Genomic DNA, 54988 nt, shown 5'->3' with positions numbered 1-54988 from the left:
GGCATGGATGATAATCCTGCTGGCGGAAAAATGATTAAAGCGGAAGTTCCACTGTCTGAGATGTTTGGTTACTCGACAACTCTGCGCTCTATGTCGCAAGGTCGTGCTACATACTCAATGGAATTTAAGCATTATTCAATTGCGCCTAAGCACATTGCTGATGCAATTGTTACCAAGAAATAATTTTAATTAAGGAATTTTGAAAAATGGCAAAAGAAAAGTTTGCACGGACTAAGCCTCACGTTAACGTGGGTACGATTGGTCACGTGGATCATGGTAAAACAACGCTGACAGCTGCAATTACTACTGTTTTATGTAGAAAATTTGGCGGTATCGTTAAAGACTACGCTTCAATTGATAGTGCGCCAGAAGAAAAAGCACGCGGTATTACTATTAATACTGCGCACGTTGAATACGAAACAGAAAAACGTCATTACGCACACGTTGACTGCCCAGGTCACGCGGATTATGTGAAAAACATGATTACCGGTGCGGCGCAGATGGATGGCGCAGTTTTGGTGGTTTCTGCTGCTGATGGTCCTATGCCACAAACCCGCGAGCACATCTTATTGTCTCGTCAGGTTGGTGTTCCATACATCATCGTATTCATGAACAAAGCTGATTTAGTTGATGATGCTGAGTTGCTTGAGTTGGTTGAAATGGAAATTCGTGATTTGTTGAACAAATACGATTTCCCTGGCGATGACACTCCGGTTATTACTGGTTCTGCTCGTCTGGCACTGGAAGGTGACCAATCAGAATACGGCGAGCCAGCAATTTTACGCTTGGCAGATGCTTTGGATACTTACATTCCTGAGCCAGAACGTGCAATCGACGGTGCATTCTTGATGCCAGTTGAAGATGTGTTCTCTATTTCTGGTCGCGGTACTGTTGTGACTGGTCGTGTTGAGCGCGGCATTGTTAAAGTGGGTGAAGAGATCGAGATCGTTGGTATTGTGCCAACAGTTAAGACGACTTGTACTGGTGTTGAGATGTTCCGTAAATTGCTTGACCAAGGTCAAGCGGGTGACAACATTGGTGCCTTGCTTCGTGGTACTAAGCGTGAAGATGTTCAGCGCGGTCAAGTATTGGCTAAGCCAGGTTCGATCACGCCGCACACTAAGTTTACTGCTGAGATCTATGTATTGTCTAAAGATGAAGGTGGTCGTCATACGCCATTCTTTAGCAATTACCGTCCACAGTTCTACTTCCGTACGACTGATGTAACTGGCGCGATTGAATTGCCAGAAGGTACAGAAATGGTAATGCCTGGTGATAATGTATCGATCACTGTGACCTTGATCTGCCCAGTAGCGATGGAACAAGGTTTGCGTTTCGCGATTCGCGAAGGTGGTCGTACAGTTGGCGCTGGTGTTGTTGCCACTGTTCTTGCTTAAGGAACTTGGAAATGCAAAATCAGAAAATTCGTATCCGCTTGAAGGCTTTTGATTATTCTTTGATCGATCGTTCGGCTCAAGAAATTGTTGAAACAGCAAAGCGTACAGGTGCAGTTGTTAAGGGTCCGATTCCTTTGCCAACAAAAATTGAACGTTATGATATTTTGAGTTCACCACACGTAAATAAAACTGCGCGTGATCAATTTGAGATTCGTACTCACTTGCGTATGTTGGATATTGTTGATCCAACTGACAAGACTGTTGATGCATTGATGAAGCTGGATTTGCCAGCTGGCGTTGATGTTGAAATTAAATTGAACTAATGACTCAGTTTTGCCGTTAAGGGCGAAAGCTCTTGCGACGGTTAATAAACTTTGTTAGTATCACGGGCTTGCCATTTAGTATGGCAAGCCCGTTTTATTTTTTAATAGTCATAGCCAGTCAATCGTAACTGGCCCTTGAAAAGGGAATAACTATGAGCTTAGGTCTTGTAGGTCGCAAAGTCGGCATGACCCGCGTATTTGCTGAGGATGGCGCTTCCATTCCAGTGACTGTGTTGGACATGGCTGCAAATCGCGTCACGCAAATCAAAACTCTGGAAGCTGACGGCTACTCTGCTGTTCAGGTTACTTTCGGTACAAAAAAAGCAAGTCGAGTGAATAAGGCTGAGGCTGGTCATTTCGCGAAAGCAGGCGTTGAAGCAGGTTTGGCACTCGTTGAGTTCCGTATTCCTGCAGAGAAAGCTGCTGAGTTGAAAGCTGGTGATGCTTTGTCGGTTGAGTTGTTTAGTGTTGGTCAAATGGTTGATGTTACTGGTACTAGCCAAGGTAAGGGTTGGGCTGGTGTTATCAAGCGTTATCATTTTGCTTCGAATCGTGCAACGCACGGTAATTCACTGTCGCATCGTTCTGCTGGCTCTATCGGTCAAGCGCAAGATCCGGGTCGTGTTTTGCCAGGTAAACGCATGGCTGGTCAGCTCGGTAATGTTCAGCGTACCGTGCAAAATCTTGAAATCGTGCGAGTTGATGCTGAGCGTCAATTGCTGCTGGTTAAGGGTGGTGTACCAGGCTCCAAGGGCAATGACGTTATCGTTCGTTCGAGCGTTAAGGCAGGTGCATAATGGAACTAAAAGTTGTTAATACGAAAGGCGAGGCTCAAGTAGCTATTGCTGCTTCAGATGACTTGTTTGGTCGTGAATTTAATGAAGCCTTGGTTCATCAGGTTGTAACTGCTTATTTTGCCAACGCTCGTAGCGGTAATCGCGCACAGCTGGGTCGTGGTAATGTAAAGCATTCGACTAAAAAGCCGTGGCGTCAAAAAGGTACTGGCCGTGCTCGTGCTGGTATGACATCTTCTCCGTTGTGGCGTGGTGGTGGTCGTGCATTCCCGAACAGCCCTGACGAGAATTTCTCGCATAAAGTTAACCGTAAGATGTACCGTGCTGGTATTGCAACAATTATGTCGCAATTGGTGCGTGAGGAACGTCTGATCGTTGTTGATTCTTTTGCCCTAGAAGCACCTAAGACTAAGGCTTTTGCCCAAAAATTGGCGGAAATGCAGCTCGATAACGTGCTCATTGTGACCAAAGAATTGGAAGAAAATCTGTATTTGGCTTCCCGTAATCTTCCGCACGTGTTGGTGTTGGAAGCGGCTCAGGTAGATCCAGTTAGTTTGGTGCGCTTCAAAAAAGTTGTGTTCACTCGTGATGCACTACAGGCTTTTGAGGAGTTGTTTGCATGATCAAAATTGCAGAAAATCGCATGCTTCAAGTGATTTTAGCTCCAATAGTTTCTGAAAAGAGTACTTTGGTTGCTGAAAAAGCTGAGCAAGTCGTATTTCGTGTTTCTACCGATGCGACTAAAGCTGAAATCAAGGCTGCTGTTGAGCTTCTCTTTAAAGTGAAGGTCGAGGCGGTCAACGTAGTTAATGTTAAAGGCAAGTCTAAGCGTTTTGGCCGTACGAATGGTCGTCGCAAAGATTGGAAAAAAGCTTATGTGAGCTTGGTATCCGGTCAAGAACTTGACCTTGCAGCTGCGCAATAAGGGGACTAAACATGGCATTGGTAAAAGTTAAGCCGACATCGCCCGGTCGCCGCGCAGTCGTTAAGGTTGTAAATCCTGACTTGCATAAGGGTGCACCATACGCTCCTTTGTTGGTTAAGAAATCAAAGACCGGTGGCCGTAATAATAATGGTCATATCACCACTCGTCATATCGGCGGTGGTCATAAGCAGCATTATCGCTTGGTTGATTTCCGTCGCAATAAAGATGGTATCGTCGCCAAGGTTGAGCGTCTAGAGTACGATCCAAACCGCACTGCCAACATTGCTTTGTTGTGCTATACGGATGGTGAGCGTGCTTACATCATTGCCCCTAAGGGCTTGAGTGCAGGCATGACGGTAATTTCTGGTTCTGATGCGCCGATCAAGGTTGGTAATACACTTCCTATTCGGAATATTCCAGTTGGCTCGACGATTCATTGTATCGAAATGCAGCCTGGCAAAGGTGCACAAATCGCACGTTCGGCGGGTACTAGCGTTCAGTTGTTGGCTCGTGATGGCATGTACGCACAGTTACGTCTTCGCTCTGGTGAAATTCGTAAAGTACACGTTGATTGCCGTGCAACAATCGGTGAAGTGGGTAACGGTGAGCATAGCCTACGTTCATACGGTAAAGCGGGTGCAAAACGCTGGTTGGGTATTCGTCCAACAGTGCGTGGTACTGCGATGAATCCGGTGGATCATCCGCACGGTGGTGGTGAAGGCCGTACTGGTGAAGGTCGTGTTCCAGTTAGTCCGTGGGGTCAGCCAGCTAAGGGCTATCGTACGCGTCGTAACAAGCGTACTAGCAATATGATCGTGCGCCGTCGTCCAGCGAACAAGAGGTAATGTAAATGGCACGTTCTCTTAAAAAGGGTCCATTTGTTGACCTGCACTTGTTGAAAAAAGTTGAGGCAGTTCGAGCAACAAATGACAAGCGCCCAGTTAAAACTTGGTCACGTCGTTCTACAGTACTGCCAGACTTTGTTGGTCTGACAATTGCTGTGCATAACGGTAAGCAGCATATTCCTGTTTACGTTAATGAAAACATGGTTGGCCACAAGTTGGGTGAGTTCGCACTGACCCGTACTTTCAAAGGTCACGCCGCGGACAAAAAATCCAAGCGATAAGGTGAAGACATGCAAGTATCTGCTGTACTAAGCAACACTCGCCTCTCCGCTCAAAAAGCGCGGCTTGTCGCTGACCTGGTCCGTGGCAAATCCGTTGAGCAGGCGTTAAATATTCTGGCCTTCAGCCCTAAAAAGGGTGCAGTTTTAATTAAGAAGGTTTTGGAGTCGGCTATTGCCAATGCCGAGCACAATGAGGGTGCCGATATCGACACTCTTAAAGTGAAAACGATTTATGTGGATAAAGGGCCTTCTTTGAAGCGTTTTACTGCTCGTGCTAAAGGCCGTGGCAATAAAATCGAGAAGCAAACTTGCCACATTACGCTGACTGTTGGCGATTAAGGAGCGACTCATGGGTCAGAAAATTCATCCGACGGGTTTTCGTTTACCTGTCACTAAAAATTGGTCCTCGCGCTGGTATGCTAATAGCAGCAACTTTGCCAAAATGCTTAACGAAGATATCGAAGTTCGTGCATTTTTGAAGAAAAAGTTGGTTGGTGCTGCTGTACTAAGCAACACTCGCCTCTCCGCTCAAAAAGCGCGGCTTGTCGCTGACCTGGTCCGTGGCAAATCCGTTGAGCAGGCGTTAAATATTCTGGCCTTCAGCCCTAAAAAGGGTGCAGTTTTAATTAAGAAGGTTTTGGAGTCGGCTATTGCCAATGCCGAGCACAATGAGGGTGCCGATATCGACACTCTTAAAGTGAAAACGATTTATGTGGATAAAGGGCCTTCTTTGAAGCGTTTTACTGCTCGTGCTAAAGGCCGTGGCAATAAAATCGAGAAGCAAACTTGCCACATTACGCTGACTGTTGGCGATTAAGGAGCGACTCATGGGTCAGAAAATTCATCCGACGGGTTTTCGTTTACCTGTCACTAAAAATTGGTCCTCGCGCTGGTATGCTAATAGCAGCAACTTTGCCAAAATGCTTAACGAAGATATCGAAGTTCGTGCATTTTTGAAGAAAAAGTTGGTTGGTGCTGCTGTTAGTCGTATCGTAATTGAGCGTCCGGCTAAAAATGCAAAAGTTACAATTTACTCGGCACGCCCTGGTGTTGTAATTGGCAAGAAAGGCGAAGATATTGAGCAGTTGAAGCTTGCTTTGCAGAAAATCTTGAACGTGCCTGTGCATGTAAATATTGAAGAAGTTCGCAAGCCAGAAATCGATGCGCAAATTATTGCTGATAGCATTACTTCGCAATTAGAAAAACGTGTGATGTTCCGTCGTGCTATGAAGCGCGCCATGCAAAATGCAATGCGCCTTGGTGCGCAGGGCATTAAAATTATGTCGTCTGGTCGCTTGAATGGTATCGAAATTGCGCGTACTGAATGGTATCGTGAAGGCCGTGTGCCATTGCATACATTGCGTGCAGATATTGACTATGCAACTTCTGAAGCTAAGACAACCTACGGTATTATTGGTGTTAAGGTTTGGGTCTACAAAGGTGATGTGAAGCCTGGCGATAAGTTCGCCGCTGAGCCAGTAGAAACACAGAAGAAACCACGTAAGGGGCCTCGAAATGCTGCAGCCAACTAGACTCAAGTACCGTAAGGTTCAAAAAGGTCGCAATACTGGTATCGCCACTCGTGGAAATACTGTTGCGTTCGGTGAGTACGGTTTGAAGGCAACTAGCCGTGGCCGCTTAACTGCGCGTCAAATTGAATCTGCTCGTCGTGCGATTACTCGTTATATTAAACGTGGTGGTCGTGTTTGGATTCGTGCGTTTCCAGATAAGCCTATTTCTACAAAGCCTGCTGAAGTTCGTATGGGTGGAGGGAAGGGTTCTCCGGATTACTACGTTGCTGAAATTCAGCCGGGTAAAGTATTGTACGAATTGAATGGTGTATCTGAAGAGGTTGCGCGCGAGGCTTTCCGTCTGGCGTCTGCTAAATTACCTTTCTCAGTTACCATGGTTACACGTCAAGTGGGGCAATGATGAAAGCATCTGAACTACAACAGAAATCCGTCGAAGAGCTTAAGGGCGAATTGACGGCGCTGCTGAAGGCGCAGTTTAGTCTTCGCATGCAACATGCGACAGGCCAATTGGCTAACACTAGTGAGATTAAACGTGTGCGTAAAGATGTTGCGCGCGTTCTTACCGTTCTGAATCAGAAGGCGGCTTAATATGAGCGAAGCTAAACTCAAGCGTACGCTGACTGGTCGAGTGGTTAGCGCAAAGATGGACAAAACAGTAACTGTATTGGTGGAGCGCTTAGTTAAGCACCCGCTGTATGGTAAAATGGTGCGTCAGTCTAAGAAGTATCATGCGCACGACGAATCAAACCAGTATGCTGCTGGTGATTTGGTAGTTATTGCAGAGTGCCGTCCATTGTCTAAGACAAAAAATTGGACAGTAACTGCATTGGTAGAAAAAGCCCGCGCAGCATAATTTAAACAAATTTTGCGTAAAGGCTTGTGGGGGTGTTCTGCGTTGTGTAGAATGCCCCTTTCATTGTGTGACCTGCGGTTGTGGGTTGCACTGTTTTCCCTTCGGGATCCAAAACTAGCCGCTATTGGCTCGGTAATGCCGGGCACCTGGTTTGCCAGGCTGATTAAGCGGGTTAAGTTGGAGGTTTGTCTTAAATGATTCAAATGCAATCAAAGCTAGATGTTGCTGATAACACTGGTGCGCGTTCTGTAATGTGCATTAAGGTGTTGGGCGGCTCAAAGCGTCGTTACGCGTCTGTTGGTGATATCATTAAGGTCAGCATTAAAGATGCTGCCCCACGTGGTCGAGTCAAAAAAGGCGATGTATACAATGCAGTCGTAGTTCGTACTGCTAAGGGTGTTCGTCGTGCTGATGGTGCGCTCATCAAGTTTGATGGTAACGCAGCAGTTCTTCTTAATGCAAAACTTGAGCCAATTGGCACTCGTATCTTTGGGCCGGTTACGCGCGAATTGCGTACCGAACGCTTTATGAAGATCGTGTCTCTTGCGCCAGAAGTTCTTTAAGGAGTATCCAGCATGAACAAGATTCGCAAAGGCGATGAAGTAATCGTTCTCACTGGCAAAGATAAGGGTAAGCGCGGTACTGTGCTTACTTCTATTCCAGCTGAAGGTCGTGTTGTGGTTGAAGGTGTTAATATTGTTAAAAAACATCAAAAACCAAATCCAATGCGCGGTGTTCAGGGTGGTATCGTTGAGTTGACTAAGTCAGTTGACGTATCTAATGTGGCTATTTTCAATACTGCGACTGGCAAGGCTGATCGTGTTGGCTTCAAGACTCTTGAAGACGGCAAGAAAGTCCGTGTATTTAAGTCGAGTGGCGAAGTGGTTGGCGGCTAAGGGGAATCAAGATGGCTCGTTTTCAAGAGATTTATGAGAACCAGATTGTTCCCGAGTTGGTCAAGCAATTCGGTTACAAGTCTGTAATGCAAGTGCCTCGTATTGAAAAAATCACCATAAACATGGGTGTTGGTGAGGCAGTTGCAGATAAAAAAGTAATGGATTTCGCAGTTGGCGATATGCAAAAGATTGCAGGTCAAAAGCCGGTTGTTACAAAATCAAAAAAATCAATTGCTGGTTTTAAGATTCGTGACGGCTATCCGGTTGGCTGCAAGGTGACTTTGCGTCGTGAACGTATGTTTGAATTCCTTGATCGCCTGGTTACTATCGCGCTGCCGCGTGTACGTGACTTCCGTGGTATCGGTGGCAAGTCCTTTGATGGTCGTGGCAACTTTAACATGGGTGTGAAAGAGCAAATTATCTTCCCGGAAATCGAGTACGATAAGATTGATGCGCTTCGTGGTATGAATATCACGATCACAACTACGGCTAAAACTGACGATGAAGCGCGTGCTCTGCTCGCTGCATTCAAATTCCCGTTTAAGACTTGAGGCGATCATGGCAAAACTTGCACTGATTAATCGTGAAGCAAAGCGCGTAGCTGTAGTTGCGAAGTTTGCAGCTAAACGTGCAGCGCTCTTGGTCGTTATTAACGATCAAAACGCGAGTGAGGAAGATCAATTCCAAGCCCGCTTGAAACTCCAGCAACTCCCACGTAATGCATCTCCAGTTCGTTTGCACAATCGTTGCACATTAACTGGTCGCTCACGTGGCGTGTTCCGCAAATTCGGTCTCGGTCGCAGCAAGCTGCGTGAACTCGCTTTCAAGGGCGAAGTACCGGGTCTGGTCAAAGCTAGCTGGTAATAGGAGAGATAACACATGGCAATGCATGATCCTATCGCCGATATGTTGACTCGTATCCGCAATGCACAACGTGCCGACAAAGCTGCTGTAGCTATGCCATCTTCAAAATTGAAGGTTGCTATCGCTAAGGTTCTAGTTGAAGAAGGTTATGTTGAATCGTTTACTGTTGCTGGTGATGTTAAGCCGGTGTTGACGATTGAATTGAAATACTACGCAGGTCGCCCAGTAATTGAGCGTCTTGATCGTGTTTCAAAACCAGGTCTGCGTGATTACCGCGGTGCTGGCGACATTCCAAATGTAATGAATGGTCTTGGTGTGGCGATCGTGTCTACATCCAAGGGTGTGATGACCGACCGCAAAGCGCGTGCCAATGGTGTTGGTGGCGAGCTTTTGTGCATCGTTGCTTGATGAGGTATCACAATGTCCCGCGTAGCTAAAAATCCGGTAACCATTCCGGCAGGCGTTGAAGTTAATATCGCCGCAGGTGAAATCGTAGTTAAGGGTCCAAAAGGATCTTTGACGCAACCTATTGTTACTGATGTAACTGTTAAAGTTGAAGATGGCTCAGTCATTTTCTCGGCCAACGGAAATAGCAAATTTGCTCGTTCTATGTCTGGTACTTTGCGTGCGCTAGTTAACAACATGGTTAATGGTGTTTCTAAGGGCTTTGAACGTAAATTGACACTTGTAGGTGTTGGTTATCGTGCTCAGGCCCAAGGTGAAGTATTGAACCTGTCATTAGGTTTCTCTCATCCAGTTGCTCATGCTATTCCTGAGGGAATTACGTGTGAGACCCCAACTCAGACTGAGATCCTTTTGAAAGGTGCCGATAAACAACTTGTTGGTCAGGTTGCCGCAGAGATTCGTGCCTACCGTTCGCCAGAGCCATATAAAGGCAAGGGCGTTCGTTATGCTGATGAAGTTGTGGTTATCAAAGAAACCAAGAAGAAGTAATCGAGGCTGAATCATGGATAAGAATCAAAGTAGACTTCGCCGTGCACGTAAAACCCGTGCCAAGATTGCGGAGCTCAAGGTTGTGCGCTTGTCGGTCCATCGTACCAATAGCCATATGTACGCCCAAATTATTGATGCAACGGGTGGTAATGTTTTGGCTTCAGCCAATACTCTGGAGACAGGGTTGCGTGCTGAAATCAAAAATGGTGGCAGTGTTGCTGGTGCAGCAGCTGTTGGTAAGTTGATTGCTGAACGTGCTAAGGCTGCTGGTATTGAATCAGTTGCTTTTGACCGTTCCGGCTTCCAGTACCATGGCCGCGTAAAAGCGTTGGCTGATGCTGCTCGTGAAGCTGGCCTGGCCTTCTAATTGAGTTTGGAGTTGAATAATGGCTAAGAACGAAAGAGAAGAAGTCAAGGACGGTCTACTCGAAAAAATGGTTAGCGTTAATCGCGTAACCAAAGTAGTGAAGGGTGGTCGTATCCTTGGTTTCGCAGCACTGACCGTTGTTGGTAATGGCGATGGTAGTGTTGGTATGGGTAAAGGCAAATCGAAAGAGGTGCCTGTCGCTGTACAGAAAGCAATGGAAGAAGCTCGCCGTAAAATGGTAAAAGTAAGTCTGCGTAATGGTACTGTGCAACACACAGTATTTGGTAAGCACGGTGCTACTACTGTGTTTATGCAGCCTGCACCTGAAGGTACTGGTATTATTGCTGGTGGCCCAATGCGTGCTGTTTTTGAGGTAATGGGCATTCATAACATTACTGCAAAATGCCATGGCTCTACCAATCCATATAATATCGTTCGCGCGACTTTGGATGGATTGGCTAAATTGCATACCCCTTCTGATATTGCTGCTAAACGCGGCAAAACAGTTGAAGAAGTTCTTGGGGGTGCGCAATGAGCGACGTTAAAACAATTAAAGTGACTCTAGTTAAAAGCTTGATTGGTCGTCTTGAGGCTCATAAAGCATGTGCTCGTGGTTTGGGTTTGCGTCGAATGAACAGCTCTGCTGTTGTTATCGATACACCTGAGAATCGCGGTATGGTTAATAAAATCAGCTACTTGCTAAAGGTGGAGGGTTAATATGCAACTCAATAACCTAACTCCTGGTGCCGGCGCAAAGCATGCTTCTAAGCGTGTTGGTCGTGGTATCGGTTCTGGTTTGGGCAAGACTTGCGGTCGTGGTCATAAGGGACAAAAATCTCGTACTGGCGGCTTCCATAAAGTAGGTTTTGAAGGCGGTCAAATGCCTTTACAACGCCGTTTGCCAAAACGTGGTTTTGTATCTCTTGCTAAAGGCAAGAATGCTGAAATTACTTTGTCTGAATTAAATGCTTTGCCAATTGGTGAGGTTGACTTGTTGAGTCTAATTCAGGCTGGTCTGATTTCTCAGCACTCTTTGACTTGCAAAGTTGTTTTGTCTGGCTCGATCGAGCGCGCAGTGACTGTTAAAGGTTTGGGCGTAACGAAAGGTGCTAAGGCTGCAATCGAAGCTGCTGGCGGTTCTATTAGCGAGTAATGTTGTAAATCAACAGGATAGGGCAGAACGTGGCAAATCCCGCTTTGGCTGGCTCGGCAAGTAAATTTGCCGATCTTAAAAAACGGATCTGGTTCGTTATAGGTGCGCTGATCGTTTATCGTATCGGCGCACATATTCCAGTACCGGGTATTAATCCGGTTGAGCTGGCGAACTTGTTCCAATCGTCACAAACTGGCTTGTTAAACATGTTTAACATGTTTTCAGGTGGTGCTTTATCGCGTTTTACTGTATTTGCGATAGGTATCATGCCTTACATTTCGGCATCGATCATAGTTCAGCTTGCCGGTGAGGTGTTGCCTTCCCTAAAGCAGTTGAAGAAAGAGGGTGAGTCGGGTAAGCGAAAGCTTACACAGTACACTCGCTACTTCACTGTTCTTTTGGCTTCGGCACAAAGTTTTGGTATTTCGATGATGTTGTTCCGCCAGCCTAATTTGGTGGTTATGGATCAAGGAATGTTTGTCGCTGTGACAATGATTTCTTTGGTTACCGGAACAATGTTTTTGATGTGGCTTGGCGAGCAAATTACTGAGCGTGGATTGGGTAATGGTATTTCCATCTTGATTTGTGCTGGTATTGCTGCTGGTGTTCCTTCTGCGATTGCAAAAACATTAACGTTATCAAGCCAAGGCTCTTTGCCAATTTTATTGGTATTGTTCTTGTTCGTTGGCGTTGTTTTATTGACGGCTGTAGTGGTTTTTGTTGAGCGTGGGCAGCGTAAGGTGCCTATTCAATATGCAAAAAGACAGGTCGGAAATCGTTTAATGCAAGCGCAAAGTTCATTTTTGCCACTAAAAATAAATATGGCTGGTGTTATTCCACCAATTTTTGCTTCTTCAATTATTTTATTTCCGGCTACGGTGTTGTCGTGGACTGGTAATGGTGAAAAATTGACTTGGCTCAAATCTTTGGGTGATATGCTTCATCCAGGTCAGCCCCTGTATGTTTTGTTTTATGCTGCTGCAATCATCTTTTTCTGTTTTTTCTATACGGCATTGGTTTTTAGTCCGCGTGAAACTGCTGATAATTTGAAGAAAAGCGGTGCTATGGTGCCTGGGTATCGTCCTGGTGAGCATACTGCAAAATATGTAGAAAAATTAATACTAAGATTGACATTGATCGGTGCTGTTTACATCACTATCATTTGCTTGATTCCTGAATTTCTGATTCTGAAATGGAATGTTCCATTCTACTTTGGTGGTACTTCGCTGCTCATCTTGGTGGTGGTTACTATGGACTTTATGGCGCAGTTGCAGTCTTATGTGCTGTCGCATCAATATGAAGGTCTGTTGAAGAAGGCGAACTTCAAGGGTTAATTGATTTGCATTTTTTGTGCAAGTGTCATTTTAATAGTTGGATATGTTCTCGGTGCAATCTGTATTGTGCTGAGAATTTGTCCTAATTCAGACATGCGGCTCCTGTTTTGCTTCCCAGACTGTATTGAATGCTATAGTATTCATTCCCTCTTGGGTGGGCGGTTGTGAATTTATTCTCAGCTGTTTAAACAGGGATTGTATTGTATTTCAACTTACTTGTTGAAATTTTACTTTGATCGTAAAGGATAGACCATGAGAGTTCAGGCATCGGTCAAGAAAATCTGCCGTAACTGCAAGATTATTCGTCGCAACCGTGTTGTACGTGTAATTTGTACAGACCCGCGGCATAAGCAACGTCAAGGCTGATTGAGTTAATTGGCTATTGGTGTTAAGATCCACCACTTTTTAACCTGGGGTAAGAAGTATGGCCCGTATTGCTGGGGTTAATATTCCCAATCATCAGCATACTGTGATCGGCCTTCAGGCTATTTTCGGTATTGGTCAAACTCGCGCTAAAGCGATTTGTGCAATTACTGAAATTGAGCCAAGTAAGAAGGTAAAAGATCTCAGTGATGTTGAACTTGAAAAATTGCGTGACGAAGTAGGCAAGTTCACAATTGAAGGTGATCTACGTCGTGAAGTAACCATGAATATCAAGCGTCTTATGGATCTTGGTTGTTATCGTGGATTACGTCATCGTAAAGGCTTACCTTGTCGCGGTCAGCGCACGAAAACCAATGCACGTACTCGTAAGGGTCCGCGCAAGGCTATTGCTGGCAAGAAGTAATTAAGGACAAAAATTATGGCTAAAGCAAACACAGCTCGTGTACGTAAGAAAGTCAAGAAGAGCGTGTCTGAAGGTATCGTGCACGTTCACGCTTCTTTCAATAACACGATCATTACCATCACCGATCGCCAAGGCAATGCTTTATCTTGGGCTACCTCGGGCGGTGCTGGTTTCAAGGGCTCTCGTAAAAGTACACCTTTTGCTGCACAGGTTGCCGCAGAAGCTGCTGGTAAAGTTGCCCAAGAATATGGTGTTAAGAACCTCGAAGTTCGTATCAAGGGTCCAGGTCCAGGTCGTGAATCTGCAGTGCGCGCATTGAACGCACTTGGTTTCAAGATCACCAGTATCTCGGATGTGACGCCTGTTCCGCACAACGGCTGCCGTCCGCCGAAGAAGCGTCGTATCTAATTCTGGAGTAACAAATGGCTCGTTATATTGGACCTAAGTGCAAACTCGCACGCCGCGAAGGAACGGATCTGTTCTTGAAGAGCGCGCGTCGTTCGCTCGATAGCAAATGCAAGCTGGAACAAGCCCCAGGCCAGCATGGCGCGAAGAAAAATACGCGTCAGTCGGACTACGGCGTTCACCTGCGTGAAAAGCAAAAGATCCGTCGTATTTACGGCGTTTTAGAGCGTCAATTCCGTGGTTATTTCCATGAAGCGGCTCGTCGTAAAGGTTCTACAGGTGAAAATCTGTTGAAACTTCTCGAAAGTCGTCTCGATAATGTTGTTTATCGCATGGGCTACGGTTCGACTCGTTCTGAATCTCGTCAACTAGTTTCCCATAAAGCTATCACTGTCAATGGCAAACCTGTAAACATTCCTTCTTTCCAAGTGAAAGCTGGTGATGTGGTTGCTGTACGTGAGAAGTCTAAGAAGCAAGTACGTATCCAAGAGGCTCTTTCTCTTGCTGAAGGTATTGGTTTCCCAAATTGGGTTCAGGTTGATTCTAAGAAAATGGAAGGCGTATTTAAAAATATGCCAGAGCGTTCCGATCTATCTAGTGATATTAATGAATCGCTAGTAGTGGAATTCTATTCCAAGTAATAACCTGACCCGCTAAGGCAAGGGATACTGACTTATGCAAATCAACGCAAACGACTTGCTCAAACCGCGCATTATTGACGTTCAGACTGTTGCTACGGCACATGCTAAAGTCGTAATGGAGCCTTTTGAGCGTGGTTATGGCCATACGCTCGGTAATGCATTACGCCGAATTTTGCTTTCTTCTATGCCGGGTTTTGCTCCGACAGAAGTAAAGATTGAAGGTGTTGTGCATGAATACTCCGCGCTGGATGGTGTACAGGAAGATGTCGTTGACATCCTGTTGAACCTTAAAGGCGTTGTGCTCAAGCTGCATGGTCGGGACTCTGTTACTCTCACCCTTTCAAAAGAGGGTGAGGGTATCGTGACGGCGTCCGACATCCAGCTGCCGCATGATGTCGAAGTGATCAATCCAGAACATGTGATTGCTCATCTTTCTGCTGGTGGTAAGTTAAACATGGAAATTACAGTCGAAAAAGGTCGTGGTTATCAGCCAGCTCCTGCTCGATTGAATAAGGAAGAGGGTCGTACCATTGGTACGGTTATGCTGGATGCTTCATTCAGCCCAATTCGCCGTGTTAGTTATCATGTAGAGAGTGCTCGTGTCGAACAGCGTACCGATCTTGACCGCTTGATTATCGACATTGAAACTAATGGCGTGATTGAGCCGGATGAGGCAGTTCGCCAAGCCGCTCGGATGTTGATTGACCAGCTCGGCGTATTTGCTGACTTGGAAGGTACGCCAGAAGTTACAGTTGCAGAACCTACTATTACCATAGATCCTATCTTATTACGTCCGGTAGATGATCTTGAATTGACAGTACGTTCGGCAAATTGCCTCAAAGCGGAAAACATCTATTACATTGGCGATCTGATTCAGCGAACAGAAACTGAGTTGTTAAAAGCTCCGAATTTGGGTCGTAAATCGTTGAATGAGATCAAAGAAGTGCTAGCTTCGAAGGGCCTTAGCCTCGGCATGCGCCTAGAAAACTGGCCTCCGGCTGGCTTAGATAAGCCTTGAAGTCCGGCACTAGTAAAGGAACTGACAAATGCGTCACCGTCTTTCTAATCGTAAACTGAACCGCACGACAAGTCATCGTCTTGCTATGCTTCGCAACTTGGCTAACTCGTTGTTGAAGCATGAAGTTATTAAAACGACTCTACCAAAGGCTAAAGAATTACGCCGTGTTGCAGAGCCGTTGATTACTTTAGGTAAAAAACCTTGTTTGGCTAATCGTCGCTTGGCTTTTGACCGTACTCGTGATCGTGAAGTTGTAGTTAAATTGTTTGATATTCTAGGCCCTCGTTATGCTGCACGTAACGGTGGCTACCTTCGGATCTTGAAGTGCGGCTTCCGTCAGGGTGACAATGCTCCTATGGCATATGTTGAACTTGTGGATCGCCCAGAAGAAGCTGAAGCTGTAGACGCTGCTGAATAAAATAGTTTTAAAAAAAGGCCAACTTTGTTGGCCTTTTTTTTTGCCTAAGTATTTTCTTGTAATAGTTTAAATGTTTCTATCATTTTTTAATAGAAAACCAATGTGGCATGGATTTTGTAAAGTGACGGCGTTGATTTATTAATATTCAATAATTCTAGCCGCGGCTGTTTCTATTTGATACCAGCGCCATTCTTTGGCTATTTTGAGCGCGGTATTAACGATTATTGCATGTGCTTCATCGTTGCTAATGTGCAAGATTCTGGCGAGTTTTTCAGTGTCGATATGATTTAATTCTTGATTCCAACTCCATTCTGTATGTCTTGCTATTGATGTGGAAGTTAGAACTAAAATAACTCTTGGATCATTGGTGTCGCTTTCATTGATCAAATGCAGCATTATTTTAGGTAGATGCCAGTGAGTGATTAATTCTTGCTGTAATTCATTAACGGTGCAGCCTAAAACTTCTTTTTGAGTTGTTTTGCTTCTAATCTCGGGATTGTTTTTTAGGGTGTCTCGAATTTTGAGCATTAATCCAGGGGCGGCTAACCACAGTAAAATTTCAGCTGTTTCATGTAACAGCGCTGCCGTGATAATTTCTTTTGGATCTATATCACGTCGAAATTTACTCATGGTTTCAGCAAGCTGTGCTGCATAATATGCTCTAGCACAGGTTTTTAGGCAGGTTTGTAATATGTCGGCATTCTTAGATAATTCTTCTTCTAAAATTGTGCAGTCACGTATAATTTCAAAAAATTCTTTTACGCCAATCATTAATAGTACTTTTTCAATGCTGGTGATATCGGTTGTTTGTTGGTGACTTCGCCGAAGTGCTTGATGCTTTAACATCTTTAGGCTTAATAATGGATCATGTCTAATTATAAAAGCGAGGTCTCGTAGATCGATACACTCCATATTACTGCGCAACTTAGTGATATGCTCTCGAGTGCTAGCAAGTATTGGTATGTCAATTTGACTGAGAGTATTAATCCAGCTGCTTACACTTCTCGGATTGTTCTGCATCATTATCTTATTCTTTTGAAAGGCAATTTTATATGGCACGCTATGCTATTGGCGATATACAAGGATGCTATTCAGAGTTGAGATCCTTGCTTTCTCTTATCCAGTTTAATCCAGATTCTGACAAAGTCTATCTTGTTGGTGACTTGGTCAATCGTGGGCCTCAGTCTTTAGAAGTTTTACGATTCGTTAAGTCGTTCTCTCCGGCAATAGAAGTGGTGCTTGGTAATCATGATCTACATCTACTAGCGTGCTGGGTGGGGGTATCCCCCATAAAAGAACTCGATACAATTGATTCAATATTAAATGCTGCGGATGTGAATGAATTGCTTCATTGGTTAAGAAAACAACCCTTGGTGATTGAATTAATGGATTGTTATATCTGTCATGCTGGAATAAATCCAACTATTTCGATAGATGAGTCATTGCGTATTGCTGAAAATTGTAATGCAAAATTATCATCGGATGAATTCCAGCAATGGCTACAGATCATGTATGGGAATGTACCCACTACATGGAATGCTGGCCTCACAGCAGAGTCTGAGTTTCGATTTGGAATTAACTCATTTACAAGAATGCGCATGTTAGATCGACTGGCATTGGAATTTAAATTCAAAGGAGATGTCGCAGATACTCCTGGGCAATTAATTCCATGGTATATGGTTGAGTCCGATGCTTCAAAACGAATTGTATTTGGGCATTGGTCGACTCTAGGCTTAATGGTGAATCAGCAATTTGCCAGTCTGGATACTGGGTGTATTTGGGGGGGGCAACTAACAGCGCTATGTTTGGATGATGGACATCTATATCAAGTACCTTCCGAGCATGATTGCCAATTTGTCCTTGAGTAAATTTTCTGTATTTGTTTATATCCAATTTTATTGTGAAGTAGATTTTTCGTATGAACACATTTTTTAGATGTGATTATGATTATTTACGCGTGAAAAAGTGCTGTGCATATCGTTCGCTGAGTTGTTTTGTGGGGAGCAACATTAAAAAATCAGCCGTATTAAATGCCGGATCCCATGCGGGCTCTCCACAAATCATTGCCCCCGCTCTTAGATAGCCTTTTATGAGTGCAGGCACTTCCACTGGCTTGGTGTGATGTTGATTCGGTATTGGTAGTGGCATACGAGGAAATACTCGCCATTCAATTGGAGCTAGCGATTTGTTGGCAATTTGTGAATATAAATGAATGGCAGTATGTGCATTGTCAATGAGTGAGACACTGGCACAGCCAATCATGTACTGGTAATTATTTTCGGCCATGTATTTTGCTAGCCCAGCCCATAGTAATGTGATGGTGGCCCCATTTCTATATTTGGGATGGACGCAGCTTCGACCTAATTCAACAAGTTGTGGGCGAATATGCTGTAGTCGTGTTAAATCAAATTCGGTGTCAGAGTAGTAGCTACCCACTTTTCTAGCTTGGTGCGGGGGGAGTATGCGATAAGTACCGACGACTTCGCCGGAGTTTTCGTCGTGGGCAACAAGATGGTCACAGTAGTCGTCAAACAAGTCGCGATCAAGCCCGCTGAATTTACTGGGTAGTTGTGCCCCCATTTCTTCTACAAAAACTTTATACCGTAGTGCCTGAGCCGCATTGATCGTTTCTTGATTGCTGGCGATAGAAACAGTTAGTTTTCGACTTTTTTTGCCGTGAGTAGAAAATTTATTTTCGAGGTGCATAATAACTCTCCTGATTGGAGAGTTCAAATTACTAGCCTCGTATTACAGGGGTGTGATATATGGATGAATTTGTGATTACGAGCTAGTCATCGACTTTGAATGGATCTAGTTCAAGTAATTCGGGCGGATTGGATTCATCAGGAACTCGATAAGACTCTGATGCCCATGCGCCTAAATCAATTAGCTTGCAGCGTTCGGAACAAAAGGGCCGAAAGGCATTGTCTGTTGAGTAGGGCATGCTATGTCCACAGGAAGGACATTTAATTATTTTCTTCATAAATTACAATAAGCAAGAGTAAACGACACATCGCTATCAATCACTTTGGCTCTTTCGCCACTGGTGCTTGGTACGACGAATCTAATATTAATGGCATATCGATTTGCTGAAAGTTCAGGGATGGCGGGTAAATCGCTATTTAAACTGACTTTGAGTAATTGAACTGTTTTGCCGCCAGACATTTGCTGAAACGAACCCGATTTCGCAATAAAGTGGCTAGATTTTGCTGAGTCACGGAGTAATTTAAGTACAATGTCTAGACCCTGCTTAATTGGCATTAATGGGTTTAGCCAGCGAGCTAAATCATTTTTTCGTCGTTCAGCCGCTTGAGTGCGCCAATAGTGATAAGAGGGTAAATCAAATTCACAAACGCCGCCAGGAATAGAGCTACGTTGCTTAATTGCCATTAGCCACTCATTTTCACGCAAGTATTGCCCTAATTTGCCCGTCATATTTAAAAGGCGAGCATGTGTAGATTCGATATCCAATAATACTCGATCTAAAGCATCCTCAGAAATATGTGGGTTGTTGCGAAGGGCGAGTAGCGTTTGCCGCTGCCGTTCTAGTTCTTGGAGTAAATCAGACTTTAAATCAGCACGACTGGCCACTTCCATAATTTCGAAAATACCAAGTAAAGCCATGTGATGATCAATAGGCTGCTCACGCGAAGCGAACTCTTCGGTGCGGACATAGAGATCTTCGAGCCGAAGAAGGGTTCGTATTCTCTCATTGATCGGAAATTCGTAACTGATCACAATGCATAGGTCCGGTAAAGATTCGCAATTTTGCAGCATACACTACAATTTGAAAACCTATTGTTTGATTGATTTAAACTTTTGCAGCAAAAAATCATGTGTTTGCGACACTTTCGCGTCGATATCCTTCAATGTTCCGTCGTTGCGGAGTATTTCATCAGCATATTGGTTTCGCTGCTCACGATTTATTTGCGTGGCAATGATTTGTTTGATTTCAATTTCAGATAAATGATTTCTAGCTTTAACACGTTCAATTTGTAAATCTTCTTCACAATCGATTGCAATAGAATAATCAATTAGGTTCTGAAATAATTGAGTTTCAAATAGCAAAGGAACCGCCAAAATGCAATAGGCTTGTTCTGGCCGTTCGTTTTGAATTAACGCTGCGGCCATTGTATAGATCAGAGGGTGGAGTATTTTTTCTAGAGTTTGTTTGCCTGTTGGATTAGAAAAAACATGTTGTCGCATCCAAACACGATTTAGCGCACCATTATCTTGCAATGCAGACTCACCAAATTTCGCCACAATTAAGGGCATCGCAGATGAATCGGCTTGCGTTAACTGATGGGCAAGTAGGTCGGTATCAATGACCGTGATACCTAGGCGTATAAATGCATGGCAGAAGCTACTTTTGCCGCTACCAATACCGCCCGTTATGCCGACGACGTGCACTTATGCAATCCCATACAGCATGAGCGATAGATCTTTACCCCAAATCAAAGCCAGCAAGCCGGCAACACCAAGGTAGGGCCCAAATGGCATCGGCTTATTCCAGCCTCGATTTTGCCCTAAAACCATCACAATGCCGATTGCGGCACCTGCAAAAGAAGACAATAAAATAATCATTGGAATCATGCTCCAACCAAACCAAGCGCCCAGGGCGGCAAGTAATTTAAAATCGCCGTAGCCCATCCCTTCTTTGCCTGTGAGTAATTTAAATGCCCAGTATACGAGCCAAAGTGACATGTATCCTGCGATTGCGCCATATACCGCACTTTCTAGGGAGGTAAAGACGCTAAAGCTATTGAAAATTAATCCAATCCAAATCAATGGCAATGTCAAACTATCAGGCAGCAGATACGTATCGGCATCAATCATAATGAGTGTGATTAAGAACCACGCCAGAATGAGAGCGCCAATGAGCGGGGCACTATAGCCAAAATGCCAGGCCAGTCCACCTGAAATCAGTGCGGTCATTAACTCTACCAGTGGATAGCGCACACTGATTTTGTTTTTACACTGTCGACATTGGCCACGCAGCAGTAGCCAACTCAGAATTGGAATATTCTCGAGAGCGGTTATTTGATGTCCGCATTTTGGACACGCTGAGCGTGGAACGACTAAATTATATTTAGCTGCAGGGATCTGCATTGGCTCGGCGAGGAGTGCGCTACATTCTTGTTTGAATTCACGCTCCATCATGATCGGTAGGCGATGGATCACCACGTTTAAAAAACTACCGACGAGCAAACCAAGTACCGCGATACAAAAAATAAACATAGAAATTTCAATTGAAGAATTCATAAAATCAACCAACAGCCGCACCCATTTTGAAAATAGGCAGATACATTGCCACCACTAGGCCACCAATCAAAGTACCGAGCACCACCATAATGATCGGCTCCATTAAGCTAGATAATGCTTCAACCGCATTATCGACTTCTTCTTCGTAGTAATCGGCTACTTTACTGAGCATCGCATCGAGCGAGCCGGATTCTTCGCCAATTGAGGTCATTTGCATCACCATATTGGGAAACACATTCGCATTTTGCATCGCCACCGTCAAACTGGTACCGGTGCTGACTTCAGATTGAATTTTTTTCGTTGCTATTTTGTAAATATAGTTGCCTGAGGCTCCGCCAACGGATTCAAGAGATTCAACCAGGGGCACCCCTGCGGCAAACATGGTGGCGAGTGTTCGAGTCCAGCGAGCAATAGTGGCATTTTTGACGATTTCGCCAAAAATCGGTAATTTTAGGATTAGTCTATCCATAAAAATCTGCATTGTTTCTGAGCGCCGCCAAGCGTTCATAAACAGCCAGAAACCACCAAATATACCGCCAAAAATAAGAAACCAATACGAAACAAAAAAATCAGATATTGCCATTACCATTAATGTCGGTGCGGGAAGATCGGCTCCAAAACTTGAAAACAGGTCTTTAAATGCGGGAATAACAAAAATCATAATGACTGCGGTAATCACAAAGGCCGCAACAATAACTGCGGTGGGATAAAACATCGCGGATTTGATTTTTTTCTTAACACCCAGAATTTTTTCTTTATAAGTGGCTAATCGTGCCAATAGGGCGTCCAAAATACCCGCTTGCTCACCAGCTTGTACTAAGTTGCAATACAGAGCATCAAATTGCAGAGGGTGTTTACGGAAAGCCTGTGTGAGCGATGAGCCCGTTTCAATGTCGGTTTTAATATCGAGCAGTAATTTGGTGACGGAAGGATTGCCATGTCCTTTGGCGACGATATCAAACGCGGTAAGGAGTGGTACGCCCGATTTGAGCATGGTGGCCAACTGCCGCGTAAACATGGCAATATCCAGCTCGCTGATTTTTCGTCCAGCAGGAATACGGACTTTTTTAACCGACGCGATATTGACACCTTGACGGCGTAAGGTGGTTTTGACGACCGCTTCACCGCTGGCACGCATTTCACCACTCACCGCCTTGCCGGTGCGATCTTTGCCTTTCCAGTGGTAATTAAATTCTTTGACCGCGATTGTTTTTTTTTGGACTGCCATGCGGGCCTCCTTGTTATGCGTTGGTAACGGCCATAATTTCTTCTAAAGAAGTGAGACCTTGTTTTACTTTTCTTAAGCCCGCTTCACGCAAAGAGAGAACCCCTTCACGACGTGCTTGGTCGGCAATATCAATGGCATTCCCATTGGTCATAATAATTCGATTGAGTTCGTCAGTAATGGGCATCACTTGATAAATGCCAACGCGACCTTTGTAACCGCTGTCTTTGCATATTTCACAGCCGTTAGGGCCATAACTATGCCATGTTCCATCAAGGTCACTTTGATCAAAACCAGCATTAAGTAGGGCTTCGGTTGGAATCTCAACCGGCTGCTTGCAGCTACACAGCCGCCGCGCCAAACGTTGAGCGGTAATTAAAATCACCGAAGAGGCAATATTAAAGGGTTGAATGCCCATATTGAGCATTCGGGTTAATGTGGTTGGCGCATCGTTGGTATGCAGGGTAGAAAAAACCATATGCCCGGTTTGGGCGGCTTTAATCGCAATGTCTGCCGTTTCTAAATCGCGAATCTCACCGACCATAATAATGTCAGGATCTTGCCGTAAGAAGGCTTTGAGCGCGGCAGAAAAAGTTAAACCGGCCTTATCATTCACGTTAACTTGGTTAATGCCAGGCAAGTTAATCTCGCAAGGATCTTCCGCAGTAGAAATATTGATATCCGGTTTGTTAAGTAAATTCAAACAGGTATATAGCGATACGGTTTTACCCGAGCCTGTTGGGCCGGTCACTAACACCATGCCATAGGGGCGGTGAATCGCCTCGAGGATCGTGGCTTTTTGGTCCGGATCGTAGCCCAGCGCATCAATGCCGAGTGTCGCTGACGATGGATCTAAGATCCGCATAACGATTTTTTCGCCGTGCATGGTGGGCAAGGTTGAAACTCGGAAATCAATCGCGCGGCTTTTGGATAAAACGAGTTTCATCCGACCATCTTGCGGGACGCGTTTTTCAGAAATATCGAGCTTGGAGATCACTTTAATGCGGGAAGAAATTTTCTCTTTAATCGCTAGTGGGGGGGTCGCAACTTCACGTAAGATCCCATCGACACGATAACGAACGCGGAAAAATTTTTCGTATGGTTCAAAGTGGATATCCGATGCGCCTTGGTTAATCGCATCCATTAAGATTTTTTGTAGGTACTTAACAACTGGGGCATCATCGATTTCTAGATTGGCCGCGGTGTCTTGAGCTGGCACATCGTCGCCGCCGGCCATTTCTAAATCGGCCTCGTCAATCACCATGTCTTTAAGATTGGCGCCACTCGCTTCTAGCAGTTTATGGAGTAAAACCGCGAGCTTGGGGTCTTCGACAATGATGGGCTCGACTTGGGCATTGGTCTGAAAACGAACGTTTTCCACTGCCGCCATATTGGTAATATCAGAGATACCCACAAATAATTTAGTGCCTCGCTTGTAGAGAGGAACCAGGCGCTGCGCTTGCATGGCTTTGCTATCGAGCACGCCTTGTGGAATATAACTAGGGTCAATTCGATCAAGATCAAGTAAAGGATAGCCAAAGGTTTTTGACGAAAAATCGGCAATATCCCGCGCTGACATTTTTTTACTTTGAATTAACTGCTCGATGAACGAGATTTTATTTGTGGCCGCGGTGGTCTGCAGCATTTCGGCATCAGCTTCGATTAAACGGCCGTGTTGCACTAAAAGCCGTGCGAGCCCAGAAATAAGGGGGGCAGTCATAAGCGCTGAGTTTCTCCGAAGCCGTTAGTCGTTTTGTAATTAGAATTTTACTAGAAATCTTATTTTTTCCTCAAATTACGACTCTAGTCTAGCAGATGTCTATAGATTGACGACGTGCTGATGTTCGCATTGCCTTGAATGGGGTCCCTAATCTCAGTTTTTGTTGTGTATTAGTTGCGAATATTTTATTGCTGGGCCCGTTAAGGCGTCGATGTGCGCCAACTGGAGCGACATACCGCTTGTTAGTCTGCTGCAGGTGTTTTGTATGTTGGGGTAGGTATGTTCGTCTAGCCTTTTTGAATAAAGACTTCTAGGGCAATACGTGTGCCGATATAACCAAGAAATAATAAGATGAACCCCGCCAAGGCCCAGTTGGCGGCAAAACGGCCGCGCCAGCCATACAATAATCTACCCGCTAACAGCGTCCCAAAAATCGCCCAAGACATAAAGGCAAAAATAGTTTTGTGGGAGAATGTTAGTAATAAACCACTGTGTTGTACTGAAAAATACACGCCAGTAATGAGTGCTGCGCTCAATAAAATAAATCCCAGCGTAACGCAGCTAAACAGTAATTGTTCTAGCGTGAGCAAGGACGGTAAGGTGCGGACTAAAATTTTTCTATTGTTGCCGTGCAGATTGCGGTCTGAAAAACGCATTAGAATGGCGATGGCTGCTGCATTGACGATCAAGCCTTGCGCCAGCATCGCGAGTAAAAAATGACTGCGAGATAGGGTGTTTTGCACGTAAGTGATCAAGTGCCCAGCCGGAAGCAGCATCGATAACAGTATAAAGCAGCTGATAAATGCGAATAATGGCGGCTCTAGGCCATCGAGCTGCCAATATTGCCGGCCGACAATATAAATCAGCAAACTCAGCCAAGCGGTGAGCGATAAAGATTCGGCCGCGCCAAAATGCAATTGGTGGCTGCTAATAAATGGGAGCAAGATCACGGCACCGTGGATGCACAGCCCAGTTAGCAATAAGATTTTTTCTGGGAAATGGCGTGCAGCCGCTTGCCCGGTCAGCCTGATTTGGCAAAAATGCCAGCCGAGGATCAAGTAAATCGTGAGGGTCAGTAGGGTAAGCAGGGTGAACACGTCAAATCAGGGTAAAATGTGAATTGTTTAGTCTAACAGAGTCGGTGCCGAATCGGCATCAACCGTATTAAAGGTGTAACGCATGTTTGAGAATCTGTCCGGCCGCTTGGGTGGTGTAGTTAAAACGCTGCGCGGTAACGCCCGCTTGACTGAAGACAATATGAAGGATGCGCTGCGCGAAGTTCGCATGGCGTTGCTCGAGGCCGACGTGGCTCTGCCGGCGGTCAAACAATTTATTGCTGATGTTAAGGTTCGCGCAGAAGGCCAAGAAGTTGTTGGTAGCTTAACGCCTGGGCAAGCCTTAATTGGTGTCGTTTACGAAGAACTCACCAAATTAATGGGCGCGCAAAATGATGCGCTGAATTTGGCCGCTGTGCCACCGGCCGTTATTTTGATGGCGGGCTTACAAGGTGCCGGTAAAACGACAACATCGGGTAAGTTAGCTAAGTTACTCAAAGAAACGCAGAAGAAAAAAGTCCTGTTGGTGTCGACTGACGTCTATCGGCCTGCGGCGATTGAGCAGCTTAAGACTTTGGCTAGTCAATTAACGGTGGATTGGTTTCCTTCGGATGTGAGTCAAAAACCGGTAGATATCGCCTTGGCGGCGATTGATCATGCGAAACGGCATTTTTATGATGTATTAATCGTTGATACGGCGGGGCGTTTAGCGATTGACGAAGCGATGATGGCTGAAATTAAAGCCCTGCATGCGGCGGTGAATCCGGTTGAAACGCTATTTGTCGTTGATGCAATGCAAGGTCAAGATGCGGTCAATGTCGCGCAAGCCTTTAATCAAACCTTGCCGCTGACCGGTATTGTTCTGACCAAAATGGACGGTGACTCGCGCGGTGGTGCGGCACTTTCTGTGCGGCATGTGACCGGCAAACCGATTAAATTCTTGGGTACCGGAGAAAAGCTAACAGGGCTTGAGCCATTCCATCCGGACCGGATGGCCAGCCGCGTGCTCGGCATGGGGGATGTGCTTTCCTTGATTGAAGACGTTAAAAATTCAGTCGATGAAGCCGAAGCACTCAAAATGATGAAAAAGGTCAAGTCCGGCAAAGGATTTGATCTGGAAGACTTTAAAACCCAAATTCAGCAAATGAAAAAAATGGGTGGGATGTCGGCCTTAATGGATAAATTGCCTGGCAATATGGCCGCGATGGCCGACAGCCAAGTGAACGATAAATCAGTGGCACGGATTGAAGGCATTATTAATTCGATGACGCCGCTTGAGCGTCGTAAACCTGAGCTATTAAAAGCCAGTCGCAAACGCCGAATCGCTGCTGGATCTGGGGTAACGGTACAAGAAGTCAATCGTTTGCTGAAGCAGTTCGAGCAAACACAAAAAATGATGAAGCAGTTTTCGGGTGGCGGCATGATGAAAATGATGCGTGGCTTAAAAGGCATGATGCCTGGCATGTAATTTATGGGTATTTAATTGTAGCCCTTGCTTTGTTTGGGCTGCAGTTTTATACCTGCATAGCAAGATTTTTTAAGCAGCAACGCTGTAGCAATAAACCATTGCCGTTTAGAATTAAATCTCTTCTCGTCCTTGCGGTGAATGCCGATTTCTGGCAGAATCGCCGCCTTTCTGCTAATTACCAATATTGGGTTTTATTATGGTCGTGATTCGTCTAGCTCGTGGTGGCGCAAAAGATCGCCCGTTCTACAACATCGTTGTGACTGATTCGCGCAACCGCCGCGATGGTCGTTTCATCGAGCGCGTAGGTTTCTACAATCCTCAAGCTCGCGGTGCTGAAGAAGCCGTTCGTTTGACTCAAGATCGTCTAACTTACTGGTTAGGTGTTGGCGCTCAGCCTTCAGATACGGTTGCTCGTTTGATCAAAAACGCAGCTAAGTAATCAGTGTCAAACAATCTTAAGGCCTCGCACTCTGCAACTGAGATACCCAATGATTTGGTATCGATGGGCTATGTGAACGGGGCTTTTGGCATTCAAGGCTGGATTAGCCTCGTCGCGGATACCGAACATGCGGATAGTTTGCTGGACTACAAAGTCTGGTGGCTTGGGCAGAACGGTGTTTTCCGTGCTTATAAAGTCGTTGATTCGCATGTGCAACCTAAGAAATTAGGCGCCAAGCTTGAAGGCGTAAATGACCGTGATGCGGCATTTGCACTTAAAGGCTGCGAAATTTCGATTCCGCGTAGCAGCATGCCTGTCGCCGGTGAGGGTGAATACTATTGGGCTGATTTAATTGGCTTGGCAGTATTTAATGAGCAAGACGAGCGCTTGGGTGTTATTGAGAAGCTGTTTGAAACAGGCGCAAACGATGTCATCGTTGTGAAAGATGAAACAACAGAGCGCTTGGTGCCCTTTGTTGGACACGTTGTGCTTGATGTCAATCTTGAGACGCGTGTGATGCGCGTTGACTGGGGTCTGGATTATTAATCCTGATTCCTTGGCACGGTACTTGGGTTTGCATGCAATTTGATGTTGTTACTTTATTTCCGGATATGTTTGATGCCATCAGTGCGCACGGGGTCACTCGGCGCGCAGTAGAATTAAACTTAATCGGCTTAACAACATGGAATCCGCGTCATTACACCACGGATAATTATCATCGTGTTGATGATCGCCCTTTCGGCGGTGGTCCTGGCATGGTGATGTTCGCTGCACCTTTGGATGAAGCGTTGATCGCTGCAAAGCAACATCAGCGTGAATTAGGTGTCGTGCCACATACGGTTTATCTGTCGCCGCAAGGTGCACCGCTAACACATAAAAAAGCCGAAGCTTTGGCGCAAATGCCAGGTTTAGTTTTGTTATGTGGGCGTTATGAAGGTGTTGATGAGCGAGTGATTCAATCGCAAGTCGACGAAGAAATTTCGGTCGGTGATTATGTTTTATCGGGTGGCGAATTGCCCGCGATGATCTTAATCGACGCCGTATCTCGCCTGATACCAGGGGTATTAAATACCGCTGCCAGTGCGGTGGAAGATTCTTTTGTGGATGGGTTGCTCGATTGCCCGCATTACACCCGTCCCGAAAATTATCGCGATATGATCGTTCCTGATGTCTTGATGTCAGGTAATCATGCCGCAATAAGGCGCTGGCGCCTAAAGCAGTCTTTGGGACGTACTTGGTTACGTCGCCCAGATTTGCTGCAAGGTCGTCAGTTAACTAAAGAGGAAGCTCGTCTTCTGGCTGAATTCAAAACTGAACATTCAGCAAGCTCAATGGATTAAACCTTTGAGTGGAAGGTACGGTTTCACATACGGAGTAGTATCCAAATGAATTTGTTACAAATTCTTGAGCAAGAAGAAGTTGCTCGCTTGAACAAAGCAATCCCTGATTTTGCACCTGGCGATACTGTTATCGTTAGCGTAAAAGTGAAAGAGGGTACTCGTGAACGTCTACAGGCTTACGAAGGCATTGTTATTGCTAAACGTAACCGTGGTCTAAACAGCGCCTTTATCGTGCGTAAGATTTCTTCTGGTATGGGCGTTGAACGCACATTCCAAACTTACTCTCCACTCGTAGCTTCAATTGAAGTTAAGCGTCGTGGTGATGTTCGTCGCGCTAAATTGTATTACCTCCGTGATCGTTCAGGTAAATCTGCACGTATTAAGGAAAAATTGCCAGCACGTAAAGTGGTTGCTGCTAAGGCGTAATCGCTTTTTCACAACGACTCAACAGTGCAAGCTACCCAGCGTAGCGCAGCAAAAACCCGCTAGTGCGGGTTTTTTTTCGTTTGAGGGCAGCCGAACGATGTTTTTTTTGATGAATGTTTTAAGTGCGCTCGATTTAATCGTAAAAGCTCGGCCGTACCATAACAATGGTTCGATTAATTCTGGCTCGTTGTGCTTTTTATCTTTAGAACTGTAGCACGCGCATTCGTCGATCTGAGTTGAGCTTGGTGCGGTACCAATTTGGCAGACCAGTCTGCTGACTCAGGCTAAATTTTGCCGCCAGTATGCTTATAAACGCGCGACTTTCTCTAGTTGGGTGAAGCGTCATCTAGCCAATTTATCGAGTGCTTCACCGCCTGCGGTATCGATCGTACCCATCGCAAAGCCCGCTAATGCTCAGCGCACGATGCTAGCGACGCAATGGCCGACACCCAAAGCAGAAACCTTGCCGCTGCGTTTGGTTCATGGTGTCGATTTGAGCTTGTTGACCACTACCTGTGCCACGTGGTTGGCGAATCTACTGCGCGCTTTGGCATGGTGCCGCCCTGCAATTAGTCGTTGTTTTCCATTGTTGACCGGCACGGCGTGTTCAGCTTAGTTTTAGCTAAATTGACAAGAGTCTTGCTCTAAATGGACTAAGCTGATTAAGCCCCTCTACTGTAGTACTCGATGATGCCACCTGATCCCCTTACTCAGCTTGCTGAGTTACCAGAAGAAAATCCCCATTATTTACGTGCGGCCACCCAGATGGGGGACCGACGAGAAGTCGTTGCAGATCAAGATATTTTTGCCGCAAATGGCATGAAGTTGCTGGCTAAAGGCTCGAAAATTAGCAGCCACCAGTTTGATATGTTGGCCAAGCATAAATTATCTACACCGCTGGATCAGCTACTCGCTACGGAGCGACCTGTTGATGGTGGGCAGTTGGCTTTTGAAGTAGGGAAAATCATCGATAAAGATCCGCTGATTGCGAGGATCGTGACGCGAGGAGGTGATCCTTTAGCCATTAAGCATCAGCTGGCCGGCTTGTCTTTACCCTTGCCGATTCGATTTCGGCTGACGGTGATGCAAGATCAACGGCCAGATCTATTTGAGCATGTGCTTAGAAATTACATTGTTTCTTATGCCTTGGCACTGCATTTGAAATTATCTGCGTCTGATAAGACCGCTTTGACGCTGGCCGCGATATGTCATGATTTAGGTGAACTGCATACCGATCCAGAGCTACTGACTTCAGGCCATAAAATTACGCCGCAAGAGCGGCGCTATATTCATGTACATCCGATTACGAGTTATGTCGTGGTGCATGCTTTTCCTGAGTTTTCTCCTGCTGCCGCGCAGGCGATTTTGCATCATCACGAGCGCCTCGATGGTAGTGGCTATCCCTATGGTTTGCGTAAAGCCGCGATCAGCCATTTGGCTCAGATTATTGCGATTGCCGACGTCTCTGGTGCTGTATTGCGGCGCTTTGATTTGCAAAGGCTAGACGCATTATTTACTTTAAATCAATCTCGATTTGACCCCGTCACGGTAAAAGCTTTACGGGATTTACTACGTTCGGTTACCAATGAAGAACACCATGCGGTGGTTGGAAAAGACAGCTCTTTGCAATTGGCGCATATTGCCGATTTTTTGCAAGCATGGCTGGCTTTGCACGCCATGCTAGAAGGGCAAGTGAATGAGCAGGTGGAGACGGATAGTCCGCTAGTTTTTTTATTTGAGCGTATGGATAGTATTCGTGCCCTACTTTTACAAGCGGGTCTAAATCCTGATGATGTACAGGCCATGCAGTCTTTTGGGCAAGATGACCCAGACATGTTGGTTGAATTACAAGCTATGTTGAGTGAAATGGAATGGATGCTTTACGATATTGCCAATGAAATAGAGCGCCGAGCGCCGGTACTGGATGGTATTTCACAAGCGGCGCTCAACGATTTGATTTGCCATTTGCGGGCCATTTAGTGCCGTGCTGATGAAACCCCCGTCAAACAAATCTTTGATGTCTGGCGCCATTTTTGATTGACCTCACCATGCCGAAAAATCCGCCTAGCCCGCAGGATTTGGCGGCGGCCTTTTTAAATAATGTCAGCCTGATACTGCGTGACCAAGCGCTGGCGTAGCATGACTATGCTGCGTGCCTTGCCTCAGGCCCAAAAGCCGCACACGCGGTTGGCAAACCAAACGTCAACAGATCCTAGCGGCTTTTTTAGTTGGCACAGCACACTCACCATGAGTACCACCCATCGAATAACACGCTAAAATAGCTCAAATTTTTAGAGTTAAGTCGTTAAGAGAAACACTTTTGACTCTTCGTAGAATTTGCTCCGCCAGCAAAGCAAAGCAAAGCAAAGCAAAGCATTGCATTCGCTGGCAAGCCAGCGCCTACAAGTTCCAATCCCTGATTCGTGACCACTTACTTCGCCAGCATTTCTTTCAAGTAGTCACTTCTTGCCGCAATCGCGGTATCGGTAAAGTCTGAAAACACGCCATCCAAGCCTAAACGATAAAATGCCTTATATTCTGCTTTTGGGTCATTTTTAAAATCAGCAGGAATACGACGAGATTCGTTGCGGAATGTATACGCGTGCACCATCAAGCCGGCTTTATGTGCATCGGCAATCAGCGTCGTTGGCGGCAAACTACTGGCATCTGCATAATTAACCTTCCCGTCGCCATTTATATCGACTTGCTTGCCATCCGTGCCAAATACGCCCTTAACCGACATGATATAAGGCTTCCAAGGGCCGATACCATCGGCATAGGTTTTGATTTCAGCCAAACCCGCTGGCGTGACCATATCGCTAAATAAGCGCTTATCGCCTGCCATCATGCCAACTAGCAAAAGTAGTGCGTGAGCTGGCGCACTTGGAGAAACTCGGCCAGCGTTAAGCCGCTGCTCTGTCAACGTTGTACTTATTCCAAACCATCAATCCACCGTCTCATGCTGCGCCCCCAAAAATCAAAAGCACAGCACAGCAGCCTGAATTAAAACGACAATTGAGGGACGGCTGAGCCTTACATTTAATCGATATTGCCGTTGATTTAGAGCCCTGATGTGCCGTCGATGTAATCTAATCGCTCGATGGCATGCATTTTGCTGGAATCACCGCATTGCAGTGTATTGATGGGCTTAGATCATGTTAAAAGTGCTTTATATCGATGACGGTGTTGCCGCAGAGGATGATTGGCTGATACTCCCTGCAGCCTATCAATGGGTTGCAGAGCGCGCAACGGCCCATTCTTTGCCTGCGATATGTGCGCGTGAGCAGCCCGATTTTTTATTAATTCGTTCGATAACGCCCTCTGCAGCACTGTTTGGTTCGTTAGAACAACTGCATTTAACGCCCAAACCCATATTGCTATTTTCTACCAGTAATGAGCGTGAATTAATTCGTATGGCGCTCTCACTTGGGGTGAGTGCGTATGTGCTTAATGATTGGCGAGCCGAGCGTTTAGCTGCAGAGCTATTGCTGGGCTCGCTGTACTTTGAAGAAAAGCGCCACTGGCAAGCGCAGCTACAGCAAGCTCAATGCCAATTGGCGGAACGAAAAATCATTGATCGAGCTAAAGGCTTATTAATGGATAAACAGCATATGAGCGAACAACAAGCGTTTGTCGCTTTACGCAATCAGGCGATGAAACAAGGGATTAAGTTAGCAGATGCTGCGCGGCAAGTTTTAGCGCTCGCGGACTGGATGGCTCATGCCGAAACTAAAATCTAATCTTTATGGCGCGGGGCGCTGATCGATTGCGGTGCATCTTATGTTGCAATGCAATATTTTAGTGCGGACTGAATCGATATTTATTTTTATAAAAAACCGTGATCGGTGCATATCGGCTTGATTTCTAGCTGAAAATTTAAATTTATTTTAATGGCATGCTCCTTGCTATCTTCCAATCACCTAATACAACGACGTGTTAGAGCTTGGGGCCAACGATGGCCTTGCAAAGTGTAGTGCTCCTTTGGGGTGCTAGTGAACGATAGAACGCTGCGAGGACAACATCATGAAAAGCAATTTTTGGCGTGCAGGGCATACGCCGACGTTATTGGCGGCCTTTCTCTATTTTGATCTAAGTTTTATGGTTTGGTATTTATTGGGACCGCTGCAAATTCAAATCGCAACGGCACTGAGTTTAACCACGCAAGAACGGGGTTTAGTCGTTGCAACCCCTCTTTTAGCCGGCGCCTTGCTGCGTCTAGTTTTGGGAATCTTGGTCGATCAAATTGGTCCGAAACGTACCGGGCTGATTGCCCAAGTCATCGTCATGCTGGCGATGTTGGCCGCTTGGCGTTTGGGCATCCATAGTTTGAATGACGCTTTATTGCTCGGACTGTTTCTAGGTTTTGCCGGTGCGTCTTTTGCGGTGGCCCTACCACTGGCTTCACGCTGGTATCCGCCTGAGCATCAAGGTACTGCAATGGGCATTGCGGGGGCGGGTAATTCAGGCACGGTTTTAGCCGCTTTGTTCGCGCCGATGTTGGCGCTGGCAGTGGGGTGGACCAATGTGTTTGGCGTGATGCTGATTCCTTTAATCCTCGTATTTTGCTTGTATTGCATGCTGGCCAAAGACGCGCCAGGGGCCGCGACCCCAAAGAAATGGCAGTCGTATATTGAGGTCCTTGCTCAACGAGATGCTTGGATATTTATGGGTTTTTATGCCATCACTTTCGGCGGCTTTGCCGGCTTTGCTAGCGCCTTACCCGGTTACTTTCATGATCAATTTAATTTCACGCCGCAAGTTGCCGGTTGGTATACCGCCGCCTGCGTTTTAGCCGGTTCGGTGATGCGGCCCCTGGGCGGCGTGATTGCCGATCGGATCGGAGGGACACGCACCTTGTTAATGGTTTATATCGCTTGCAGCATATTGATTGGACTGGTTGGCTTGGGATGGGGTGGCTCTACGGTCGCATTAAGCTTATTTATTGCTGCGATGCTGTGTTTGGGCGCGGGCAATGGGGCGGTATTTCAATTGGTGCCACAGCGCTTTAATCAGGATTTAGGCGTGATGACGGGCTTAATTGGAATGGCCGGTGGTATTGGGGGTTTTTTCTTGGCTGCGGGCTTAGGGGTGGTGAAGCAAGGCACGGGTAGTTATGCCTTGGGCTTATGGTTGTTTTCTGTATTGGCTTTAGGCGCTTGGTATGGCTTATCAGAAGTCAAAGTTCGTTGGCGCAGCAGCATGGGTTTAGCACAGGCAAGGATTTAATCCGTAGGTATTGCTTTGAAGTCTTTTTATCTAAACGCATGTAGATCAATACCTAATATCAACCTGAAGAGATCCGACCATGTCGAAACCTAAATTGATTGTGATTGGAAACGGCATGGCCGGTATCCGCACTGTAGAAGAATTGCTGCTATTGGCCCCGCATCATTACGACATCACCGTGTTTGGTGCTGAACCCCATCCGAATTACAACCGTATTTTGCTCAGCCCAGTACTCGCTGGCGAGCAAACATTTGACCAAATCGTGCTCAATACCGTCGATTGGTATGCTGAAAACCATATTACTTTGCATATGGGCAAAGCCATTACCCAGATTGATCGGATTCGCCGAGTCGTGGTTGCGGATGATGGCAGCGAAACGCCGTACGATCGATTATTGCTGGCAACCGGCTCGACGCCAGTGATTTTGCCTATTCCCGGAAAGGATTTAAACGGTGTATTGAGTTATCGAGATATTTACGATACCGATACGATGATTCATGCGGCAAAAACTAAGCAAACTGCCGTCGTTATTGGTGGTGGCTTACTGGGATTAGAAGCCGCCAATGGCCTGATGTTACGCGGTATGGCGGTCACCGTGGTCCATCTCGGACATTGGTTGCTTGATCGTCAGTTAGACGTGGCCGCAGGCAAACTACTTGAAAAATCACTTCGCGAACGGGGTCTGACGTTTTTGCTCGGGCAATCAACTGCCGCGATTATCGGCAATGCTGCGGGTGATGTTTGCGGGGTTCGATTTAGCGATGGTACTGAAATCGCGACGGATTTGGTGGTCATGGCGGTGGGTATTCGGCCCAATACCCAATTGGCGCTTGCCGCTGGTTTGCATTGTAAAAACGGTATTGTCGTTAGCGATGCCCTACAAACCTACGACCCACGGATTTATGCGGTTGGCGAATGCGTCAATCACCGTGGTACCGCCTATGGATTGGTCGCACCGCTGTTTGAAATGGCCAAAGTGGCCGCCAATCATTTGGCGCTGATGGGCTATGGCCAATATCAAGGCTCGATACTCTCGACCAAATTAAAAGTCACCGGCATCGATTTATTTTCGGCGGGTGATTTTATGGGCAGCGACGAGGCCGAAGAAATCGTGTTGTCTGATCCCGCTGGCGGCGTATACAAAAAACTGGTCATCAAAGACGATAAGCTGATCGGCGCTTGCCTGTATGGCGACACGCTAGATGCCGCGTGGTATTTCAAGCTATTACGCGACGGCCGCAATATCAGCGATCTACGCGATCACCTGATGTTTGGTGAGAGCAGTGTTGGAGACGCCGGCGTCGCAGGGCAAAGTCGTGTCAGTGGTATGCAAGACAAAGACGAAGTGTGCGGCTGTAATGGCGTTTGCAAAGGCACCATTGTCAAAGCCATTAATGAGCAAGGCCTGTTCACGGTCGACGATGTTAAAAAACACACCAAAGCGGCCAGCTCATGTGGTTCTTGTACCGGCTTAGTCGAACAAATTCTGATGAATACTTTGGGTACGCATTTTCAAGAAACCCCTAAAACCAAAGCAGTTTGTGGCTGTACCGATCACACCCACGCGCAAGTGCGGCAATCGATCAAGCAGCACCATTTGCTCAATCATGCTCAGGTGTACGAATTCATGGATTGGCGCACGCCAAACGGCTGCGCCACATGTCGCCCAGCGGTCAATTACTACCTACTTTCGACGTGGCCGCATGAGTCGGTGGATGACCCACAAAGCCGCTTTGTCAATGAACGCGTCCACGCCAATATTCAAAAAGACGGCACGTTTTCGGTGATTCCGCAAATGAAAGGCGGCGTCACCAATGCGTCCGAGCTGCGCCGCATCGCCGATGTCGCCGACAAATACGCCGTGCCGCTGCTCAAAGTCACCGGCGGGCAACGCATCGATTTATTGGGGATTAAAAAAGAAGACCTCGTCAATGTCTGGGCCGATCTGGGCATGCAATCGGGCCACGCTTACGGCAAGTCAATCCGTACCGTAAAAACCTGTGTTGGCAGTGAGTTCTGCCGTTTTGGCACGCAAAATAGCACGCAAATGGGGATTGATCTAGAAACCATGCTCGCCAATATGTGGTCGCCGCATAAAGTGAAACTGGCGGTCAGTGGTTGCCCAAGGAATTGTGCCGAAAGCGGGATTAAAGACGTTGGCGTGATCGCGGTGGAAAGCGGTTGGGAGCTGTATGTCGGCGGCAACGGCGGCATCAAAACCGAAGTGGCACAGTTTTTCTGCAAAGTGAAAACGGCTGACGAAGTGAAAGAATACAGCGGCGCATTTTTGCAACTGTACCGTGAAGAAGCCTATTACCTCGATCGCACCGTGCACTACATCGCCCGAGTTGGCCTCGATTATGTTAAAGCCAAAGTGGTCGAGGACGCCGCCAATCGCCAAGCCTTATTTGAGCGATTGCTGTACTCACTGGACGGCCTACGCGACCCATGGGCGGAACGGATTGCCGGCAAAGCGAAACGGGAATTCATACCGATTAAGGTGATTGCGTAAAAACCATTAAAACCCGACGCAGAGGCGCGGAGACGCAGAGGAAAAAACCAGTAGAAATAAGGTTTAACGACTGAGTTAATGACTTAATTAATTTACGTTTTAAGGTTTTCTCCGCGTCTTTGCGCCTCTGCGTCGAAAGGTTTGTTTTAAACAAGGACCACAAAATGAATATGAAAGCCAATCCAAGCTGGATTTCTGTTTGCCATATCGACGAAATCCCCATGCTCGGTAGCCGCGTCGTTGAGCATCCTAGCGGCAATATCGCGGTGTTTCGTACTGCGAACGATACGGTGTTTGCGCTGCTCGATCATTGTCCGCACAAAGGCGGGCCGCTGTCGCAAGGCATCGTGCACGGCGAATCAGTCACTTGCCCGCTGCATAGCTGGAATATCGATTTAAAAACTGGTCAAGCGCGTGCGCCCGATCAAGGCTGTGCACGGCGCTTTCCGAGCAAGCTCGAAGAGGGGCAGGTGTTTTTGTCTCTTTGATGGGTATATTGATGTAGCCATTGTTTAGCAATGGCTACAGATAAATAGATGGTATAGGTATGTTGTTTAACCAATGATGATGAAGGAGTAGAACCATGGCCATAACGCGATCGACCTGTTGTTACTGCGGCGTGGGCTGTGGGGTTTTGATTGAATCAACGGTGGATCAAATCACCGGCGTGCAAGGCGATCCTGCGCATCCTGCGAATTGGGGGCAGCTGTGTACTAAGGGTTTGTCACTGGCCCAAAGCGCGGCCAGCCTCACCAATCGCGCGCTGTACCCTGAGCTGCGTTTGACGCGTGATGCGCCGCGTGAACGCGTCGATTGGGCGATGGCGCTGGATTCTGTCGCCGAGCGCTTTGCCGACATCATCGAACAACACGGCCCGGATGCCGTCGCATTCTACGTCTCAGGGCAATTGCTGACCGAAGATTATTACGTCTTTAATAAGCTGGCGAAGGGTTTGGTGGGCACCAACAATATCGATACCAATTCACGGCTATGTATGTCGAGCGCAGTGACGGGCTACAAAATGGCGCTCGGCGCTGACGGCCCGCCGACGTGTTACGACGATTTGGAAGCGGCACACACGGTGCTGTTTGCCGGTAGCAATATGGCGTATGCGCATCCGGTGTTGTTTCGTCGATTGGCGGCGGCCAAAGCGGCCAATCCAGCGGTGAAATGGATTGTGATCGATCCGCGCCGCACCGATACCGCCGTAATGGCGGACCTGCATTTACAAATTCAACCCGGCACTGACGTTGCGCTATTCAATGGCATGTTGCATCACTTGCTATGGGAAGGGCTGGCCGACCCGCAATTTATCGCCGCGCATACCGCTGGTTTTGCCGAACTAAAAACCATGGTGCGTGATTACACTCCGAAAATGGTCGCCGAAATTTGCGGTATTTTAGAAGAAGACTTGCGGCTTGCCGCCGAATGGTTTGGCGCTAGCCCAGCGGCGCTGTCTTTGTATTGCATGGGACTGAATCAATCCAGTCATGGCACCGATAAAAACCTCGCCTTGATTAATCTGCATCTGGCGACCGGACAAATCGGCAAGCCAGGAGCTGGACCGTTTTCGCTAACGGGCCAGCCTAATGCGATGGGCGGGCGTGAAGTCGGTGGCATGGCAACGATGCTGGCCGCGCACCGTGACATTGCGAATGCCGAACACCGCGCCGAAGTCGCCGCGCTATGGGGCGTCGATTCAGTCTCCGCTCAACCTGGCCTGCCAGCGATTGCGATGTTTGACGCGATTAAAGCGGGCAAGATTAAAGCGATTTGGATCGTTTGCAGTAATCCGGCGCATTCCTTGCCCAATCTCGCCCATGTGCGTTTGGCCTTGGCGGCTGCCGAGCTGGTTGTTGTACAAGACGCTTTTATCAATACCGACACCGTTGCTTTTGCCGATGTGGTCTTGCCTGCCAGCTCATGGGGCGAAAAATCCGGCACCGTGACCAATTCGGAACGACGGATTTCACGCGTGAACGCCGCCGTTGCTGCGCCCGGTGAAGCCAAGGCCGATTGGGAAATTGCCGTTGCGGTTGCACAGCGGATTGAAGCGCGCCTGCGGCCTGAGCTGCCGACGCTGTTTCCGTATGTCGATAGCGAAATGATTTTTAACGAACATCGCTTATTAACACGGGGTCGTGATTTAGATATTGGCGGACTCAGTTATGCCCAACTGGCGAAAAGTCCGCAGCAATGGCCGTTCCCCGCTGACGCGTCACACGGCCAAGCGCGGCGTTATACCGACGGAGTGTTTGCCACTGACGATGGTCGGGCACGGTTTCATGCAGTGCAATATCTGCCAGTGGCCGAGGCGACTAATTCGCGTTTTCCATTCCATTTACTCACCGGCCGCTTGCGCGATCAATGGCATGGCATGAGCCGCACTGGTCGTGTTCCGGCCCTGTTTGAGCACAGTGCCGAGCCGGCATTAACGATGCATCCGCTCGATGCTGAGCGCCGCAGCCTCAAAGCCGGTGATTTGCTCAAAGTGAGTAGCAAACGCGGCAGCTTGATTCTGCCTTTGGAAATCGCCGATTCGGTTGCCTCGGGCACGGTGTTTGCCGCGATGCATTGGAATGGGCAATTTTTAAATAGTGGCGGGATTAATGAGGTCTGTAGCAGTGCGGTGGACGCTAAATCAGCGCAACCCGAGCTAAAACACGCCGCAGTTCGTGTAGAAAAAGCCGAATTACCTTGGCGGCTGGTCGCGGCAATGTCGGTGGAAGAGGCCACTGGGGGCGATATTCTCGCCTTACACGCCATCGTGCAGCCCTTATTGCAAGCCTGCGCTTACGCCAGTGTGAGTTTGCAAGGCCGAGAAAATCCGCTGCTGGTGCTGCGCGTCGCCGATATGGCGGCACCCGAAGGCTGGTTGGAACGGCTATTTACTGCGCTGCAACTGCAGCCCAGCGCCAATGTGCTGCAATATCAAGATGCCAAACGTGGCGTCATCAAGCGCGTCGCGTGGTCAGACGACGCGGTACTGCGAGGATTTGTACTGGCGGGAGATATTGCCGGCAGCACCGCGCTGATTGCCCAGCTTGGCTTGGTTTGGACGGGACCCCGCATCCGCGTGTTTACGCCAGGCCAAGCCGTAGCAAATGATCGCGTGATTTGTCAGTGTATTTATGTCCGTGAATCGCGGATTTTGGCTGAAATCACTCAGGGGGCCGACGTCGCGCAATTGAAAGCCAAACTCGGCTGCGGCAGTGTCTGTGGATCTTGTATCCCCGAATTAACCCGGCTTTGCCAAACCGCATTAGTCTGTTAACGCCTGAAGCGCTGCATTTTTTGTTAAAGACGCTCGCTGGGCAGTGGTAAAAGCGCCTGTTTGGCCGCTTGGATCACCGCTTGGCTGAGTCGCTCCAGCTTTGGCGATTGCACTTGCCAGCAATGCCAATACAAGGTGACATCGGTGGCTTGGCTCGGTGCCAGATCGATCAATGGCCGCAGGCCCGTAGCGGGCTGGTATTGTATTTCGGGCACCATGCCATAGCCCAAACCCAATTCAATGGCTTGTAAAAACGCCTCGCTCGATGGCACGTAATGGCAATTGAGATGGGTGCTGGGTAGTCCGAGCGTTCGCAATAAGAAGTTACTTTGCAGCGCATCTTTACGATTAAACACCATCAGTGGCGCACGGCGCGCCGCTTCGCGTTGCAAGCCTTGTGGAAAATACCGAGCGGCAAAGTCAGGATGCGCCAATAGGCGGTAGCGCATGATGCCAAGTGCTTGGGCACGGCAACCACGTAATGCTTCTGATTCACTAGAAATCCCCACCAAAGCCTGCCCGCTCTCTAGCAGGGTATAAGTATGGTCTTGATCGTCCAAACTAATGTCGAGTAACAGCTGCTCTGCTTGCAAAAACTGGCTTAAGGCCGGTAAGAGCCAAGTGGCGAGCGTATCGTGGTTGACCACCATTGTGACCGGCAAAAAGTGCTGCTGTTCATGCTCAAGTTCGGCTAAAAATTCATGCTCTAAAAACTGACTGCGCCGCAGGTATTGCAGTAAACGCTGACCAGCGCGCGTGGCGCGGCAAGGGCGGGTGCGAATTAAGAGCGGTGTGCCAAGCTGACTTTCTAGTGCGCTCACTCGCTGGGAAACTGCCGATGGTGTGAGGTGTAGCCATTTGGCGGCTTGTTCAAAGCTACCGCTATCGATCACCGCCAATAACGCTTCGCCTTTATGGGTATCGAGCATTGCCGCCCCTTTATTAAGAAATTTTAATGATTACTTAGAAATAATAAATCATATTTAATTAATTGTAATCTTGCATGACAATGGAAACCTCATTCAAGAGGTGTTTTATGACGTTCGATTGGCTGGTTTTTACTAAAGCATTGGGCTTATGCGCGGCGCTGATTATGGCGATTGGCGCACAAAATGCCTATGTACTGAAAATGGGGATTCAAAAACAACATGTATTGCTGACCTTGGCGGTGTGTATCACGCTCGATGCGCTGCTGATTGCCGCTGGCGTGTTGGGCATGGGCGTTTTGGTGCAATCATCACCGATTTTATTGTCGATTGCTCGTTGGGGCGGCGCGGCTTTTTTGTTGTGCTATGGCTTGCGCAGTTGGGCGGCGGTGTTACGCCGCAATACTTTGCAAGTCGCGATTGAACCTGAGGTGGTCAGTGTCCGACGGGCTTTGTTGACCATTTTGGCGATTTCGCTACTTAATCCGCACGTGTATCTGGATACCGTGGTGCTATTGGGCGCAATGGGCGGGAGTTATCCGCTGGCAATGCAGCCGAGTTTTATTTTGGGGGCCGCTACGGCATCACTTTTGTGGTTTTCGGTGCTGGGTTTTGCGGCGCAAGCCTTGTCGCGATACTTGGCACGGCCCGTGGCTTGGCAATGGATTGATGGCATTACTGGCGCGACGATGTTGTTTTTGGCCGGTAGCTTAGTTGTTTCTTAACTTTATTTTGCATTATGTTGACATTTAAATGACGATTGGCTGTTGGTTTGTTGGTTATACTTGAGTGATACGTAAGGATTTCACTCAATAGGTACCCATAGGATGCGTCATCCGTTTGCCTTTTTACCTGCTTACTTGCCAAGTTGCCTATTTGGATTGCTGTATTTTGTGGTGGCCAAATACAGTTTGCATCTGGCATTTGCTGCAACGAGTGTTTCACCCATTTGGCCACCAGCGGGTATTGCCGTAGCAGGCATAATCCTCATTGGCTATCGCTCAATACCCTTCCTTGTTATCGCGGCATTCGCCGCCAATCTCACCAATCTGTGGGCGCAAAATTTACCGATCAATTCGCAAAGTATTTTGGTCTGCGCCGCGATTGGTGTTGGCAACTCGCTGGAAGCCTTAGTGGGGGCGATGCTGATTGAGCGCTGGATTGGGCGTGCTCAATTATTAGCGCGCTTTCAAAATGTATTTCGTTTGGTCTTGATTGCCGTATTGGCACCACTCTGTAGTGCGCTGATTGGGTGTCTGAGTTTAATCTGGGGCGGTGTGTTACCTGCCGCAGCATGGTTGAATGTGTTTAGCACTTGGTGGATGGGCGACGTTTGCGGTATTTTGGTCATGACGCCCTTGATCTTATGCTTTTGGTCGGCAGCACTAGAGCGAAAACCATTGCCAAAACTGCGTATTATCATGGCGTTTTTTACCATTTTAGCGCTGCTCTTGGCCATTGTTTTTACGCCTGTTTTTGCACAAAGCTCCCCCTTATTACTACTTTTATTGTTGCCGCCAATCGCTTGGGCCGCTTGGCATGATCAGGGCCGAGGCGTCACGGCCTGTGTATTTGTGGTGGTGTCGGTGGCCATCTGGGCGACTTTGCAAGGACGCGGGCCATTTGCCGATCAGGATTTAAATAGTGCGCTGATTTCACTGGATAGTTTTGTCGCGGTTTGGTGTGTCATTGGTTTGGCCTTGGCGGCTGATTTGAATGAGCGCCAACAACTCGCGTTAAGCCATCGCGTTGACGCTAAAGATTTAATGCCTTGGTTAGTGCTATTGATTGGCATTGCTTTGACCATTACTGCTTGGGATCAGGCACAAAAAAATCGGCGAGAACAAAATCAATGGCAATTTAACAATCAAGCGCAGGAATTGGTCGAGCGAATTATTGAAAGAATTAAAATCTATGAGCACATTTTACTCAGTGTAAATGGCTTGTTTGCTATTAAAGAGATTACTAGCCCCGAAGAATGGCATCAGTATATCGAGCACTTATTTATCCAACAGCGCCTACCGGGCGTGCAGGGCATCAGCTATGCCGCGTATCTGCGTGGCGCAGCGCAAAAATCGCAGTTTGAAAAAACGCAGCAAAAAATCAGACCGACTTTCCAAGTGCAACCAGCGGGTGAACGAGAAATTTATACTGCCGTTACCTATCTGGAACCAGGTAATTGGCGAAACCAGCGCGCAATCGGCTTTGATTTGTACTCTGAAACCGTGCGACGTGATGCCATTGAATTGGCTCGCGATACGGGTCAGCCAACGCTCACTGGCAAAATTAAGTTGCGACAAGAAACACAGCAAGATCAACAAAACGGCAGCATCTTAATGGTGCCGGTGTTTCAGCGCGGCATGCCAATCAATACGGTAGCGCAGCGGCAAGCTGCTTTTAGTGGGGTGATTGCCAGCCCATTTCGGATGAAAGATTGGATTTTGGCCACGCTAGGACAAGGCTTGCAACAGTTTAATGTCCAGTTATTTGATGGCGCTACCACCAACCCTCAGGCACTGATGTTCTCGAATCAAACCACGCCGGTTTTGATCCATTCTGATATACATCGCCAAATATTTTTGTTGGATTTACCTAATCATCAGTGGACGTTGCAGATTGCGCCGAGCCCGACGTTTGTCGCTCCCGTAGGCTACCAAAACGAACGGATTGTGTTGATGGCTGGTTTGCTGGTGAGCATTTTGTTGTTTGCATTATTGCGCACCTTATTGCTGAGTAATCATAAAGCGATGCGCTTGGCAAAAACAATGGCCGCCTCGTTGCGAGAATCTGAGGCCAAATTTAGTTCGCTGGTCGATACCGCAGGTGAGGCCATTATTGTTACCGATGCCGCTGGGAATATTTTGTCATTTAACGCCAGTGCTGAAAAATTATTTGCCTATCGCCAAGAAGAAATACTCGGAGTTAATTTATTAACACTGATTTCGCGAGTAGACCGGCCCATTTATCAAACGCTGTTTGCTGCGAATGCCAAAGTAGGCAGCAAAATTGGCTTTGCACATCAAACAGAATTATTGGCATTGCATTGCCAAGGGTATGAATTTCCCATCGCGTGTTCGCTATCGGCTTGGGAATTTAATGGTGCAGTGTATTTTGGCGCCATTATTATGGATTTAACCGCGCGAAAACAAATCGAAAATGAATTATCAGAAGCTCTGAATATCGCCGAATTAGCCAATCAAGCCAAGAGCGCATTTTTAGCCAATATGAGCCATGAGATTCGAACGCCACTGAATGCGATTTTAGGCTTTTCATCACTCTTGGCTGATACCGAATTAAATCGTCAACAACATGAATTTTTGGCTGCAATTCATTCTGGCGGTGATTTATTGCTATGCCAAATTAATGATTTACTCGATTTTTCAAAAATTGAAGCCGGTAAATTAGAAATTGAGCAGATCGACTTTGACGTTCGCTGTACTTTAGAGGACACATTCGATCTAGTTTCGACCAAGGCGGCAGAAAAAAATCTCACCATGGCGTGCTTGATTGATCCCTCTACGCCTTGGCGATTGCGCGGTGATCCGGCCCGCATTCGACAAATTATGCTGAATTTACTCAACAACGCGATTAAATTTACCGCGCAAGGTGAAATCGTCGCCAGAGTGCATGCCGAGCCAGTCAGTGAGCGGCAATATCGGCTCTTTATTGCGATCTCAGATACTGGGGTGGGGATTAAGCCAGAAGTGCAGCGTAAGCTATTTCAACCCTTTACTCAGGCTGACTCATCCACCACGCGTCAATTTGGTGGTACGGGCTTGGGATTATCCATTTGTAAGCGCTTATGCGAGATTATGGGCGGGCAGATTGAGCTAAAGAGTCAGCTTGGCGCTGGCGCAACTTTTTCGTTTAATCTGTTACTCGATGTCGCCGAAAGTGGTGGTGGTCAACCTAGTTTGGCACCCGCCATTCAGGGGAAGCGAGTCTTGTTATTGGAGCATGTCGCAATAAACCGCGAACTACTGAGTTTGCAATTACAGAGTATGGGTTTAGTCGTTGAGGTGTTTGCCGATGAGGCCCCCGTACTCGCTCGGCTCGCCAATCAGCCCGATTTTATCGTCGCCATTGTAGATAACTTAGGCTTGGGCCGCGCCATTCGACAATTGGATGCCAGCCTTCCGCTGGTGCTATTAACCGCCGTGAGCCAGCAAGGGCAGGCCGCATTGGCCAAAGAAATCGGCTTTGCCGCATTTTTAAGTAAACCGATTCGTACTGCGCAATTACATGCGTGTTTAAACGAAGTGCTCAATCTGCAGCAAAGGCCTGAGGATGAAAGGGCCTTGGTGACGGTGCATCATATTGCTGAGATGCAGCATAAAACCTATGTTTTGCTGGCAGAAGACAATCAAATTAATCAAAAAATTGCGGTATTGATGTTAGAGAAAATCGGTTGTCGGGTTGACGTGGTCGCCGATGGCCGTGAGGCGCTCAATGCGGTACAACACAATGATTACGACTTAGTGTTTATGGATTGCCAAATGCCCGAAATGGACGGTTTTGCCGCCACGGCGGCGATTCGCGCACTCGATAATCAAAAGCGAAGTATTCCGATTGTCGCGCTCACCGCGAATGCGTTTGCTGAAGATATCCGCCATTGCTATGCCGTGGGGATGAATGATTTTCTCTCGAAGCCCGTCAAGATCGAAGATTTGAAAAAAATAATCGAAAAGTGGAGAGCGAAGCCATCGCCAGCCTAAATATGCGAGCCAAGATGCGGTCATTACAATGCTGATTCGATGGCGAATACACCATTGTTTCTAGCTAAATAGCGCTTTGCAGGCAGCTCCATTCAAAGTCAATCTTGCGCCGCAATCAGTGCTTTAATTTTGACGGCTTTTTCAAAATGATCCAGCTGATGCGTTTGAATCCACCACGTGGCAGCTTCCATCAATAAGGCGGGATGGGTGTTTTTATTGGCGAAAAAAGCATAAAAAGATAAGCCCACATTTTCGCCCTTTGCGGCGATCTTTTGCTCACAAACCTGTAGTATTTTTTGTTTAAGTATTGGGCTCATTGCGGTAATCCCTGAATTCATTTCCCGATTAGCGACCCAGCCTAGCAAAATCCTGTAGGAGTGGGCTTGCCCGCGAAAGCACTGCCAATATCAGCGTGAATTGCCCCAATTGGCCTCACTTTAGCAGGAGCCAGCGCCTACAAGTGCTCGCTTTTTTCTTGCTGAGATGGCTTAATAATCAGGATTTATTTATGGGTATCGGTCTGTAGATTATAAAAAATATAAGCTACAGACCAATACCTCAATAATTTATTTCTGGCGCAATCATTTCTGCATAATCGTAAAGCGCCGCCAAAATCGTTTCACCGCGCTCGTCGGTGTCTTCGGAAAGGCGATCAATTTCTTCGCTATACGCTTCGAGCGTTCGCGCACCTGCGGCACCATCAAACAGTTTCTCACTACGCCATTTATCCCAGCGCTGTATTTCTTGTTCGTTTAAGCTCGTTGGGTAGTTTCTAGCGCGATAGCGGAAAAACAATTCTTCTAGCTGCCTGTCGTCAAAGTGCGCTTGTTCAAGCGCGAGTTTTTCCGGCGAGAGGGTGCGAATTCGGTTGAGCGTACGGCGATCGGTCGGAGAAACAAAGCCGCCGTATAAATTGGCATCGACATCGATGGTTTCGCCTTGGTTATTCCGCTTAAAAACATCGTGCCAAATCGGGCTTAAATCAGGGCTATTGGCCAACTTGGCAGCATGCGTTTGAATGAGGTCCAGATTAACCCCCCAAAGGGCCGCTTGCTCTGCGCTTAGCGTTTTTAAATTGCTGACCACAATCGGCGATTTATTGGCATGAATGGTCTTGATGGGGAGCCGTGTTACGCCATCGGCTAAATCGGCTTGTTTGCTAAACATGCGCTCGCGCATGGTTGCCGCATCTAGCGTAAATAGCTCGCTAGGATCAAAGGCCAAATCCCAAACGATGATTTCATTTTTATTGGTGGGGTGCGTCGCCAGTGGCCAAACCATCGCCAAATTGCCGCGATCAACCCCATACATGCCCGAAATATGAATAAAAGGCTTGGGATTGGCCAGATTGATTTCGTCAAAAACACGATCTTTTTTGCGTAAAGCGAGGCAAAAATCAAACAGCCGCGGTTGTTTTTCGCGAATCAAGCGCGCTAAAGCAATCGTCGCTCTGACGTCCGACAAGGCGTCATGCGCTGCCTCATGCGCCAAATGATTGGCTTGGCTTAAGTGCTCAAGCTTAAAGCTGACTTTCCCTTCGGCATTCACTGGCCATTCAATCCCGGCAGGGCGCAGTGCATAGCAAGCTCGAACCACATCGAGCAAATCCCAGCGTGAGCAGTCGTTCTGCCATTCCCGCGCGTAAGGATCCATTAAATTGCGCCAAAATAGATAGCGCGTCACTTCGTCATCAAAACGAATGGTGTTGTAACCCACGCCAATCGTGCCAGGCTGCGCCAGCTCGCGTTCAATCAAATTGGCAAATTGATTTTCGGGGATGCCTTTTTCTAAGCAAGTTTGCGGGGTAATGCCCGTGAGTAGGCAAGCAAACGGATCGGGCAAAAAATCATTGGCGGGCTGGCAATAGATCATCAGCGGCTCACCGATTTCATTGAGCTCGCTATCGGTACGAATCCCGGCAAACTGGCTGGGTCGATCCAAGCGCGGCGTTGCGCCAAAGGTTTCGTAATCGTGCCAGAAAAAAGTGCTATCCATTGCGCTACCGTCAGTTGATTAAACCTTGTCATCATAACGGGATTACGCCATTTTGGGCGTGGCAAAATTAAAAGCGAGAAGCGAAAATCTAGCCTGACCAGCCATTAACACCCGCGCAAGAGCAAGCAGTACGCCGCTTGGCCAAAGCACTATTGCCGAAATTAATAACCGCAAAGCTGATTTTGGATTGGCGTTTAACACTGCAACGCCACGCCTTCGCACAGCAAACCATTAGAGCTATTTTTAGAGCATTGCCTCTCCCAGGTTGCCGTTTTTTAGAACATCTAATGACGTTGAACACGTGTTGATTGCGGTGTGACAAAGACGGATTGCCTGAGCTACCAGCGATTGAACGCTAGGTATTGATGTGCGGGGTTTTTAGGGACTAAACCCGTTGAACGTGCAATAATTGGGCGCGATTTTAGGGGGGGTAGCGTATTCTTAGCAGAAGCAATACTGATCTTTTCGGCAGGTCGTCGGTGAGCCAATGAACGTCAAAATGAGTGCCACTCACCGCGCCATATACCTACAGCCACCCAATCGACTTTGGTCTATTTATTCATTTTTTGAACTTGCCATTGATATTTATTGTTAAGTATATAAAACCGAGCCTTATTTAGTAATAGCTAGATACAGATACCCTGCACAAAGTTACCAGAGTTAATTATCATCGTGAACCATTTTCTTGAGTTAGTTGAACGCACCTTAAAACCGCTGGCCAATCAATATGTACCAGAAGGTAGTACGCCAGAAGCGGTAATTCATCAATGGGTGCATGCCATCGCTCAGAATCGACCGCTCTATGCGGCGCAACGCGGTGTTGATGCTCAGCAAATTATCAACGCCTTAAAAGTGGCGGGTGCTTACGAGCAAGAATCCCACTTTAAAGCTGCTCTTACTCAGCACCTACCCATCAAACCGCCGACTCATGGCGGATTTTCGTTTATTGATTTATTCGCAGGCATTGGTGGCATGCGGATTGGTTTTCAGCAAGCGGGTGGTACTTGTGTTTTTTCATCTGAGTTTGAGAAAAACGCGCAAGAAACCTACTTCAGCAATCATGGTGATTTTCCATTTGGCGACATTACAAAAATCCCAGTTGAAGATATTCCAGACCACGATGTATTGATTGGTGGTTTTCCATGTCAACCGTTTTCGCACGCAGGTTTAAAACTTGGTATTGGTGATACACGAGGTACGTTATTTCACAATATCGCCAAAATTATTGAGATGAAGCGCCCTAAAGTCGCGTTGCTTGAAAATGTAAAAGGCTTAATTAGTCATGATAAAGGCTATACGCTACAAGTCATTCTTCGCACATTGACCAGCATTGGATACTCCTGCAATATCGATAGAAAAATAATTGCGTCAGGTACACCAAAACAATTGCAAGATGAAGCAAAAAAAATGGTGCTGCGTTCGGTTGATTTTGGTGTGCCGCAAAATAGACAACGTATCTATATCGTGCTTTGGCAGGATGGATTAACTGAGAAATTTGAGTATCCATTGCCAACACATAGCACAACCCGAGTCGGCGATATTTTAGAAGAATCACCTGATGAAAAATACACAATTTCTGATCGACTTTGGGATGGCCATCAGCGTCGAAAAGAAAATAATAAAGTGAATGGAAAAGGTTTTGGCTTTGGCATTGTGAATAGTGAATCGCCCTATACCAACACTATTTCAGCTCGATATTATAAAGATGGTAGTGAAATACTTATTGAGCAAGAAGGAAAAAATCCACGTAAATTAACCCCACGCGAAGCGGCTAATCTTCAAGGATTTCCCCGCGAGTTTATTTACAGCAAGTCAAATGTTCAGGCGTATAAGCAATTTGGAAATAGTGTTTCAGTACCAGTCATCAAAGCACTATCAAAATCAATATTTGAGCAGTTTTTAAGGAATCACGATGAGTCTGCATCAAAACCTTAGTTCATACCTTGCAAGCATTACTCAAACAGGATTTGCATCGAGTCTTTCAACTAATGGTTGGTATATAACGTTCCAAAACTCAGGAAAGCGAGGCCTAAAGGCTTTTACGCTTTCTTTGGAATCTTTCTTAGCGGCATCAAGCGACATAAAAAATAAGATTGCCCAATTCACTCCTCATCAAAGTTATAACGAAGATAACTGGAGAGAGTTGGCAAGTAATTTCAATGATTTAGCAGCTCGTTCAATATTAGAAGTACAAACTAAGCCTACATTTTGTACTCTTTCAAAGTTAATATCATGGGCGAATAATGATATTTCATCATCAATTAATGATGAACGCATTAACATTACGCCAGAGCGCTTAGATAAAACGATTCAGCTATTAACTGAACTAATTTCTAGTTATCCCGCCCCCAAAAAAATATTACTCAGTAGCTCAACTAGCAATCAGATATACAAACCTTTTATTCTGCTTGCTGGCATATCGGGCACAGGCAAATCCCGCTTTGTGCGTGAGCAAGCGCGGATGCAGTCGAATGTTGGCGACCTGAGCTATTTAGAACAAATCGCGGTGCGGCCTGATTGGCACGAGCCTTCTGATTTGCTTGGCTACGTGTCACGCATCGGCGGCGAGCATTATGTGGCGACCCCGTTTCTTAAATTTATCGCCAAGGCGTGGCGCGATGCGTTTGTGAGCGTAGATGCGAATGGCTTTTATACGCTCAATCCTGAAGCCAAAACGCATTGGGTTTGCCTAGATGAGATGAATCTAGCGCCTGTTGAGCAGTATTTTGCCGACTACCTGTCTTTGATTGAAACGCGTCAATGGCGCGATGGGCAATATCGCTGCGATGCGATTTTTAAGCCGTTTGAGCTGCCGTTTACCAAAGATAATAAAGAAGCCGCACTCAACCATTTGGCGGAAGAATTAGGCTTTGCCAATGGTGACGATGCCTTGTGGCAGCACTTTTGCAGCAAAGAGGTTGGTATGCCGATTCCACCCAATTTAATCGTGGCGGGCACGGTGAATATGGACGAAACCACGCACGGTTTCTCACGCAAGGTGATTGACCGTGCGTTGACGATAGATTTTGGTGTGTTTTTCCCGAATGATTTTTCGGCGTTTTTAGACCCAAAGACTACGAATAAAAAAATTAACTTTTCATCGTATTCGGATGTTGAGGGCGTGGATTTAAGCACCTTGAAGTACGCAGCAGCAGATGGTACGGACGTTCATATGGTTGATGCCAGCATTGCTTTGATGACTGAAATCAATGCGGTCGTCAAAGGTACACCATTTGAGTTGGCATATCGGGCGCTCAACGAAATGCTGGTTGCGTTGGCCTGCTATACCCCGACAGACGAAGCGACGTTGCATGCGGTTTGGGATGATTTTCTGATGGGTAAACTGTTGCCACGACTAGAAGGTGATGCGGAAAAATTACGCTCTGTTGATGATACAAAAAGTTTGCTGACCCAATTGAGTGCGCTATTGGCGACCCGCCTGCATAGCGGCGCTGGTCAACGCCTTGATTTGTTGCGTGAGAATAAAGATGGTAGGCCGCTGCTAATTGAGTATCGTAGTCTTGCCAAGCTTAAGTGGATGCAAGAGCGCCTAGTTCGCGATAGCTTTACTAGCTTTTGGCCGTAAGTAAAAATTCAAAAATTACCCAGCAAGGCGCAACGTCGTAGACAGTACAAATTGTACGGCAAGACAAAGCAACGCTGCGGGGGAAGTTTTGCCTTAGTCTTGCTTAATCACTCGGAATCACCGTGCCTTTACTTCTGTCATTACGCAGCCCTGATTGGCAACTCGATATTTGGAGTAAAGACATTACGCGCGCCAGTCAGCAATTGGCGAACACCTTAACGGCGCGTGATAAGTTGATGCCTATTCAGGGTATACGCCTGCATGGTATTTCCAAAATAGCCGTCAATGATATACCTCAAAAATCTGCCAATGAAGTGAACTTGGCCGAACCGATTTTCTTTGAGAATCGTAGCTATGATTTTGAGTTTACTTTCAATGGCACGGTCGAGGATGCGGAAATTTTGCATCGCCTCAATAGCGTTTGCGACAATTTTCATTGCACCGGAGACGGTCGCCCCAATACAAGAGCATCACTGCGCGGCGTGATTAACTTTGGTAATGATGTGGGCTGGTTTCGGCTTGGCCTAGCTTGGATGCAGGGCGGTCAGCGACATGAGAATGCACTGTCGTTTCAAGTCTGGCCAACCAAAATGGATATGGTCACTGACCTTAATGCTATCCAGAACCAAATCGACAAACAGTACCCGTTGTGGCGCTTTTCTTTCGTACAAAAAACTGACCATGAATTAGCGCGCTCGAGACAGCCCTTTGAGCGTTTTCCTTTGCTGTGGTTGGCGCAATTTGCCTCACTACGCGCCGAGCTGCATCGGCATGTGCGTTACATCTGTAATTCTCCCCACAATCGCTTGCAGCCGATAGTGCGCAGTCAACGACTTGAACAACTGCGCGGTAAATTGCCGCCTAAGTTAGAAGAGCAGGTAGGTTTGGCGGTTGAGCAAAAGATAAACCAAAATCGATTCAAAGTGACTCAGCGCAGGCTCTCACTTGATACACCGGAAAATCGCTTTATCAAAATGGTGCTGGAGCGTTGCCAGCGTGAACTGGGTCAATTTATTTCGCGCGCCAAGAATATTAATGCCAGCACTAAAGATGAGCGACTTTCTGAAGCCTTTTTTAGCGAACTAGCCCGTTGGAAAAAACCATTGCAACAGGCGCTAGCGCAGCCGATGTTTGCCGAGGTGGGCGATTATACGGGCAGTGAGCGCGAGTCCTTGGTGCTGCATCAACGGGCGGGTTACTCGGGGGTGTATCGCGTTTGGCAGCAGCTAAAAATGTATTTAACGGTATTTGGCCAGTCGGCCAATATTTCACTTAAATCGGTTGCTGAGTTGTATGAAGTTTGGTGTTTACTCGAAGTGCGGCAGCAGTTACTCGATTTGGGGTTTGCTGAAGATAGCGCCCAGCAAGCCAAGTTGAGTCGAGCGGGTTTTGATTGGCAGCTCAATGATGGCCAAGGCGCGGCATTCTGTTTTTCTCGCGATGATGGTCTGACCTTGCGCTTGGCGCATGAGCCGCTAATTACCCAGTTGGACAAAAGTAGCTTTGGACAGATTTATTCATGGAATAACAATCAGAAGCCGGATATTTTGCTGGAAGTGACGTTTCCCAATGACGAAAAAATCACTTGGATTTTTGATGCGAAATATCGGATTGAGACGAATAAAGAAGGTGTTGACCTTGCGCCAGAGGATGCCATCAACCAAATGCATCGCTACCGTGATGCCTTGATTCATGTGCAACCCAATACCAATAACAAGTTGAAATCACGACCCGTTATTGGGGCTTTTGTTTTGTACCCGAGCTGGTTTGGCGACCAAGATGAAGCCAGTGCCAATCCTTATGCTGATGCAATTGAAGCGGTTGGCATCGGTGCTTTTCCAGCGCTGCCGTGCCAAGAAAATAAGTGGTTACGCCAGTTTTTAGCACAACATTTGGCGCGCGTTCCTACTGCTATTATTTCAGACAGTAGCGTGGCAGAGCCAATCCTATATTCAATGCAGACACCTGATGCTCATTTGGCGCAGGAGTCGGTACGGATTGCACCAACAGGGATGCAAATTTCGCGCTATAGCGATTTGGTACTGGTTGCCAAAATTGGTAGTGACCGTGATATGGGCTATTGTCGGGACGTTGAGCTTGGTCGGGCGCGTTACTATCACACCCCAGTCGATACCACCGAACGCGAGCACTTATCACACACGGCGATGCTAGAACTAACGCATTGCGCATTAGCTGGTGCGGCGGGGGTGCAATTTGTCTATCCAATCAAATCAATTAAAATTGTTCCGCGCAAAGCGATTTCAGCCGAGCAATCAGGTCGCATTAGTGATGAAATCAAAAAACCAGAGCAAGATTATTGGCTGATTGAATTGGGCGTGGCAGAGGCGCTTAGCAGTTGTATCGCAATACCACAGTCTGAACATTTGCAGATGAAGTTGAGTAGCACTGTTGCATTGCATGCAGGCTGCGCGTGGGAGACATTACCTGTGCGCTATGGGAATTTGTATTCGCCGAAAATCACTTCTGGTCATTAGCCAAAGCGCGGTCCAATAAATAGGCTTGTCCACCTTGAGGGCGGTGCTGGCGGTGCCATTCCAAATTCAAAAAGGCCAAATAATGAATAAAAATAAAGCGCGGGGCTCGTGTTGGTGTTGTGCGAATAGGGGATGTAAAAAACAAATCCAGACGGTGTTAGGCAGAAAAAAGCAGCGGCTAACTGATTGGGCTGGCTACACGGAGCGATTTTTTTGATGCGGTAGGGCAGAAAAGCAAAAAGCCCAGTCCGAAGACTGGGCTAGTGCTTATTGTGGGGTGGCTGATGGGGCTCGAACCCACGACAACAGGAATCACAATCCTGGACTCTACCAACTGAGCTACAGCCACCACAAAACTTTTATAATCTGCGAATTCTCGGTATGCTTGGCGCACCCGACAGGAATCGAACCTGTAACCTACGACTTAGAAGGTCGTTGCTCTATCCGGTTGAGCTACGGGAGCTCCGTATTTACTACTCATCTTTACTACTTAGTGTTTCTGGTCGGGGCGGTGGGATTCGAACTCACGACCACCTGGTCCCAAACCAGGTGCGCTACCGGGCTGCGCTACGCCCCGAACAGAGGCCGAACTATACGTTGCCAAATTCTTCCCGTCAACACCTTGTGCGAACTTTTTTGTGAAAAAAGTGAAATAGTGAGAAAATGCGCCCCTTCACTAGAACAGCCGGAGTAAGCCCATGACTGCCCAGATCCTTGATGGCAAAGCCATTTCTCAAGAAATTGTTGCTGAAGTACGCACTAAAGTCGATGCACGCGTCGCAGCTGGTCAACGTGCTCCAGCTTTGGCTGTGATCCTGGTTGGTAGCGATCCGGCGTCACAAGTTTATGTTGGCAATAAAAAACGCCAGTGTGAAAACGCCGGAATTACCTCATTTGCCTATGATTTACCGGCCGATACTGCAGAGGCCGAGGTATTAAAGCTGGTTGCCGAGCTCAATACTCGTGACGATGTGGATGGCATTTTGGTGCAATTGCCGCTGCCTAAGCATATTGATGCCGATAAAGTGATTGAATTGATCGACCCAGTTAAGGATGTGGATGGTTTCCATCCCTATAATATTGGCCGTTTAGTGTTGAAAATGCCTTTGCTGCGCCCGTGCACGCCACGCGGTGTGATGACTTTGCTGGAAAAAACCGGTATTGATTTGGTCGGTAAAGATGCGGTGGTGGTGGGCGCGAGCAATATTGTTGGTCGTCCACAAGCATTGGAATTGTTGCTAGCGCGAGCAACAGTGACGATTTGTCATAGCAAAACCAAAGATTTGGCCGATAAAGTCCGCGCTGCCGATGTGGTGGTGGCCGGCGTGGGGATTCCTAACTTTGTTAAAGGCGAATGGATTAAAGAAGGTGCCATCGTGATTGACGTGGGTATCAATCGCTTAGAAAACGGCAAATTGTGCGGCGACGTTGAGTTTGACGCGGCCAAAGAGCGCGCCAGCTGGATTACGCCAGTACCGGGCGGCGTCGGTTTGATGACGGTGGCGACGCTGATGCAAAATACGTATGACGCTTGCGT

The 54988-nt window shown here is 47.0% G+C and carries 63 protein-coding genes, 3 tRNA genes and 1 pseudogene (1 of these 67 cut by a window edge); 51 read left to right on the top strand and 16 right to left on the bottom strand.

Features of this window, described 5'->3' with window-relative positions:
• The 32 genes and pseudogenes from fusA to rplQ all read left to right on the top strand — a co-directional run.
• On the top strand, positions 1 to 183 hold the final stretch of the coding sequence (gene fusA, locus Q0V82_RS07370; RefSeq protein ID WP_297574165.1) for an elongation factor G. Its footprint begins 1914 nt before the window's first position; the window shows 183 of its 2097 coding nt (coding positions 1915-2097); its start codon lies beyond the left edge, outside the window; its stop codon occupies positions 181 to 183.
• A 23-nt stretch (positions 184 to 206) separates the two neighbouring features.
• Positions 207 to 1397 carry an elongation factor Tu gene (gene tuf, locus Q0V82_RS07365; protein WP_297574163.1) on the top strand — a complete coding sequence of 397 codons (1191 nt, stop codon included), beginning with the start codon at positions 207 to 209 and terminating at the stop codon, positions 1395 to 1397.
• An 11-nt stretch (positions 1398 to 1408) separates the two neighbouring features.
• Positions 1409 to 1720, top strand: a complete 312-nt coding sequence (gene rpsJ / locus Q0V82_RS07360) for a 30S ribosomal protein S10 (protein WP_173532450.1) — start codon at positions 1409 to 1411, stop codon at positions 1718 to 1720.
• Between the two features lie 152 nt (positions 1721 to 1872).
• Positions 1873 to 2517: a 50S ribosomal protein L3 gene (gene rplC, locus Q0V82_RS07355; protein WP_173532449.1), complete on the top strand. Its 645-nt coding sequence runs from the start codon at positions 1873 to 1875 to the stop codon at positions 2515 to 2517.
• The gene (gene rplD / locus Q0V82_RS07350) at positions 2517 to 3137 is read left to right on the top strand and encodes a 50S ribosomal protein L4 (RefSeq protein ID WP_297574161.1); all 621 of its coding nucleotides are present in this window, start codon (positions 2517 to 2519) and stop codon (positions 3135 to 3137) included. The genes rplC and rplD overlap by 1 nt, the downstream gene beginning before the upstream one ends.
• 5 nt (positions 3138 to 3142) lie before the next feature.
• The gene (gene rplW / locus Q0V82_RS07345) at positions 3143 to 3439 is read left to right on the top strand and encodes a 50S ribosomal protein L23 (RefSeq protein WP_203564299.1); all 297 of its coding nucleotides are present in this window, start codon (positions 3143 to 3145) and stop codon (positions 3437 to 3439) included.
• Positions 3440 to 3450: 11 nt separating this feature from the next.
• A complete protein-coding gene (gene rplB / locus Q0V82_RS07340; protein ID WP_297574158.1) occupies positions 3451 to 4284 on the top strand; it encodes a 50S ribosomal protein L2 in 834 nt (277 codons plus the stop codon).
• Between the two features lie 5 nt (positions 4285 to 4289).
• Entirely contained in the window at positions 4290 to 4565 is a 276-nt protein-coding gene (gene rpsS / locus Q0V82_RS07335) for a 30S ribosomal protein S19 (protein WP_027469928.1), read from the top strand.
• A gap of 9 nt (positions 4566 to 4574) precedes the next feature.
• Positions 4575 to 4904, top strand: coding sequence for a 50S ribosomal protein L22 (gene rplV, locus Q0V82_RS07330; protein ID WP_173532445.1), 330 nt, complete (start codon positions 4575 to 4577; stop codon positions 4902 to 4904).
• 10 nt (positions 4905 to 4914) lie between these two features.
• Positions 4915 to 5070: pseudogene (locus Q0V82_RS07325) on the top strand (30S ribosomal protein S3); the annotation flags it as partial.
• The gene (rplV, locus tag Q0V82_RS07320; protein WP_297574195.1) at positions 5053 to 5382 is read left to right on the top strand and encodes a 50S ribosomal protein L22; all 330 of its coding nucleotides are present in this window, start codon (positions 5053 to 5055) and stop codon (positions 5380 to 5382) included. The pseudogene Q0V82_RS07325 and the gene rplV (Q0V82_RS07320), both read left to right, overlap by 18 nt.
• 10 nt (positions 5383 to 5392) lie before the next feature.
• Positions 5393 to 6097, top strand: coding sequence for a 30S ribosomal protein S3 (gene rpsC, locus Q0V82_RS07315; RefSeq protein ID WP_226764968.1), 705 nt, complete (start codon positions 5393 to 5395; stop codon positions 6095 to 6097).
• Positions 6081 to 6497, top strand: coding sequence for a 50S ribosomal protein L16 (gene rplP / locus Q0V82_RS07310; protein WP_173532443.1), 417 nt, complete (start codon positions 6081 to 6083; stop codon positions 6495 to 6497). The genes rpsC and rplP overlap by 17 nt, the downstream gene beginning before the upstream one ends.
• The gene (rpmC, locus tag Q0V82_RS07305; protein ID WP_173534589.1) at positions 6497 to 6685 is read left to right on the top strand and encodes a 50S ribosomal protein L29; all 189 of its coding nucleotides are present in this window, start codon (positions 6497 to 6499) and stop codon (positions 6683 to 6685) included. The genes rplP and rpmC overlap by 1 nt, the downstream gene beginning before the upstream one ends.
• Before the next feature lies 1 nt (position 6686).
• Positions 6687 to 6950, top strand: coding sequence for a 30S ribosomal protein S17 (rpsQ, locus tag Q0V82_RS07300; protein WP_297574155.1), 264 nt, complete (start codon positions 6687 to 6689; stop codon positions 6948 to 6950).
• A 194-nt stretch (positions 6951 to 7144) separates the two neighbouring features.
• Positions 7145 to 7513, top strand: coding sequence for a 50S ribosomal protein L14 (gene rplN / locus Q0V82_RS07295; RefSeq protein WP_173532441.1), 369 nt, complete (start codon positions 7145 to 7147; stop codon positions 7511 to 7513).
• 12 nt (positions 7514 to 7525) lie between these two features.
• Entirely contained in the window at positions 7526 to 7846 is a 321-nt protein-coding gene (rplX, locus tag Q0V82_RS07290) for a 50S ribosomal protein L24 (RefSeq protein WP_027469935.1), read from the top strand.
• 11 nt (positions 7847 to 7857) lie between these two features.
• A complete protein-coding gene (rplE, locus tag Q0V82_RS07285) occupies positions 7858 to 8397 on the top strand; it encodes a 50S ribosomal protein L5 (protein WP_173532439.1) in 540 nt (179 codons plus the stop codon).
• 7 nt (positions 8398 to 8404) lie between these two features.
• The gene (gene rpsN, locus Q0V82_RS07280; protein WP_297574150.1) at positions 8405 to 8710 is read left to right on the top strand and encodes a 30S ribosomal protein S14; all 306 of its coding nucleotides are present in this window, start codon (positions 8405 to 8407) and stop codon (positions 8708 to 8710) included.
• A 15-nt stretch (positions 8711 to 8725) separates the two neighbouring features.
• Positions 8726 to 9118, top strand: a complete 393-nt coding sequence (rpsH, locus tag Q0V82_RS07275) for a 30S ribosomal protein S8 (protein WP_173532437.1) — start codon at positions 8726 to 8728, stop codon at positions 9116 to 9118.
• A gap of 12 nt (positions 9119 to 9130) precedes the next feature.
• Positions 9131 to 9664 (top strand): 50S ribosomal protein L6, encoded by a 534-nt coding sequence (gene rplF / locus Q0V82_RS07270; RefSeq protein ID WP_297574145.1) that lies wholly within the window; start codon positions 9131 to 9133, stop codon positions 9662 to 9664.
• Between the two features lie 13 nt (positions 9665 to 9677).
• Positions 9678 to 10031 (top strand): 50S ribosomal protein L18, encoded by a 354-nt coding sequence (gene rplR, locus Q0V82_RS07265; RefSeq protein ID WP_226764965.1) that lies wholly within the window; start codon positions 9678 to 9680, stop codon positions 10029 to 10031.
• A gap of 19 nt (positions 10032 to 10050) precedes the next feature.
• Positions 10051 to 10566 carry a 30S ribosomal protein S5 gene (rpsE, locus tag Q0V82_RS07260; protein ID WP_226764964.1) on the top strand — a complete coding sequence of 172 codons (516 nt, stop codon included), beginning with the start codon at positions 10051 to 10053 and terminating at the stop codon, positions 10564 to 10566.
• Entirely contained in the window at positions 10563 to 10748 is a 186-nt protein-coding gene (gene rpmD / locus Q0V82_RS07255; protein ID WP_027469942.1) for a 50S ribosomal protein L30, read from the top strand. The genes rpsE and rpmD overlap by 4 nt, the downstream gene beginning before the upstream one ends.
• 1 nt (position 10749) lies before the next feature.
• The gene (gene rplO / locus Q0V82_RS07250) at positions 10750 to 11184 is read left to right on the top strand and encodes a 50S ribosomal protein L15 (protein ID WP_226764963.1); all 435 of its coding nucleotides are present in this window, start codon (positions 10750 to 10752) and stop codon (positions 11182 to 11184) included.
• A 29-nt stretch (positions 11185 to 11213) separates the two neighbouring features.
• Positions 11214 to 12518, top strand: a complete 1305-nt coding sequence (secY, locus tag Q0V82_RS07245; protein ID WP_297574141.1) for a preprotein translocase subunit SecY — start codon at positions 11214 to 11216, stop codon at positions 12516 to 12518.
• 252 nt (positions 12519 to 12770) lie between these two features.
• Positions 12771 to 12884: a 50S ribosomal protein L36 gene (gene rpmJ / locus Q0V82_RS07240; RefSeq protein ID WP_018748524.1), complete on the top strand. Its 114-nt coding sequence runs from the start codon at positions 12771 to 12773 to the stop codon at positions 12882 to 12884.
• A gap of 58 nt (positions 12885 to 12942) precedes the next feature.
• Positions 12943 to 13305 carry a 30S ribosomal protein S13 gene (gene rpsM / locus Q0V82_RS07235; protein WP_173532430.1) on the top strand — a complete coding sequence of 121 codons (363 nt, stop codon included), beginning with the start codon at positions 12943 to 12945 and terminating at the stop codon, positions 13303 to 13305.
• A gap of 15 nt (positions 13306 to 13320) precedes the next feature.
• Complete coding sequence (gene rpsK, locus Q0V82_RS07230) at positions 13321 to 13713, top strand: 30S ribosomal protein S11 (protein ID WP_027469946.1); 393 nt, start codon at positions 13321 to 13323, stop codon at positions 13711 to 13713.
• A 14-nt stretch (positions 13714 to 13727) separates the two neighbouring features.
• The gene (gene rpsD / locus Q0V82_RS07225) at positions 13728 to 14351 is read left to right on the top strand and encodes a 30S ribosomal protein S4 (RefSeq protein WP_027469947.1); all 624 of its coding nucleotides are present in this window, start codon (positions 13728 to 13730) and stop codon (positions 14349 to 14351) included.
• 34 nt (positions 14352 to 14385) lie between these two features.
• Entirely contained in the window at positions 14386 to 15369 is a 984-nt protein-coding gene (locus Q0V82_RS07220; RefSeq protein ID WP_173532429.1) for a DNA-directed RNA polymerase subunit alpha, read from the top strand.
• Positions 15370 to 15397: 28 nt separating this feature from the next.
• On the top strand, positions 15398 to 15787 hold the full coding sequence (rplQ, locus tag Q0V82_RS07215; protein ID WP_297574136.1) for a 50S ribosomal protein L17: 390 nt from the start codon (positions 15398 to 15400) through the stop codon (positions 15785 to 15787).
• Positions 15788 to 15925: 138 nt separating this feature from the next.
• On the opposite strand, the gene Q0V82_RS07210 is transcribed toward rplQ, so the two are convergent.
• Complete coding sequence (locus Q0V82_RS07210) at positions 15926 to 16810, bottom strand: HDOD domain-containing protein (protein WP_297574134.1); 885 nt, start codon at positions 16808 to 16810, stop codon at positions 15926 to 15928.
• Between the two features lie 29 nt (positions 16811 to 16839).
• On the opposite strand from Q0V82_RS07210, the gene Q0V82_RS07205 reads away from it, so the two are divergent.
• Positions 16840 to 17655 (top strand): symmetrical bis(5'-nucleosyl)-tetraphosphatase, encoded by an 816-nt coding sequence (locus Q0V82_RS07205; protein WP_297574132.1) that lies wholly within the window; start codon positions 16840 to 16842, stop codon positions 17653 to 17655.
• 79 nt (positions 17656 to 17734) lie between these two features.
• Here Q0V82_RS07205 and Q0V82_RS07200 read toward each other — a convergent pair whose 3' ends face one another.
• The 8 genes from Q0V82_RS07200 to Q0V82_RS07165 all read right to left on the bottom strand — a co-directional run bounded on the left by Q0V82_RS07200 (position 17735) and on the right by Q0V82_RS07165 (position 25091).
• Positions 17735 to 18493 carry a GNAT family N-acetyltransferase gene (locus tag Q0V82_RS07200; protein ID WP_297574130.1) on the bottom strand — a complete coding sequence of 253 codons (759 nt, stop codon included), beginning with the start codon at positions 18491 to 18493 and terminating at the stop codon, positions 17735 to 17737.
• Positions 18494 to 18575: 82 nt separating this feature from the next.
• A complete protein-coding gene (locus Q0V82_RS07195; protein WP_297574128.1) occupies positions 18576 to 18770 on the bottom strand; it encodes a DNA gyrase inhibitor YacG in 195 nt (64 codons plus the stop codon).
• Positions 18767 to 19564 (bottom strand): cell division protein ZapD, encoded by a 798-nt coding sequence (zapD, locus tag Q0V82_RS07190; RefSeq protein ID WP_297574126.1) that lies wholly within the window; start codon positions 19562 to 19564, stop codon positions 18767 to 18769. The genes Q0V82_RS07195 and zapD overlap by 4 nt, the downstream gene beginning before the upstream one ends.
• Before the next feature lie 18 nt (positions 19565 to 19582).
• Positions 19583 to 20197, bottom strand: coding sequence for a dephospho-CoA kinase (gene coaE / locus Q0V82_RS07185; protein ID WP_297574124.1), 615 nt, complete (start codon positions 20195 to 20197; stop codon positions 19583 to 19585).
• Positions 20198 to 21049 carry an A24 family peptidase gene (locus Q0V82_RS07180; protein WP_297574122.1) on the bottom strand — a complete coding sequence of 284 codons (852 nt, stop codon included), beginning with the start codon at positions 21047 to 21049 and terminating at the stop codon, positions 20198 to 20200.
• 4 nt (positions 21050 to 21053) lie between these two features.
• Positions 21054 to 22277: a type II secretion system F family protein gene (locus tag Q0V82_RS07175; RefSeq protein ID WP_297574121.1), complete on the bottom strand. Its 1224-nt coding sequence runs from the start codon at positions 22275 to 22277 to the stop codon at positions 21054 to 21056.
• Between the two features lie 13 nt (positions 22278 to 22290).
• Complete coding sequence (pilB, locus tag Q0V82_RS07170) at positions 22291 to 23994, bottom strand: type IV-A pilus assembly ATPase PilB (protein ID WP_297574119.1); 1704 nt, start codon at positions 23992 to 23994, stop codon at positions 22291 to 22293.
• Between the two features lie 287 nt (positions 23995 to 24281).
• Positions 24282 to 25091, bottom strand: a complete 810-nt coding sequence (locus Q0V82_RS07165) for an inner membrane protein YpjD (protein WP_297574117.1) — start codon at positions 25089 to 25091, stop codon at positions 24282 to 24284.
• A gap of 82 nt (positions 25092 to 25173) precedes the next feature.
• On the opposite strand from Q0V82_RS07165, the gene ffh reads away from it, so the two are divergent.
• The 7 genes from ffh (at position 25174) to Q0V82_RS07130 (ending at position 30702) form a co-directional block, all read left to right on the top strand.
• Positions 25174 to 26517 carry a signal recognition particle protein gene (gene ffh / locus Q0V82_RS07160; protein WP_297574115.1) on the top strand — a complete coding sequence of 448 codons (1344 nt, stop codon included), beginning with the start codon at positions 25174 to 25176 and terminating at the stop codon, positions 26515 to 26517.
• Between the two features lie 196 nt (positions 26518 to 26713).
• The gene (gene rpsP, locus Q0V82_RS07155; protein WP_173532418.1) at positions 26714 to 26956 is read left to right on the top strand and encodes a 30S ribosomal protein S16; all 243 of its coding nucleotides are present in this window, start codon (positions 26714 to 26716) and stop codon (positions 26954 to 26956) included.
• 63 nt (positions 26957 to 27019) lie between these two features.
• Entirely contained in the window at positions 27020 to 27502 is a 483-nt protein-coding gene (rimM, locus tag Q0V82_RS07150) for a ribosome maturation factor RimM (RefSeq protein ID WP_297574113.1), read from the top strand.
• 32 nt (positions 27503 to 27534) lie between these two features.
• The gene (trmD, locus tag Q0V82_RS07145; protein ID WP_297574111.1) at positions 27535 to 28296 is read left to right on the top strand and encodes a tRNA (guanosine(37)-N1)-methyltransferase TrmD; all 762 of its coding nucleotides are present in this window, start codon (positions 27535 to 27537) and stop codon (positions 28294 to 28296) included.
• 45 nt (positions 28297 to 28341) lie between these two features.
• Positions 28342 to 28722: a 50S ribosomal protein L19 gene (gene rplS / locus Q0V82_RS07140; RefSeq protein ID WP_226764949.1), complete on the top strand. Its 381-nt coding sequence runs from the start codon at positions 28342 to 28344 to the stop codon at positions 28720 to 28722.
• 424 nt (positions 28723 to 29146) lie between these two features.
• On the top strand, positions 29147 to 29338 hold the full coding sequence (locus tag Q0V82_RS07135; RefSeq protein ID WP_297574109.1) for a hypothetical protein: 192 nt from the start codon (positions 29147 to 29149) through the stop codon (positions 29336 to 29338).
• Between the two features lie 71 nt (positions 29339 to 29409).
• Complete coding sequence (locus Q0V82_RS07130) at positions 29410 to 30702, top strand: HD-GYP domain-containing protein (RefSeq protein WP_297574108.1); 1293 nt, start codon at positions 29410 to 29412, stop codon at positions 30700 to 30702.
• A gap of 451 nt (positions 30703 to 31153) precedes the next feature.
• Here the strand turns inward: Q0V82_RS07130 and Q0V82_RS07125 are convergent, their stop codons facing one another.
• Complete coding sequence (locus Q0V82_RS07125; protein ID WP_297574106.1) at positions 31154 to 31570, bottom strand: glycerophosphodiester phosphodiesterase family protein; 417 nt, start codon at positions 31568 to 31570, stop codon at positions 31154 to 31156.
• A 307-nt stretch (positions 31571 to 31877) separates the two neighbouring features.
• Here Q0V82_RS07125 and Q0V82_RS07120 point away from each other — a divergent pair, with 307 nt between their 5' ends.
• From Q0V82_RS07120 to Q0V82_RS07100, 5 genes are all read left to right on the top strand, one after another.
• Entirely contained in the window at positions 31878 to 32462 is a 585-nt protein-coding gene (locus Q0V82_RS07120) for an ANTAR domain-containing response regulator (RefSeq protein ID WP_297574104.1), read from the top strand.
• Between the two features lie 283 nt (positions 32463 to 32745).
• A complete protein-coding gene (locus Q0V82_RS07115) occupies positions 32746 to 33948 on the top strand; it encodes a NarK/NasA family nitrate transporter (protein ID WP_297574102.1) in 1203 nt (400 codons plus the stop codon).
• 79 nt (positions 33949 to 34027) lie between these two features.
• Positions 34028 to 36460, top strand: coding sequence for a nitrite reductase large subunit NirB (nirB, locus tag Q0V82_RS07110; RefSeq protein ID WP_297574100.1), 2433 nt, complete (start codon positions 34028 to 34030; stop codon positions 36458 to 36460).
• Positions 36461 to 36624: 164 nt separating this feature from the next.
• The gene (gene nirD, locus Q0V82_RS07105; RefSeq protein ID WP_297574098.1) at positions 36625 to 36948 is read left to right on the top strand and encodes a nitrite reductase small subunit NirD; all 324 of its coding nucleotides are present in this window, start codon (positions 36625 to 36627) and stop codon (positions 36946 to 36948) included.
• Positions 36949 to 37043: 95 nt separating this feature from the next.
• Positions 37044 to 39734, top strand: a complete 2691-nt coding sequence (locus Q0V82_RS07100; RefSeq protein WP_297574096.1) for a nitrate reductase — start codon at positions 37044 to 37046, stop codon at positions 39732 to 39734.
• Between the two features lie 23 nt (positions 39735 to 39757).
• Here Q0V82_RS07100 and Q0V82_RS07095 read toward each other — a convergent pair whose 3' ends face one another.
• On the bottom strand, positions 39758 to 40663 hold the full coding sequence (locus Q0V82_RS07095; protein WP_297574094.1) for a LysR family transcriptional regulator ArgP: 906 nt from the start codon (positions 40661 to 40663) through the stop codon (positions 39758 to 39760).
• 107 nt (positions 40664 to 40770) lie between these two features.
• On the opposite strand from Q0V82_RS07095, the gene Q0V82_RS07090 reads away from it, so the two are divergent.
• Positions 40771 to 41385 carry a LysE/ArgO family amino acid transporter gene (locus tag Q0V82_RS07090; protein WP_288841742.1) on the top strand — a complete coding sequence of 205 codons (615 nt, stop codon included), beginning with the start codon at positions 40771 to 40773 and terminating at the stop codon, positions 41383 to 41385.
• Positions 41386 to 41487: 102 nt separating this feature from the next.
• Positions 41488 to 45375: a CHASE domain-containing protein gene (locus tag Q0V82_RS07085; RefSeq protein WP_297574091.1), complete on the top strand. Its 3888-nt coding sequence runs from the start codon at positions 41488 to 41490 to the stop codon at positions 45373 to 45375.
• A 98-nt stretch (positions 45376 to 45473) separates the two neighbouring features.
• Here Q0V82_RS07085 and Q0V82_RS07080 read toward each other — a convergent pair whose 3' ends face one another.
• Together Q0V82_RS07080 and sbcB are read right to left on the bottom strand one after the other, a co-directional pair.
• Positions 45474 to 45692, bottom strand: a complete 219-nt coding sequence (locus tag Q0V82_RS07080; protein ID WP_297574089.1) for a DUF6500 family protein — start codon at positions 45690 to 45692, stop codon at positions 45474 to 45476.
• A 241-nt stretch (positions 45693 to 45933) separates the two neighbouring features.
• A complete protein-coding gene (gene sbcB, locus Q0V82_RS07075) occupies positions 45934 to 47370 on the bottom strand; it encodes an exodeoxyribonuclease I (protein WP_297574087.1) in 1437 nt (478 codons plus the stop codon).
• A 672-nt stretch (positions 47371 to 48042) separates the two neighbouring features.
• On the opposite strand from sbcB, the gene Q0V82_RS07070 reads away from it, so the two are divergent.
• The 3 genes from Q0V82_RS07070 (at position 48043) to Q0V82_RS07060 (ending at position 53451) form a co-directional block, all read left to right on the top strand.
• Positions 48043 to 49305, top strand: a complete 1263-nt coding sequence (locus tag Q0V82_RS07070; RefSeq protein WP_297574085.1) for a DNA cytosine methyltransferase — start codon at positions 48043 to 48045, stop codon at positions 49303 to 49305.
• 526 nt (positions 49306 to 49831) lie between these two features.
• Entirely contained in the window at positions 49832 to 50956 is a 1125-nt protein-coding gene (locus tag Q0V82_RS07065; protein ID WP_297574083.1) for a hypothetical protein, read from the top strand.
• A 122-nt stretch (positions 50957 to 51078) separates the two neighbouring features.
• Positions 51079 to 53451 carry a restriction endonuclease-like protein gene (locus Q0V82_RS07060; RefSeq protein WP_297574081.1) on the top strand — a complete coding sequence of 791 codons (2373 nt, stop codon included), beginning with the start codon at positions 51079 to 51081 and terminating at the stop codon, positions 53449 to 53451.
• A gap of 273 nt (positions 53452 to 53724) precedes the next feature.
• Here Q0V82_RS07060 and Q0V82_RS07055 read toward each other — a convergent pair.
• From Q0V82_RS07055 to Q0V82_RS07045, 3 genes are all read right to left on the bottom strand, one after another.
• Positions 53725 to 53800: transfer RNA gene (locus Q0V82_RS07055), tRNA-His, on the bottom strand.
• 37 nt (positions 53801 to 53837) lie between these two features.
• Positions 53838 to 53914 (bottom strand) — tRNA-Arg (locus tag Q0V82_RS07050).
• A 37-nt stretch (positions 53915 to 53951) separates the two neighbouring features.
• Positions 53952 to 54028, bottom strand: a tRNA-Pro gene (locus Q0V82_RS07045).
• Between the two features lie 121 nt (positions 54029 to 54149).
• On the opposite strand from Q0V82_RS07045, the gene folD reads away from it, so the two are divergent.
• Positions 54150 to 54988: bifunctional methylenetetrahydrofolate dehydrogenase/methenyltetrahydrofolate cyclohydrolase FolD (gene folD / locus Q0V82_RS07040; protein WP_297574079.1), on the top strand; the 839-nt coding region annotated here is incomplete at its 3' end.

This window comes from uncultured Deefgea sp. (assembly GCF_947072475.1).
In the GTDB taxonomy this organism is placed as follows: Bacteria; Pseudomonadota; Gammaproteobacteria; order Burkholderiales; family Chitinibacteraceae; genus Deefgea.
Note: the sequence above shows the minus strand (reverse complement) of the source record. Positions and strands in the feature narration are given on the sequence as shown.

Bases quoted from the DNA above. Each gene is read 5' to 3' on its own strand.
- rpsK (WP_027469946.1), top strand. From the start codon at position 13,321: ATGGCTAAAGCAAACACAGCTCGTGTACGTAAGAAAGTCAAGAAGAGC.
- rpsN (WP_297574150.1), top strand. From the start codon at position 8,405: ATGGCAAAACTTGCACTGATTAATCGTGAAGCAAAGCGCGTAGCTGTA.
- Q0V82_RS07205 (WP_297574132.1), top strand. From the start codon at position 16,840: ATGGCACGCTATGCTATTGGCGATATACAAGGATGCTATTCAGAGTTG.
- rpsS (WP_027469928.1), top strand. From the start codon at position 4,290: ATGGCACGTTCTCTTAAAAAGGGTCCATTTGTTGACCTGCACTTGTTG.
- rplE (WP_173532439.1), top strand. From the start codon at position 7,858: ATGGCTCGTTTTCAAGAGATTTATGAGAACCAGATTGTTCCCGAGTTG.
- Q0V82_RS07120 (WP_297574104.1), top strand. From the start codon at position 31,878: ATGTTAAAAGTGCTTTATATCGATGACGGTGTTGCCGCAGAGGATGAT.
- Q0V82_RS07175 (WP_297574121.1), bottom strand. From the start codon at position 22,277: ATGGCAGTCCAAAAAAAAACAATCGCGGTCAAAGAATTTAATTACCAC.
- Q0V82_RS07130 (WP_297574108.1), top strand. From the start codon at position 29,410: ATGATGCCACCTGATCCCCTTACTCAGCTTGCTGAGTTACCAGAAGAA.
- rplX (WP_027469935.1), top strand. From the start codon at position 7,526: ATGAACAAGATTCGCAAAGGCGATGAAGTAATCGTTCTCACTGGCAAA.
- rpmC (WP_173534589.1), top strand. From the start codon at position 6,497: ATGAAAGCATCTGAACTACAACAGAAATCCGTCGAAGAGCTTAAGGGC.
- Q0V82_RS07100 (WP_297574096.1), top strand. From the start codon at position 37,044: ATGGCCATAACGCGATCGACCTGTTGTTACTGCGGCGTGGGCTGTGGG.
- Q0V82_RS07065 (WP_297574083.1), top strand. From the start codon at position 49,832: ATGCAGTCGAATGTTGGCGACCTGAGCTATTTAGAACAAATCGCGGTG.
- sbcB (WP_297574087.1), bottom strand. From the start codon at position 47,370: ATGGATAGCACTTTTTTCTGGCACGATTACGAAACCTTTGGCGCAACG.
- rplD (WP_297574161.1), top strand. From the start codon at position 2,517: ATGGAACTAAAAGTTGTTAATACGAAAGGCGAGGCTCAAGTAGCTATT.
- rplP (WP_173532443.1), top strand. From the start codon at position 6,081: ATGCTGCAGCCAACTAGACTCAAGTACCGTAAGGTTCAAAAAGGTCGC.
- rplO (WP_226764963.1), top strand. From the start codon at position 10,750: ATGCAACTCAATAACCTAACTCCTGGTGCCGGCGCAAAGCATGCTTCT.
- rplN (WP_173532441.1), top strand. From the start codon at position 7,145: ATGATTCAAATGCAATCAAAGCTAGATGTTGCTGATAACACTGGTGCG.
- rpsC (WP_226764968.1), top strand. From the start codon at position 5,393: ATGGGTCAGAAAATTCATCCGACGGGTTTTCGTTTACCTGTCACTAAA.
- Q0V82_RS07210 (WP_297574134.1), bottom strand. From the start codon at position 16,810: ATGATGCAGAACAATCCGAGAAGTGTAAGCAGCTGGATTAATACTCTC.
- Q0V82_RS07115 (WP_297574102.1), top strand. From the start codon at position 32,746: ATGAAAAGCAATTTTTGGCGTGCAGGGCATACGCCGACGTTATTGGCG.
- rpmD (WP_027469942.1), top strand. From the start codon at position 10,563: ATGAGCGACGTTAAAACAATTAAAGTGACTCTAGTTAAAAGCTTGATT.
- rpsD (WP_027469947.1), top strand. From the start codon at position 13,728: ATGGCTCGTTATATTGGACCTAAGTGCAAACTCGCACGCCGCGAAGGA.
- rpsM (WP_173532430.1), top strand. From the start codon at position 12,943: ATGGCCCGTATTGCTGGGGTTAATATTCCCAATCATCAGCATACTGTG.
- trmD (WP_297574111.1), top strand. From the start codon at position 27,535: ATGCAATTTGATGTTGTTACTTTATTTCCGGATATGTTTGATGCCATC.
- rplC (WP_173532449.1), top strand. From the start codon at position 1,873: ATGAGCTTAGGTCTTGTAGGTCGCAAAGTCGGCATGACCCGCGTATTT.
- rimM (WP_297574113.1), top strand. From the start codon at position 27,020: ATGGGCTATGTGAACGGGGCTTTTGGCATTCAAGGCTGGATTAGCCTC.
- Q0V82_RS07080 (WP_297574089.1), bottom strand. From the start codon at position 45,692: ATGAGCCCAATACTTAAACAAAAAATACTACAGGTTTGTGAGCAAAAG.
- Q0V82_RS07220 (WP_173532429.1), top strand. From the start codon at position 14,386: ATGCAAATCAACGCAAACGACTTGCTCAAACCGCGCATTATTGACGTT.
- Q0V82_RS07085 (WP_297574091.1), top strand. From the start codon at position 41,488: ATGCGTCATCCGTTTGCCTTTTTACCTGCTTACTTGCCAAGTTGCCTA.
- rpsQ (WP_297574155.1), top strand. From the start codon at position 6,687: ATGAGCGAAGCTAAACTCAAGCGTACGCTGACTGGTCGAGTGGTTAGC.
- tuf (WP_297574163.1), top strand. From the start codon at position 207: ATGGCAAAAGAAAAGTTTGCACGGACTAAGCCTCACGTTAACGTGGGT.
- zapD (WP_297574126.1), bottom strand. From the start codon at position 19,564: ATGCTGCAAAATTGCGAATCTTTACCGGACCTATGCATTGTGATCAGT.
- rpsH (WP_173532437.1), top strand. From the start codon at position 8,726: ATGGCAATGCATGATCCTATCGCCGATATGTTGACTCGTATCCGCAAT.
- Q0V82_RS07095 (WP_297574094.1), bottom strand. From the start codon at position 40,663: ATGCTCGATACCCATAAAGGCGAAGCGTTATTGGCGGTGATCGATAGC.
- Q0V82_RS07180 (WP_297574122.1), bottom strand. From the start codon at position 21,049: ATGAATTCTTCAATTGAAATTTCTATGTTTATTTTTTGTATCGCGGTA.
- rplB (WP_297574158.1), top strand. From the start codon at position 3,451: ATGGCATTGGTAAAAGTTAAGCCGACATCGCCCGGTCGCCGCGCAGTC.
- Q0V82_RS07195 (WP_297574128.1), bottom strand. From the start codon at position 18,770: ATGAAGAAAATAATTAAATGTCCTTCCTGTGGACATAGCATGCCCTAC.
- rplV (WP_173532445.1), top strand. From the start codon at position 4,575: ATGCAAGTATCTGCTGTACTAAGCAACACTCGCCTCTCCGCTCAAAAA.
- rplF (WP_297574145.1), top strand. From the start codon at position 9,131: ATGTCCCGCGTAGCTAAAAATCCGGTAACCATTCCGGCAGGCGTTGAA.
- pilB (WP_297574119.1), bottom strand. From the start codon at position 23,994: ATGACTGCCCCCCTTATTTCTGGGCTCGCACGGCTTTTAGTGCAACAC.
- Q0V82_RS07090 (WP_288841742.1), top strand. From the start codon at position 40,771: ATGACGTTCGATTGGCTGGTTTTTACTAAAGCATTGGGCTTATGCGCG.
- Q0V82_RS07125 (WP_297574106.1), bottom strand. From the start codon at position 31,570: ATGATGGCAGGCGATAAGCGCTTATTTAGCGATATGGTCACGCCAGCG.
- rpsJ (WP_173532450.1), top strand. From the start codon at position 1,409: ATGCAAAATCAGAAAATTCGTATCCGCTTGAAGGCTTTTGATTATTCT.
- nirB (WP_297574100.1), top strand. From the start codon at position 34,028: ATGTCGAAACCTAAATTGATTGTGATTGGAAACGGCATGGCCGGTATC.
- nirD (WP_297574098.1), top strand. From the start codon at position 36,625: ATGAATATGAAAGCCAATCCAAGCTGGATTTCTGTTTGCCATATCGAC.
- Q0V82_RS07200 (WP_297574130.1), bottom strand. From the start codon at position 18,493: ATGCACCTCGAAAATAAATTTTCTACTCACGGCAAAAAAAGTCGAAAA.
- rplR (WP_226764965.1), top strand. From the start codon at position 9,678: ATGGATAAGAATCAAAGTAGACTTCGCCGTGCACGTAAAACCCGTGCC.
- rplS (WP_226764949.1), top strand. From the start codon at position 28,342: ATGAATTTGTTACAAATTCTTGAGCAAGAAGAAGTTGCTCGCTTGAAC.
- rpsP (WP_173532418.1), top strand. From the start codon at position 26,714: ATGGTCGTGATTCGTCTAGCTCGTGGTGGCGCAAAAGATCGCCCGTTC.
- Q0V82_RS07135 (WP_297574109.1), top strand. From the start codon at position 29,147: ATGCTAGCGACGCAATGGCCGACACCCAAAGCAGAAACCTTGCCGCTG.
- rpsE (WP_226764964.1), top strand. From the start codon at position 10,051: ATGGCTAAGAACGAAAGAGAAGAAGTCAAGGACGGTCTACTCGAAAAA.
- ffh (WP_297574115.1), top strand. From the start codon at position 25,174: ATGTTTGAGAATCTGTCCGGCCGCTTGGGTGGTGTAGTTAAAACGCTG.
- rplQ (WP_297574136.1), top strand. From the start codon at position 15,398: ATGCGTCACCGTCTTTCTAATCGTAAACTGAACCGCACGACAAGTCAT.
- rpmJ (WP_018748524.1), top strand. From the start codon at position 12,771: ATGAGAGTTCAGGCATCGGTCAAGAAAATCTGCCGTAACTGCAAGATT.